Origin of the sequence: Collinsella sp. AM20-15AC (assembly GCF_003471405.1) — a bacterium.
Taxonomy (GTDB): Bacteria; Actinomycetota; Coriobacteriia; order Coriobacteriales; family Coriobacteriaceae; genus Collinsella.
The window spans coordinates 1-57671 of the sequence record NZ_QRJA01000011.1 but is presented as its reverse complement, the minus strand read 5'-3'; the positions used below and the strand labels follow the sequence as shown (position 1 = coordinate 57671).

Annotated in this window: 52 protein-coding genes and 3 pseudogenes (1 of these 55 running past the window's edge); 29 read left to right on the top strand and 26 right to left on the bottom strand. The window is 56.8% G+C overall.

The window, feature by feature from the left end; translation table 11 throughout:
• On the bottom strand, window positions 1-441 hold the 5' portion of the coding sequence (locus tag DW233_RS05200) for a type III pantothenate kinase (protein WP_118267066.1). It extends 411 nt beyond the left edge of the window; 441 of the gene's 852 nt are visible here — the first part of the coding sequence; the start codon lies at window positions 439-441; its stop codon lies off the left edge, out of view.
• A gap of 192 nt (window positions 442-633) precedes the next feature.
• Here DW233_RS05200 and DW233_RS05195 point away from each other — a divergent pair, with 192 nt between their 5' ends.
• Window positions 634-2337 carry an OPT/YSL family transporter gene (locus DW233_RS05195; RefSeq protein ID WP_118267064.1) on the top strand — a complete coding sequence of 568 codons (1704 nt, stop codon included), beginning with the start codon at window positions 634-636 and terminating at the stop codon, window positions 2335-2337.
• A gap of 214 nt (window positions 2338-2551) precedes the next feature.
• A complete protein-coding gene (locus tag DW233_RS05190; RefSeq protein ID WP_118267062.1) occupies window positions 2552-3691 on the top strand; it encodes a DUF389 domain-containing protein in 1140 nt (379 codons plus the stop codon).
• A 125-nt stretch (window positions 3692-3816) separates the two neighbouring features.
• On the opposite strand, the gene DW233_RS05185 is transcribed toward DW233_RS05190, so the two are convergent.
• The 5 genes from DW233_RS05185 to DW233_RS05170 all read right to left on the bottom strand — a co-directional run bounded on the left by DW233_RS05185 (window position 3817) and on the right by DW233_RS05170 (window position 8372).
• Window positions 3817-4266 (bottom strand): hypothetical protein, encoded by a 450-nt coding sequence (locus tag DW233_RS05185; RefSeq protein WP_147357133.1) that lies wholly within the window; start codon window positions 4264-4266, stop codon window positions 3817-3819.
• Window positions 4267-4799: 533 nt separating this feature from the next.
• Complete coding sequence (locus DW233_RS10220) at window positions 4800-4946, bottom strand: hypothetical protein (protein ID WP_158564423.1); 147 nt, start codon at window positions 4944-4946, stop codon at window positions 4800-4802.
• A 31-nt stretch (window positions 4947-4977) separates the two neighbouring features.
• On the bottom strand, window positions 4978-5577 hold the full coding sequence (locus DW233_RS05180; RefSeq protein ID WP_147345475.1) for a hypothetical protein: 600 nt from the start codon (window positions 5575-5577) through the stop codon (window positions 4978-4980).
• Window positions 5561-7135: an ABC transporter ATP-binding protein gene (locus DW233_RS05175; protein WP_118267058.1), complete on the bottom strand. Its 1575-nt coding sequence runs from the start codon at window positions 7133-7135 to the stop codon at window positions 5561-5563. Before DW233_RS05175 ends, DW233_RS05180 begins: the two co-directional genes overlap by 17 nt.
• Entirely contained in the window at window positions 7113-8372 is a 1260-nt protein-coding gene (locus DW233_RS05170; protein WP_118267056.1) for a radical SAM/SPASM domain-containing protein, read from the bottom strand. The genes DW233_RS05175 and DW233_RS05170 overlap by 23 nt, the downstream gene beginning before the upstream one ends.
• Window positions 8373-8912: 540 nt before the next feature.
• Between DW233_RS05170 and DW233_RS05165 the strand changes: the two genes are divergently transcribed.
• Window positions 8913-9869: a LysR family transcriptional regulator gene (locus DW233_RS05165; protein ID WP_118267054.1), complete on the top strand. Its 957-nt coding sequence runs from the start codon at window positions 8913-8915 to the stop codon at window positions 9867-9869.
• A gap of 290 nt (window positions 9870-10159) precedes the next feature.
• Here the strand turns inward: DW233_RS05165 and DW233_RS05160 are convergent, their stop codons facing one another.
• From DW233_RS05160 to DW233_RS05120, 10 genes are all read right to left on the bottom strand, one after another.
• Window positions 10160-14923, bottom strand: coding sequence for a 2-hydroxyacyl-CoA dehydratase (locus DW233_RS05160; protein ID WP_118267052.1), 4764 nt, complete (start codon window positions 14921-14923; stop codon window positions 10160-10162).
• A gap of 11 nt (window positions 14924-14934) precedes the next feature.
• Window positions 14935-15645 (bottom strand): TetR/AcrR family transcriptional regulator, encoded by a 711-nt coding sequence (locus DW233_RS05155; protein WP_117790165.1) that lies wholly within the window; start codon window positions 15643-15645, stop codon window positions 14935-14937.
• Window positions 15646-15894: 249 nt separating this feature from the next.
• Window positions 15895-16020 carry a hypothetical protein gene (locus DW233_RS10545; RefSeq protein ID WP_255413482.1) on the bottom strand — a complete coding sequence of 42 codons (126 nt, stop codon included), beginning with the start codon at window positions 16018-16020 and terminating at the stop codon, window positions 15895-15897.
• 471 nt (window positions 16021-16491) lie between these two features.
• Entirely contained in the window at window positions 16492-17349 is an 858-nt protein-coding gene (locus DW233_RS05150) for an HAD-IIB family hydrolase (RefSeq protein ID WP_118267050.1), read from the bottom strand.
• Between the two features lie 115 nt (window positions 17350-17464).
• Window positions 17465-18697: an MFS transporter gene (locus DW233_RS05145; RefSeq protein WP_158567807.1), complete on the bottom strand. Its 1233-nt coding sequence runs from the start codon at window positions 18695-18697 to the stop codon at window positions 17465-17467.
• Window positions 18698-18827: 130 nt separating this feature from the next.
• Window positions 18828-19490: a TetR/AcrR family transcriptional regulator gene (locus DW233_RS05140; protein ID WP_158567806.1), complete on the bottom strand. Its 663-nt coding sequence runs from the start codon at window positions 19488-19490 to the stop codon at window positions 18828-18830.
• A 74-nt stretch (window positions 19491-19564) separates the two neighbouring features.
• Window positions 19565-19903: a P-II family nitrogen regulator gene (locus DW233_RS05135; protein ID WP_117734256.1), complete on the bottom strand. Its 339-nt coding sequence runs from the start codon at window positions 19901-19903 to the stop codon at window positions 19565-19567.
• A 208-nt stretch (window positions 19904-20111) separates the two neighbouring features.
• The gene (locus DW233_RS05130) at window positions 20112-21389 is read right to left on the bottom strand and encodes an ammonium transporter (protein WP_118267045.1); all 1278 of its coding nucleotides are present in this window, start codon (window positions 21387-21389) and stop codon (window positions 20112-20114) included.
• Between the two features lie 198 nt (window positions 21390-21587).
• Window positions 21588-22607, bottom strand: a complete 1020-nt coding sequence (locus tag DW233_RS05125; protein ID WP_233547946.1) for a putative ABC transporter permease — start codon at window positions 22605-22607, stop codon at window positions 21588-21590.
• A 3-nt stretch (window positions 22608-22610) separates the two neighbouring features.
• Window positions 22611-23168: an HD domain-containing protein gene (locus DW233_RS05120; protein ID WP_118267043.1), complete on the bottom strand. Its 558-nt coding sequence runs from the start codon at window positions 23166-23168 to the stop codon at window positions 22611-22613.
• Window positions 23169-23396: 228 nt separating this feature from the next.
• On the opposite strand from DW233_RS05120, the gene DW233_RS05115 reads away from it, so the two are divergent.
• From DW233_RS05115 to DW233_RS05090, 6 genes are all read left to right on the top strand, one after another.
• Window positions 23397-25178, top strand: coding sequence for a 1-deoxy-D-xylulose-5-phosphate synthase (locus tag DW233_RS05115; protein ID WP_118267041.1), 1782 nt, complete (start codon window positions 23397-23399; stop codon window positions 25176-25178).
• 456 nt (window positions 25179-25634) lie between these two features.
• Window positions 25635-26630: a glutamate ABC transporter substrate-binding protein gene (locus tag DW233_RS05110; protein WP_118267039.1), complete on the top strand. Its 996-nt coding sequence runs from the start codon at window positions 25635-25637 to the stop codon at window positions 26628-26630.
• A 138-nt stretch (window positions 26631-26768) separates the two neighbouring features.
• Window positions 26769-27428: an amino acid ABC transporter permease gene (locus DW233_RS05105; protein ID WP_118267037.1), complete on the top strand. Its 660-nt coding sequence runs from the start codon at window positions 26769-26771 to the stop codon at window positions 27426-27428.
• Window positions 27425-28258: an amino acid ABC transporter permease gene (locus tag DW233_RS05100; protein ID WP_089572308.1), complete on the top strand. Its 834-nt coding sequence runs from the start codon at window positions 27425-27427 to the stop codon at window positions 28256-28258. Before DW233_RS05105 ends, DW233_RS05100 begins: the two co-directional genes overlap by 4 nt.
• 36 nt (window positions 28259-28294) lie before the next feature.
• Window positions 28295-29059, top strand: a complete 765-nt coding sequence (locus DW233_RS05095; protein WP_117746439.1) for an amino acid ABC transporter ATP-binding protein — start codon at window positions 28295-28297, stop codon at window positions 29057-29059.
• Window positions 29060-29147: 88 nt separating this feature from the next.
• A complete protein-coding gene (locus DW233_RS05090; protein WP_118267035.1) occupies window positions 29148-29957 on the top strand; it encodes a gamma-glutamyl-gamma-aminobutyrate hydrolase family protein in 810 nt (269 codons plus the stop codon).
• A gap of 112 nt (window positions 29958-30069) precedes the next feature.
• Here the strand turns inward: DW233_RS05090 and DW233_RS05085 are convergent, their stop codons facing one another.
• From DW233_RS05085 to DW233_RS05050, 8 genes are all read right to left on the bottom strand, one after another.
• Complete coding sequence (locus DW233_RS05085; protein WP_147357132.1) at window positions 30070-30888, bottom strand: hypothetical protein; 819 nt, start codon at window positions 30886-30888, stop codon at window positions 30070-30072.
• The gene (locus DW233_RS05080) at window positions 30872-31696 is read right to left on the bottom strand and encodes a hypothetical protein (protein ID WP_118267031.1); all 825 of its coding nucleotides are present in this window, start codon (window positions 31694-31696) and stop codon (window positions 30872-30874) included. The genes DW233_RS05085 and DW233_RS05080 overlap by 17 nt, the downstream gene beginning before the upstream one ends.
• Window positions 31693-32454: an ABC transporter ATP-binding protein gene (locus DW233_RS05075; protein ID WP_118267029.1), complete on the bottom strand. Its 762-nt coding sequence runs from the start codon at window positions 32452-32454 to the stop codon at window positions 31693-31695. Before DW233_RS05075 ends, DW233_RS05080 begins: the two co-directional genes overlap by 4 nt.
• A gap of 144 nt (window positions 32455-32598) precedes the next feature.
• On the bottom strand, window positions 32599-32928 hold the full coding sequence (locus DW233_RS05070; protein WP_118267027.1) for a helix-turn-helix transcriptional regulator: 330 nt from the start codon (window positions 32926-32928) through the stop codon (window positions 32599-32601).
• 8 nt (window positions 32929-32936) lie between these two features.
• Window positions 32937-33497 (bottom strand): hypothetical protein, encoded by a 561-nt coding sequence (locus tag DW233_RS05065; RefSeq protein WP_118267025.1) that lies wholly within the window; start codon window positions 33495-33497, stop codon window positions 32937-32939.
• A 229-nt stretch (window positions 33498-33726) separates the two neighbouring features.
• On the bottom strand, window positions 33727-34083 hold the full coding sequence (locus DW233_RS05060) for an Hpt domain-containing protein (protein WP_117840239.1): 357 nt from the start codon (window positions 34081-34083) through the stop codon (window positions 33727-33729).
• A gap of 23 nt (window positions 34084-34106) precedes the next feature.
• Complete coding sequence (locus DW233_RS05055) at window positions 34107-35990, bottom strand: HD domain-containing phosphohydrolase (protein ID WP_117654971.1); 1884 nt, start codon at window positions 35988-35990, stop codon at window positions 34107-34109.
• A gap of 211 nt (window positions 35991-36201) precedes the next feature.
• Complete coding sequence (locus DW233_RS05050; protein WP_158567805.1) at window positions 36202-36999, bottom strand: alpha/beta fold hydrolase; 798 nt, start codon at window positions 36997-36999, stop codon at window positions 36202-36204.
• Window positions 37000-37175: 176 nt separating this feature from the next.
• Between DW233_RS05050 and DW233_RS05045 the strand changes: the two genes are divergently transcribed.
• The 3 genes from DW233_RS05045 (at window position 37176) to DW233_RS05035 (ending at window position 39980) form a co-directional block, all read left to right on the top strand.
• Window positions 37176-37952, top strand: a complete 777-nt coding sequence (locus DW233_RS05045) for a radical SAM protein (RefSeq protein WP_117806727.1) — start codon at window positions 37176-37178, stop codon at window positions 37950-37952.
• Between the two features lie 74 nt (window positions 37953-38026).
• Complete coding sequence (gene map / locus DW233_RS05040) at window positions 38027-38914, top strand: type I methionyl aminopeptidase (RefSeq protein WP_117806728.1); 888 nt, start codon at window positions 38027-38029, stop codon at window positions 38912-38914.
• A 130-nt stretch (window positions 38915-39044) separates the two neighbouring features.
• Window positions 39045-39980 carry a D-2-hydroxyacid dehydrogenase gene (locus tag DW233_RS05035; protein WP_117806729.1) on the top strand — a complete coding sequence of 312 codons (936 nt, stop codon included), beginning with the start codon at window positions 39045-39047 and terminating at the stop codon, window positions 39978-39980.
• A 390-nt stretch (window positions 39981-40370) separates the two neighbouring features.
• On the opposite strand, the gene DW233_RS05030 is transcribed toward DW233_RS05035, so the two are convergent.
• Both DW233_RS05030 and DW233_RS05025 read right to left on the bottom strand, forming a co-directional pair.
• Window positions 40371-40553: a hypothetical protein gene (locus DW233_RS05030; protein WP_117640212.1), complete on the bottom strand. Its 183-nt coding sequence runs from the start codon at window positions 40551-40553 to the stop codon at window positions 40371-40373.
• Window positions 40554-41939 (bottom strand): M18 family aminopeptidase, encoded by a 1386-nt coding sequence (locus DW233_RS05025; RefSeq protein WP_233547945.1) that lies wholly within the window; start codon window positions 41937-41939, stop codon window positions 40554-40556.
• Window positions 41940-42100: 161 nt separating this feature from the next.
• On the opposite strand from DW233_RS05025, the gene DW233_RS05020 reads away from it, so the two are divergent.
• The 17 genes and pseudogenes from DW233_RS05020 to DW233_RS04940 form a co-directional block, all read left to right on the top strand.
• Window positions 42101-43186 (top strand): carcinine hydrolase/isopenicillin-N N-acyltransferase family protein, encoded by a 1086-nt coding sequence (locus DW233_RS05020; protein ID WP_118267021.1) that lies wholly within the window; start codon window positions 42101-42103, stop codon window positions 43184-43186.
• Window positions 43187-43326: 140 nt separating this feature from the next.
• A complete protein-coding gene (locus DW233_RS05015; RefSeq protein ID WP_118267019.1) occupies window positions 43327-44406 on the top strand; it encodes a 6-phosphofructokinase in 1080 nt (359 codons plus the stop codon).
• Between the two features lie 432 nt (window positions 44407-44838).
• The gene (locus tag DW233_RS05010; RefSeq protein WP_118267017.1) at window positions 44839-45777 is read left to right on the top strand and encodes a helix-turn-helix domain-containing protein; all 939 of its coding nucleotides are present in this window, start codon (window positions 44839-44841) and stop codon (window positions 45775-45777) included.
• Window positions 45778-46225: 448 nt separating this feature from the next.
• Entirely contained in the window at window positions 46226-46546 is a 321-nt protein-coding gene (locus tag DW233_RS05005; protein ID WP_118267015.1) for a multidrug transporter, read from the top strand.
• 356 nt (window positions 46547-46902) lie between these two features.
• Window positions 46903-47886, top strand: coding sequence for a DUF6017 domain-containing protein (locus DW233_RS04995; RefSeq protein ID WP_118267011.1), 984 nt, complete (start codon window positions 46903-46905; stop codon window positions 47884-47886).
• A gap of 22 nt (window positions 47887-47908) precedes the next feature.
• Window positions 47909-48127 carry a DUF5348 domain-containing protein gene (locus DW233_RS04990; RefSeq protein WP_002590558.1) on the top strand — a complete coding sequence of 73 codons (219 nt, stop codon included), beginning with the start codon at window positions 47909-47911 and terminating at the stop codon, window positions 48125-48127.
• Window positions 48128-48168: 41 nt separating this feature from the next.
• Window positions 48169-48645 (top strand): PcfB family protein, encoded by a 477-nt coding sequence (locus DW233_RS04985; protein ID WP_118267010.1) that lies wholly within the window; start codon window positions 48169-48171, stop codon window positions 48643-48645.
• Window positions 48642-50435: a VirD4-like conjugal transfer protein, CD1115 family gene (locus DW233_RS04980; protein ID WP_118267008.1), complete on the top strand. Its 1794-nt coding sequence runs from the start codon at window positions 48642-48644 to the stop codon at window positions 50433-50435. The genes DW233_RS04985 and DW233_RS04980 overlap by 4 nt, the downstream gene beginning before the upstream one ends.
• On the top strand, window positions 50422-50592 hold the full coding sequence (locus tag DW233_RS10330) for a hypothetical protein (protein ID WP_002569167.1): 171 nt from the start codon (window positions 50422-50424) through the stop codon (window positions 50590-50592). Before DW233_RS04980 ends, DW233_RS10330 begins: the two co-directional genes overlap by 14 nt.
• A 407-nt stretch (window positions 50593-50999) precedes the next feature.
• Window positions 51000-51215, top strand: coding sequence for a Maff2 family mobile element protein (locus tag DW233_RS04975; protein ID WP_002569168.1), 216 nt, complete (start codon window positions 51000-51002; stop codon window positions 51213-51215).
• A 19-nt stretch (window positions 51216-51234) separates the two neighbouring features.
• The gene (locus DW233_RS04970; RefSeq protein WP_002584320.1) at window positions 51235-52104 is read left to right on the top strand and encodes a VirB6/TrbL-like conjugal transfer protein, CD1112 family; all 870 of its coding nucleotides are present in this window, start codon (window positions 51235-51237) and stop codon (window positions 52102-52104) included.
• Window positions 52105-52281: 177 nt separating this feature from the next.
• On the top strand, window positions 52282-52683 hold the full coding sequence (locus DW233_RS04965) for a PrgI family protein (RefSeq protein ID WP_009447135.1): 402 nt from the start codon (window positions 52282-52284) through the stop codon (window positions 52681-52683).
• The gene (locus DW233_RS04960; RefSeq protein ID WP_118267007.1) at window positions 52634-55072 is read left to right on the top strand and encodes a VirB4-like conjugal transfer ATPase, CD1110 family; all 2439 of its coding nucleotides are present in this window, start codon (window positions 52634-52636) and stop codon (window positions 55070-55072) included. Before DW233_RS04965 ends, DW233_RS04960 begins: the two co-directional genes overlap by 50 nt.
• Window positions 55069-56028 (top strand): site-specific DNA-methyltransferase, encoded by a 960-nt coding sequence (locus DW233_RS04955; protein WP_009014862.1) that lies wholly within the window; start codon window positions 55069-55071, stop codon window positions 56026-56028. Before DW233_RS04960 ends, DW233_RS04955 begins: the two co-directional genes overlap by 4 nt.
• Window positions 56029-56063: 35 nt before the next feature.
• Window positions 56064-57224: pseudogene (locus DW233_RS04950) on the top strand (CHAP domain-containing protein); the annotation flags it as partial.
• Window positions 57225-57275: 51 nt separating this feature from the next.
• Window positions 57276-57463, top strand: a pseudogene (locus DW233_RS04945) (cysteine-rich KTR domain-containing protein).
• Window positions 57464-57486: 23 nt separating this feature from the next.
• Window positions 57487-57627, top strand: a pseudogene (locus DW233_RS04940) (23S rRNA (adenine(2503)-C(2))-methyltransferase RlmN); the annotation flags it as partial.
• Between the last annotated feature and the right edge of the window lie 44 nt (window positions 57628-57671).

The window sequence follows — 57671 nt, the reverse complement described above, 5'->3', positions numbered from 1 at the left end:
CAGGTCGATTACGATGCACGGAGAGCCATAGACGGCGCGGGCCGCCACGGCATCGGCGATGCGGTCAGGACCGATCTCGGCCGGGTCATCGTAGTGCACGGGCATGCCGGTTTTGAGGCCCGGCCCCACGGTGAGCACGCGCCCCGTGCAGGTGCGGGAAAGCGCCGCCTTCCACGGACGCTCGAGCGCCGGCACCACGCAACTCAGGACTGCAGCTGCGGGAACGAGCGCGCCGGGCATGCCCGCATCGGCCGCCAGCGCGGCCATGACTTGAGCGAGACGCATACGCGCTTCGTCGGCCGTAATGCTCGACGGCGTCGTGATCTCGCACGTCGCAAGCGGACATTCCTGCGCCGCGGCCGAATCCTCTGCAAACAGGCCAAAGCGAATGAACGTGTTGCCCACGTCGACCGTCAATATATATGCGCACCCATTAAGCATCGTCGGCGCTCCTTTCGTCTGCCCAGCAGTATATCGCCTACCTAAACCAGTCATCCCAAAATGACTAGCTTGCGGCTATACTGGTGCGCGGTCGTTTGCGAGCTCACGCGGCGGCCCTTGGTAACCCGACTTCCCGCGCCGTATCCGTAACGGCGCTCCCGGGGGAAGCGGATATACGCAAAGGAGTTTTATATGAGCAATCCCTCGAACCGCGCCTCGATGCGCGGGCAACTCACGTTGCGCGGCGTCGTCATCGGCGTCCTTGGCTGCGTGATTATCACGGCAAGCTCGGCCTACACCGCCCTCAAGATGGGCGCTCTCCCCTGGCCGATCGTCTTTGCTGCCGTCATCTCGCTGTTCTTCCTTAAGCTCATGGGCAACGCCAGCCTCAACGAGGCAAACGTCACCCACACCATCATGTCCGCGGGCGCCATGGTCGCCGGCGGCCTGGCGTTTACCATCCCGGGCGCCTGGATGCTGGGCTATGCCGACCGGATCAGCTGGCTCGACATGTTTATCGTGGCACTCGCCGGCACCATCCTGGGCTTGCTGGCCACGGCACTCATCCACCGTCACTTTATCGTGGACGCCGCGCTTGAGTTCCCCACCGGCAACGCCGCAGCTCAGACTTTGCGCGCGACCGAGGCTGGCGGCAAAACCGGCAAGCAGCTCTTTGGTTCCATGGCCATCGCCGGCATCTATAGCGTGCTGCGCGACGCCCTGGGCATTGTGCCCAGCATGCTGTGCACGCTCAACATTCCCGGCGTGACCTTTGGTATCTACAACTCGCCCATGCTGCTCTCCGTCGGCTTCCTCGTGGGCTTCGCCCCGGTCGCCTTCTGGTTTGCCGGCGCGCTGCTGGGCAACTTTGGCATCATCGTGGGCGGCACCGCTGCCGGTCTGTTCGACGTTGTGACTGCGCAGGGCATCGTCAAGTCCCTCGGTATGGGCCTTATGATGGGCTTTGGCGTCGCCGTCGTCCTCAAGGACATCCTGCCGCAGGTCGCCGGCATCGTCCGCGGTCTTGCCGCCGACAGCTCCACCGACACCGACGAGCAGTCGCTCATCTCGGGCTCCCTTAAGCTCGACGCCGGCATCATCGGCCTAGGCGCTGCCGCCATCGCCGTGGTCATCGCCATCGCGCTCGACCTTGGCCCCGTCCCGGCCGTCATCGTCACGCTGTTCACCTTTGTCACCACCATCATGAGCGCGCAGAGCTGCGGCCAGACGGGCATCGACCCCATGGAAATCTTTGGCCTCATCGTTATGCTCATCGTGGCTGCCTTCGCACAGATCGCTCAGGTCAAGCTGTTCTTTATCGCCGGCATCGTAGCCGTGGCGTGCGGCCTTGCGGGCGACGTCATGAACGACTTTAAGGCCGGTGCCGTGCTGGGCACCAACCCGCGCGCACAGTGGATCGGCCAGGCCATCGGCGGCATCGTGGGCGCCTTGGTCGCCGCAGCCGTCATGGTCGCGCTCGTCACCGCCTATGGCCCGGACGCCTTTGGCCCCGACAAGAGCTTTGTTGCCGCGCAGGCAAGCGTCGTCGCCACCATGGTCTCGGGCATCCCGAGCGTCCCGTGGTTCGTTGGCGGCTTTATCGCCGGCATCGTCATGTACTGGCTCGGCATTCCGGCCATGATGATCGGCCTGGGCGTGTACCTGCCGTTCTACATGTCACTCACGGCATTCCTGGGCTCCTGCGTCAAACTCGCCTACGACAAGTGGTCCGCTCACCGCGACGCCACCGCTGGTCTTTCTGACGAGGAGAGGGCTGCCAAGGATGCCGCCTTCCAGGAACAGGGCTTGGTCGTTGCCAGCGGCCTGCTCGGCGGCGAGTCCATCGTCGGCGTTATCCTAGCGTTTGTCTCCGTGGGCCTGAGCCTGCTGGGATAGGCCGAACAACAACGCACCAGCGCAGAGCGCGGGGTCGGATCCAATCCGATCCCGCGCTTTTTTGTATCTGCCGAAACCCTCGGCCGCAACGCATTTGCTACGCACCCGTTTTCCCACTCGCTTAAGTTCCACGCCAAGATGACCGCGCCGCCCCTCACGGTGTAGAGTACATGCTGCGAACACACCCGCGCTCCCGCGGCAATACGAGGTGGATATGGAACTCGACAAACAACAGATCAAGCGGCTGCGCGAGCGCCATCATCGGCGCCATGGCATCCGCCCCGCCCACAGCGAAGCGGCTGAACAGGCGCATCGCTTCCTAAAGCGGGCGTTCAACATTCGCGAGGGTCGCGCACCCTATCACGTGATCCGCAAACGCTTTGTAAACGGGGCGCGCCTGACCGGCTCGCACCTGTGCATCCTCATCATCGCCATGCTCATCGCAAGCATCGGCCTCGATATCGACTCGGACATCGCCATCGTGGGCGCCATGCTCATCTGCCCGCTCATGGGCTCGGTTCTTGCCATGGCATACGGCATCGCTACGCTCGACCGCGAGATTACCGTCGAGGCCGTCGCGGGCTTGGCTCTACAGATGGCCTTTTGCCTGGTCACGTCTACGTTGTACTTTAAGCTCTCGCCCCTTGGCACCACCACGGCCGCCATCATCGACAATTCGACACCGACTGTGTGGGACCTTGCCGTCGCGCTCGCGGGCGGCTTTGCGGGTGGCCTGGGCAACTCGCGCGACCAGGAACCCGCCACGCTCATCGCCGGCGTGGCCGTGGCGACCGCGCTCATGCCGCCCCTGTGCGCGGCGGGCTATGGCATCGCCATCGCAAGCGGGCCACTGTTTCTCTCGGCGCTTTATGAGTTTGGCATCAACGTCGTCTTTATCGCGCTGGCGGCCGAAGCCGTTCTGCTTCTTTTGCGCGTGCCGCTCAAGCGCGACCTGAACGGCGACGGTATTGTGACTGCTGAAGAAAACGCCGAGGTCGACGAGCTATCGCGCAAGGTGCGCCGCCGCATCATTGTGGGCACGGTAGTCTTTGCCATCCCCTGCATCGTTATGACGACGGGGTCTATTGGCTCGGCGCAAGCCGGCGTGCAGGACGGCTACGGCGTCACCGAAACCACGCGCGAGCTTGCCGCGGTACTGCCAGGCTTTAAGGATTACACCGTCGCCGTCGAGACCTCGACCACCGAAGGCGAGGAGGAGGGCCTTGTCGAGCGCGAGGTTGTCGCCCATGTGACGACAAGCGAGGCGCTTGGGGCACACGACCGCCGTGTAGCCCGCAAGCTCATCGACCTCAATGTGCCCGAGCTCGATCGCGTGGAGTTTGATGTGCAGTAATACGCGACGTGAGATGGATGCGCGCAGCCGCGAGTCACGACATGGCGCAGACGTGACGCGGGCCACGAGCAAATAGCGGGACGCGGTCCATGGCCGCGCCCCGCTCGCTGATTTATTGCCGTGAATCAGCTGTCCGCATCGACATCGCCAGACTCCACTGTAAACGCCGGACCGGTACTCACCAGATAAAAACGGGTCACCCTGGTATCTCTAAATAGGTAGAGCACGCCCTGATCGCGTCGGCGCGAAATATACGCCACGTGGACCGTACCGAATTTTTCGCCGTTTTCATTCTTTAATACCAGAATGTTGGGGTCGTCCATACGCTCGAACTGCCCATCAACGCAGTCGCCGCCTTTGCCGACCAGTTGCCACCGATGGTTATCCTCTTCAAGAAAGGCCAGGGTTTCCAGACTTGTTTTGTCATCACGATAGTAACCGTCAATGGCAAAGCCTTCGGAAGCACATTCCTGCATATAGGATGTTTCTCGACTTATAGCGAACTGCCCTATAGCGCCCAGGAGCACAGCTAGGCAAACCACTGCAAGGGTTATCGAAATAACACGGCGATCCATGTTAGCCCAACCGATACTTGTTTAACGGAGCACGAAACATACCCGGAACCTCCGATATCAGGGGGAACGTCACCTACGGCCTGCCGGTAATCATATGTTTCAACATCAAACCATATGACTACAACTCGTTGGAGATAGATTCCATAAACGGACAATGATATACGGCGAACGGCTACACTTATCAATAAACCCAGAGTTATGGAGGCCGTTTTTCGTACTGCAAGATCGCAGTTTTCGGAAGTGCGGTGAAAAATCGAGTTCTGCCGACCAGACCGACTTTTTTAGCAACAAAACCGCAGGTCACAAAAGTTCAAAAGAGCAGTGTGCTCGAAGGTTCGGAGTTTTCCCCGCACTTCCGAAATCCGAGTCCACGAAAGGCGTCGGCAAGGCCATTTACGCAACATGTATCCAGTAAAAAAGGGCCGCAGCCGGTACGGCTACCACCCTTCCGTCTCATATCTAGCCCGAAGCAGGTCGGCTACTTCTTAATACCGCGTCACAGACGCTTTGCGACCGATGCCACGGCCTCCTCGCTAACCGAATCGCAGGCAGGCGAAGGGCTGCGTGCAGATGATGTTGGACGCACCGCGATCGATCAGGTCGAGTATCTCGGCCGTGAGCAGCCAGACCTCGCCCATGTTATTACATACCGAAAGCACCGTGCGGGCCTTGTCGGCCATGGCGCCAACACCTGAAGATTTTGTCCGTAACTCAAAGAGCTAGGAGGTTGATAAAATCCAGAAACATCATGGCTAAAAGAGACGGGCACACTGTCCCTGTTTTTCGCACGAGCAGCGCAAAAATAAGGCCCAGACAAAGATAGCCCCCCATCATTGCAATGATGTAATTTGTGGGTGCCCCGATTAAACACTGTTGAGTCACGAGAAGCAATGCCCATAGAATCGACTGTACAAATGCCCTTATGCAAAACGGCCGAACTATTCCGACGATTGTGTATTCAAATAAAAATACGTACCTAAATAACAGCTCATGCAAAACTGAAACCGAACAGACCAATACCCATCTGGATATTGATTTTCCACCTATATCGAGCATGGCGGCCATAATAATAAATACGATGAAAATGAACTGCCATCCCAAAAGAATCCCACGCTGCTTGGTCTTATCACGGGAAACAGCGCCCCGAGTTGCAAAAAGATAGACTACCAACGCACAAAAGAGCGCCCCTGTAGAGCACAGCCAAGCGGGAGATCCTTTTGCAATAACCCAAATGGCCCACGGCACGCTAGCAACCATCGTACCCAGTAGATAACGTGCCCCCAGGCGCATTATTTCAGTCGCTTTTCCCAAGCTCTACCACCTCATCACTAGCTGCTATTAGGTCCATATCGTGTGTAATAACAATGACAATCTTGTGCTTGCGCAGTTCCTTCACAGCATTTATCAGAGCTTCTTTATGAGCAATATCAAGTGATGCTGTTGGCTCGTCGAATAAATAGACGTCTGCCTTCTTTTCCAAGACCCGCCTAATTTCCAATTGTTTCAGTTCCCCAGGAGACATTCCTCCGCACCTCTTCTTTTCGATAGAAGGAAAATTTCTATCGCTAAGAAAATCCTTTACTGATATCGGGGTTTGTTCGGCAAACGAAACTAGATTCCGCCTAAGGTGCTCGCAGTTGATTTCTTCTTGGGCCTTACCGTTGTAGGAAATAGCCCCACCGTAACCCGAATTGAAACAACCCATTAATAAGTACGCAAGGCTCGTTTTGCCCGAGCCATTAATCCCCACAAGAGCATAGAGCTTTCCTTTGTCAAACCTGAGATTCAAGTTATTGTAGAGACACTTTTCATTTAATGTAAAACCAAAATTATGCAGTTCGATGTAATCGATCTCCAAGAGCTCCTCTCCAGCAACAGCCAAAGGCAATTTAGAGGCATTTAGACGAGATATCGATGAGAAGCAGTCTTGTACGCTACTACCTATACCGTAGATTGACCTCACGGCAGATAGCATTAAAGCCATGTAGCTCGAAACGGCAACAAGTTGGCCTACACTCATGCTTCCATGCATTACATAGAAAGCCGAAATCAAAAGAATAGTCACCTGGGACGCAGCCGCAGCAAAGGAATCCGTTGCCTGAAATCTCGAAACGACACTTTGATAGGCGACTCCGGCGTGCAGCAAAGACGAAAAAAAGCTATCTATGGATTTCAATGCTCTTTCGAATAGCACATTAACATACAAAAATCTCTGATGCGCAAGTACGGACTCCACTTTTCCGAAATACAGGGACTGCTCCTCCTTAAAGGTCAGACCTGAAACAAAAAGCGGTTTTCTGAATAAAGCATATGCAATTGCATACAAGATGCAAAATGTCACGGAAACCCAAAAGAGCGCTACGGAGCATCCATAGAGAAAAATAAAACTGATACCTAGCTGGACAACCGCAAGAAGTACCGTCTGGAGCACCGACAATCCGAAGGAAGCCACAGTATTGGCATCTGAACAAATTTGTTGAGTTTTTTCAGCTGACTCCTGCTCAAAATATAACTCAAAAGGCATCCGAACGAGCTCATCGATTTTACTTCGAACAATCGAGTATGCAGCCACGGTCGTTATCCGCATTGAAAGAAGGGTGCTTAAATAACTGACAACAATATCGATTAGTGCCGCAAAACCAATTAGAGCGCTGCTAATCATGATAGTATCGTAAGATGTTTTTTTAGATATATTGTCAACCAGAGCGCTCGTAAGCGGCGGGGATACAGAAGCCATCATTCCAGATATTATTAAGCACAACGCGAAGGCTATAACCAGAAGCAATTGGGAAGAAAACCCAAGTCTGAAATATGGCAGATAATCGAAGAGCGCCGTTGAGTCCGCATCACTTCTTATGCTTGAAATCATAAGCCGCCCTCATTACTTTTATACAGTTCTTTCTTGCAGATACGCAGCTTGTCTTATTTTCATACAGCCTGGTGAAGGGACAGCCACCCATGCACATAGGAAGAAGCGAGCAGTTAAGACATTCTGAATCTGAACAAAAGTCGTAAGCATTCCATTTGGAAACTTCGAATGCGTTACTCGCTACGCTTTCAAAGATGCTGCCATAACTTCTGTCGGAATATCCTATTTCATTCCAGCATTTATATAAAGAACCATCTGGTCCAATAACTTCTGAATATTTATTGACGGCTCCGCATATGGTCGGATTAAAGCCTGGAAGAAACGGATCCATGTACCCCGTCATTTTGTAGCGAGACAAACAGGATGCTTCAATCGAGGCAAATTCGTCCTCTGAATAGCACGGAGAGTTAGCGCATGCCCCATTTATATCATCTACTGCCGCTAAATACAGTTTTACCCTATTACGAAGACCTTTTTGATCAAGCGAATCAATCAAGCGATCAATCTGATCACCGTTCGTCGGATCAACATTAACTCTTAAGATGACATTGAAGTACGCACTAGCTCTTTTTACGTTATCGATAATACGGTTGAACGTATCACCGCCAGAAGGAAGACATCTTCGTTGATTGTGTATTTCAGGCGGACCATCGACAGTCACCTGAACGTGCGTGACCCCATTTTTTGCAAGCAACTCCGCCGTTTTCCCATCTAAGAAATAACCGTTGGTCACCATGCTGGCGTTAAATAAGATTTCATCACTTCGGATTCCGCGCGTAATCTTCTCCACCGTCTCAATCGCCAATAAAGGCTCGCCGCCATACCAGGCAATCTGCAAACTATCTGCCTGATTGTCTAAAGCCATGCCATTGATATGCTTTATTACCTGATCGACGCACTGGTCGCTCATTGAACCATAACGCTTGCCGTCCTCATAACAATACGGACACCTGAAATTACAATTCAATGTCGGAGCTATCGTAAATGAAAGTGATTTTGATTGCATGCGACAGGCCGATGATATCTCTTTTAAATGTTCGATTTCATCAAGTCCGTCGGAAACCAACAACCCCGCGTCCATCAAATTGTCGACAATTTCCGAAGGGCCATTAGCCCCATTCGCAAATAGTGCCTTCTCGTATTCCGCATCCAACGCAACAATTGCGCCGGAGTAAGAGTTATATACCAGCGTAGGCTGATTGCCTTTATCGATTACATTAAAGCGAGACTGTTTCATTTCTACTCCGTTGCATATTTCAATATTTCAACCTGCCATTAGGAGTAATTCCAGCCACAAAATTTGGTAATGCAGATCCTCAGGCCACACGGTCCTCCCCCTGAATAACTCCAACAAATATGCGCTGCACAGGACACACACGTAGAAATATCTCGAGACGAAGCAGGCATCTGAGTATTCACTGGCTTTTGAATATATTCCATCGAAGCTCCTAGCTAACGTGTATACCGCAATATTGAAATGCGCGGCAATTCCCGCCCGTGTACACGGTACACATCCCCCAGGGATTACAGCGCCCCTGACATTTTGCGCCCTGACAAGGACACCAACTTGATAGCAAAGCAATATCGTTAGGTGTTTGAGTTGGCTGTATCCAATCCACAATGGCTCCTTTCTCGTTTTAGGCCTAGTTATACTTTGGTCAAAAAGTCAAAAGCTGTTTGATAACTTTTTGTACTAGATGAAACAATTTGTTTGCCTTGTTTAACATTTTTTAATTTACACTTAGCCTGATTAAAAATTCAACCTAAGGAAATTCTGGTGAATGTTGTTCAGCTGCAGTATTTCATAAAGGTATTTGATTGTCAGAATTACTCGGATGCAGCAACTATATTAAGCGTTTCGCCGCAAGCTGTTTCAAAAGGCATTCGAGCATTGGAATCTGAACTTGGTCTGAAGCTGTTCGAAAAAAGAGGCAGTATTCTACATCTAACAAACTATGGAGAGGAAATCCTTCCTATAGCATTAGATGCACTAGCTTCAATTGAGGGAATTCAAGCGTATGCGCAAATCACGCGTGAAAAGATAAAAAAAACCCAGACACATTTGACACACGTTGCAGTCGGACTACCACCAATACTCATAAGCTGGTTCAACCAGCCCACACTAAACCGGCTCTCGAAAAAGTACAACGGTGGTAAATTTGCTGTTTCCAGATACGACGACGGCGGAACGTGCTTATCCCTTCTACTTGACGGACAAATCGACATTGCGATTGTCGCTGGGCAAGTAGACACCAATCTTTTTGAATCGCATTTTTTATTGAACGCCGAAGTCAACCTCCTCGTTGAAAGCAATCACCCATTAGCTAGTCACGCAGCAGCGAATCTAAACGCGGTGGCTCAATATCCAATTGCAAACACCTGTGACATTCGATATTGTCGAAAAAGAATGGACTCAGCATTTAACCATCTGGGCCTTTTCCCCCGCTACGAGAGTATTAACTTAGCAGACCAGCACAATTTGTCCGATTTTCTCATTCGTAAGCATGGGGTTATTTTGACCATAGCCTCGCAAACGTCTCAAATCAGGATAGGCTATCCAGCAAAAATCGTTTGCCTAGGCAAACAAGATAGATTATCAATCCCTTTTTACTGCGCTTCAAATTCAAACGATGTCCGAGCGCAAACTCATCACGCGATAAGCTGCATTCAACTTGAGGCACGCCAGCTATCCCGCTGTTTAAAAAGCGCTGAAGAAGGAGACCTTTCCGGCTGAACATGGCGGGCGTACTAATTCTATGCAAAACAGCATCGCATTCCGCCAGAACGGAAGCGTGGGCCAGCCCCGAGTTTTTTGTAGTATTCCGAGAGAAAACAACAAGGGCCGGCAGACTCTTGGCAAGTCAGTGGCCCACTCACCACCCACAAAACTGTGCCCCACTTCCGAAATCCGAGTCCACGAAAGGCGTCGGCAAGGCCATTTACGCAACATATATCCAGTAAAAAAGGGTGGCAGCCGGTACGGCTACCACCCTTTTGTCTTACATCCGGCTCGAAGTAGGCCAACTACTTCTTAATGCCGCGTCCCAGGCGCTCAGCGACCGACGCCACGGCACTCTCGTCGACCGAGCCGCAGCTCACGCAGCCATCGTGGGCACGCATCTGGCCGGTGACCTCGTCCATCGCGAGCGGTGCCACCTTCTCGAGCTTAAAGCCCTTGCCGGCGCGCATGTTTTCCTTGGCCACGCTGATCATGAGCTTAATGCGGTTGAGCTGGTTGACCTCGGACGCACCGGGGTCGTAGTCCACCGCGACAATGTTGCTCTCGGGGTGCTGACGGCGCAGCTCCTTGATCACAGCCTTACCCACCACGTGGTTGGGCAGGCACGCAAAGGGCTGCGTGCAGATGATGTTGGGCGCGCCATGGTCAATCAGGTCGAGCATCTCGGCCGTGAGCAACCAGCCCTCGCCCATGTTGTTGCACACCGAAAGCACCGTGCGGGCCTTGTCGGCCATGGTGCCGATGCGCTCGGGCGCCTCAAAGCGGCGGGACTTCTCGAGCAGCTCTTCCACCGGCGTGCGCATCCAGTCCACGAGCTTGATGAGCGCCTGCATACCAGCGCGCGTGGTAGCAGAGCTTCCCAGCTCGTCCTTCTGCAGCTCGGCGTTGCTCATGGAGTACAGGAAGAAATCGAGCAGGCCCGGTACCACGGCCTCGCAGCCCTCGCGCTCGATCACGTCGACCACGTGGTTATTGGCTGTGGGGTGGAACTTGACCAGGATCTCACCGACCACGCCCACGCGCGGCTTGGTGCCCTCGCCCACGAGCGGCATGGTGTCGAACGCGCGGATGGCCTCGCGGCACAGCTTGGTGTAGTTGTGGCGGTTAAACTTGGGCGCCAGCTTGCGGGCACGCGCCATGTACTCCTCGTAGAGCGCGTTGGCGGCACCGGGCGTGGCCTCGTACGGGCGGCAGCGGTAGAGCATCTGCATCATCACGTCACCAAAGAGCACCGCGTAGACTGCCTGCTTAAGCAGCGCCGGCGTCAGCTTAAAGCCGGGGTTGTCCTCGCCGAGCGCCACGGCCGAAAGCGAGATCACGGGGATCTCGGGGTGGCCGCTCTCGCGCAGGGCCTTGCGGATGAGCGCGATGTAGTTGGTGGCACGGCAGCCGCCGCCGGTCTGGCTGATGACCACGGCGGTCTTGGACAGGTCGTACCGACCGCTCTCGATGGCCTCCATAATCTGGCCCGTCACCAGAATCGACGGGTAGCAAATGTCATTGTTCACATAGCGCAGGCCAGCCTCGACGGCATCGTGGTCGGTCGAGGGCAGCAGCTCCAAGTTGTAGCCGGCACCGCGGAACACCTCTTTGACCAGGTCAAAGTGGATCGGCGCCATCTGCGGGCACAGGATGGTATAGCCCTCGTCGCGCATCTGCTCGGTAAAGGGTACCTTGGGCCATGCGGTCGAGGCGCTCTCACGCTGTGCCTCGAACGTGTACTTGCGGCTCGCGAACGCGGGGGCATCCGTGGAGGGCGCCACCGGCGCAGCGTCGCCCTGCTCAAAGACCTTGCCCGCAGCCGTGGCCTCGGCCAAGCGCTCGGCCTCCTGGTCCTTGAGTGCCGCCATGAGCGAGCGGATGCGAATGCGCGCGGCGCCCAGGTTGGACACCTCGTCGATCTTGAGCACGGTGTAGATCTTGCCACTGGCCTCCAGGATCTCCTGCACCTGATCGGTGGTCAGGGCATCGAGGCCGCAGCCGAAGGAATTGAGCTGGATCAGGTCCAGGTCGTTGCGCATCGTCACAAAACGGGCGACGGCGTACAGGCGACTGTGGTACATCCACTGGTCGACGACGCGAATCGGACGCTCGGGCTTTACCAGATGCGCGAGCGAATCCTCGGTAAAGACCGCAAAGCCAAAGCTCGAGATAAGCTCGGGCAGGGCGTGGTTGATCTCGGGGTCGTTGTGGTAGGGACGGCCAGCGAGCACAATGCCGTGGCCACCATGGTCCTCGACCCACTTAAGGGCCTCCTCGCCCATGGTCTGGATGTCCTCGTGGAAACGCGCATCGGCCTCAAAGGCAGCGTTGACGGCGGCATCGACCTCGGAACGCGTGATTTTGGGACCGCGCACGCGGCCGCGCCCGGCTTGCGCATCGGCCACACGGTCGACGGCGAGCACCTGGTACAGACGGCGTTTGAGCTCGGTCTTATCGTGATAGGGCACAAACGGATACAGGAACTCGATGTTCTGCTCGCGGATCTCGTCGATGTTGAGCGCCAACGCGGTGGGGTAACTCATGACGATGGGGCAGTTGTAGCAGTTACCGGCCGTCGGGTCCTCTTTGCGCTCCCAGCGCACGCACGGCATCCAGATAAAGTCGACGTCACGGTCGATGAGGTTCATCACATGGCCGTGGCTCATCTTGGCCGGATAGCACACGCTCTCGGACGGCATGGACTCGATGCCCGCCTGGTAGGTCTTCTTGCTCGACTGGTCGGACAGCTGCACGCTAAAGCCCAGGCGCGTAAAGAACGCGTGCCAGAAGGGGTAGTTCTCGTACATGTTGAGTGCGCGCGGGATACCCACGGTGCCGCGCGGGGCCCCGTCGGGACTCAGGACCTCGCGGTTAAACAGCAACTCGTTTTTCTTTTTGAAGAGGTTGGGGGCCTCGGTCTTTTGCTTTTTGTGGCCGGCGCCCTTCTCGCAGCGGTTGCCGGTAATGAAGCGCCTGCCGCCGCCAAAATCGTTGACGGTAAGCTGGCAGTTGTTGGAGCAACGTCCGCAGCGGACGTGCTTTTGCGTCACGGTGAGGTGCGCGATGTCCTCGGCCGAAAGGATGGTCGAGGTGCCGTCGGCGCCGGCGCGATCGCGGGCGAGCAGGGCCGCACCGTAGGCGCCCATACAGCCGGCGATGTCGGGGCGCACGGCGTGAACACCGGTGAGCTGCTCAAACGCACGCAGCGTGGCGTCGGACATAAAGGTGCCGCCTTGGACGATCACCTGACTGCCGATCTCCTTGGGGTCGCGCAGCTTAATGACCTTGAACAGGGCATTCTTGATGACGGAATAAGACAGGCCGGCCGCAATGTCGCCCACCGTGGCGCCTTCCTTTTGCGCCTGCTTGACGCGCGAGTTCATAAAGACCGTGCAGCGGCTGCCCAAATCGACCGGGGCCTTGGCATGGATGGCGGCATCGGCAAACGCGCGCACGTCCATGTTCATAGACACGGCGAAACTCTCGATAAAGCTGCCGCAGCCCGACGAGCAGGCCTCGTTGAGCATGATGTGCTCAATCACGCCGTCCTTCACACGCAGGCACTTCATGTCCTGGCCGCCAATGTCCAGGATGAACTCGACGCCGGGCAGGAAAGCCTTGGCGCCGCGCAGGTGCGCGACGGTCTCGATCTCGCCGGAATCGGCCTTGAGGGCCTCGATGAGCAGCGCCTCGCCGTAGCCCGTGGTGGTCACGTGGCCGATGGTACAGCCCGCAGGGATGTGGTTGTAGAAATCGGCCATGATGACCTTGGCCGTGCCCAGGATGTCGCCGTTGTTGTTGCCGTACCAGGTGTGCAGCAGCTGGCCGTCCTCGCCCACGAGCGCGGCCTTCATGGTGGTGGAACCGGCGTCGATGCCGATGAACACACGGCCGGTGTAGCCGTCGAGCTTGCCCTTGGGGACGACCTCGGTGTCGTGGCGGGTCTTGAACTCGGCAAAGTCCTCGTCGGTGGCAAAGAGCGGGTCCAGGCGCTCGACCTCAGCACCCTGCGTGTCGCCCAAGCTGTCGATAGCCTCGATGAGCTGCGGGAACGTGCTGAGCTTGTTGGACTCGTGCGCCATGGCGGCGCCGCTCGCCACAAACAGGTGGGCGTTTTGGGGCACAATGCGGTGCTCCTCGTCCAGGTTGAGCGTGAGATAGAAGCGGTGGCGCAGCTCGGAGAGATACTGCAGCGGGCCGCCCAGGAAGGCGACGTTGCCGCGAATGGGACGGCCGCACGCCAGACCCGAGATGGTCTGGGTCACGACGGCCTGGAAGATGGAGGCGGCCACGTCCTCGGGACGGGCGCCCTCGTTGAGCAGCGGCTGGACGTCGGTCTTGGCAAAGACGCCGCAGCGGCTGGCGATGGGATAGATGGTGGTGGCGTTGGCCGCGAGCTCGTTGAGGCCGCTCGCGTCGGTGTGCAGCAGGGTTGCCATCTGGTCGATGAACGCGCCCGTACCGCCGGCGCAGGTACCGTTCATGCGCTGCTCGATGCCGTTATCGAAGTAGATGATCTTGGCGTCCTCGCCGCCCAGCTCGATGGCGACGTCGGTGGCCGGGATGAGGGTCTCGACGGCGCGTTTGCTGGCGATGACCTCCTGGACAAACTCCAGCTCGAGCCACTGGGACAGCAGCAAACCGCCCGAGCCGGTAATGGCGCAGGTCATTTGGGCCGTCGGCAGCACGGTCGCAGCACCCTCGAACAGGTCACGGGCGCAAGCGCGGACATCGGTGTGATGGCGCTGGTACTTGGCGTACACGATCTGGTTGTCGTCGTTGAGCACGGCGAGCTTGACGGTGGTGGAGCCCACGTCGATGCCCAGGTGCAGGTTACCGTGGGCGGCCTCGGGGTTGAAAATCGCGCCTTCGGGGGCGTGGGCGGCGGCTACGGGCTCGCTAGCGACGGACGTCTCCCCTGCCGCGTTCTTGGCCTCGGCAACAGCCTCGACAACTTTCTCGGCAGCAGCGGTCGCGGCCTTCTGCGCGGCGTCCGCCACGGCGGGCGCGGCCTCGCGCGCGGCAGCAACTATACGGTCCTTAATGCCTTCGGCGAGTTTGCTCATTGTCTCTCCTCTTAGTTGTTGGACTCGACGGTTGCGGCGGTGTCGGCCGCGTCCTCGAGCTGCAAGTTCAATAGCTTCATGCCGTATTCCGGCACGTTGATATCGATGGGTTGGCCATACAGGTCACCGGGGCGCACAAAGGCGATAACCGTCATGATGCGCGCCATGGCCTCGGGCGATTCGGAAAGGTCACGCTCAAACCAGCGCTGAATCATGCCGACCTCGGCACTCACGACGTAGGTAACGTAGTAGTCAAAGAACGTGCCCAGCGCCAGGCCCAAAATGCCCGTCTGCGCACGCGGCACCACAGCCTCACGCGCAGTGTCGATAATCCTTTTAATGAAGGCCTGGTCGCCGCCCGGCCCCAGCAGCGCACCGATTAAGTCGCGGTTGGCTGCAAGATAACGCAGCAGCTCAACCGAACCGGGCGCCGGCTCGAGCTCATCGATATTGTGATAGAGATCAGGCAGCTGAGCTGCGGTAATGAACTCAATGCGCTCACGGATCTCGGCCAGCAAGCCGTCCTCGATTTGATTGATAAAGTCGGGGATATCGCGGTAGTGCGAATAGAACGTGCGACGCGTAAGGCCAGCGCGCTCGGTGAGCGACGCGACATTAATGCGCGAAAGGTCGCCGCTTTCGGCAAGCTCGCTGGCAAGTGCCTGGCGAAGGGCACGCTGCGAGCGAAGGGACCGGCGATCGCATTTCTCGAGCTGGGACAAGCGTCCTCCTTGTTACTCAGCCTGTGCGCTATTGCACAGTGCGAGTATTATTGCACACCGTGTGTACCAACACGTAAAGGCAATATTTGGAATGTGACGAGGGGGCAGTCCCTTTGTCACAACCCGCCTGGCTTTTGGAGCGGCATTACCGATTGTCCAAAATGTCATTCGTGGGTAGAATAGTGTCGACGGCAGCCCAAGTTGTAGCTGGCTGGGCAGCGCCGTTGTTTGCATTAGGGGGTCAACGCCTTAGCGGCGGCGACCCCTTCTGTTGCGCTTCGAACGCTGCTTGAGTGCCTCGGAAAGGCCGACAAGCGCCGTGAAGAACGAGACCACGGCGGTCAGAAGTCTCACGAAATCAATCAAATCGGTCATGGGCATCACCTCCCATCAAATGGAGGGCGCTGCCCGGCACATGGAACTGCCGTCAACGATACCGATTCTATCAAAGCGCAGTTAGATATGCGAATATTTGTTCGCATTTCAGAAGATCGGAGCTCGGGTATGGCGAAGGAGCAGTTCCTTTGCCATACCCGAGCTTGTCGCCGAACTGCCAACTACATTTTTCGAGTTATTCGGCCACGCTACTGGTTTTATATAAATGCACCGCCGGGATTATCTGAGAGTTTTTGTCCTTATTTGAGCGCATACATGCCCATTTGCGCACTTACGTCACCAAATCAAACACCATTAGAGGTATGAATGTTCCTGCGAGGGCATCTTTAGCCATTTAACGACCTCCGACAGGCCGAATAACTCGAAATTTGTTGGTGGCGAAAGCGCAACAATCCTATACGCCAAAAGCCGGCATCTCCCATGTGACAAAGGGACAGTCCCTTTGTCACATTATTCGATGACGGTGCGGGAGTTTTGCTTGCGCATGGTGGCGAGCATGTGTTTGGGGACGGCATGGACCATGCAGCTGCCGATGGTCACGCTCGCGGCGGCCTTAGCTGCATCGCTTGCGTTTTTGGTCGCGTAGCTGTGGCGGAAACGCTTGAGCATGGCGATGTCGTTTCCGCCGTCGCCATAAACCGCGACCTTGTCCTCGGCAATACCGTAGTAGCCCGCCAGCCATGCCACGCTCTCGCCCTTGTTGCACGCCACGTCCGTAATTTCGAACATCACCGGATCGAACGGCGCGTTGACCACGCGGTCCGAGCGCTCGGTCAGATACGCCTTAAGGTCGCGCTCCAGCTCGGGCGAGGTCACGCGACAGTTGATCTTGCACACATCGTGGCGCAGGATGTCACCGATCGACTGGTCGAAGTACTGTTCCTCGTGGTACCCGCCACGCGCACGCATGCCGCGCATCACGATGCGCTTGATAGGGCTGTCTTTTTTAAAGCCCGCCTGGTGCATCTCGAACGATCCGCTCGAAAACATGCCGTCGGGCGTGGAGCAGTCAAAACAGATATCCGGAAACTCCTTGAGCAGCTCCTCGGTGATCTGCGAATCGATGGTCCAGGTCTTGAGCACCTCGCCATGACTGTCGCGCACGATGGAGCCGTTAGAGCAGCAGGCATCGAGCGCCAGCCCCGTAAAGCCATGCTCGCCGATCGGCAGCGTCGAGCGTCCGGTCGCGGGAACCACATGCAGGCCGGCCTCGGTCAGCTCGCGAATGGCACGGCGGATGGTCCCATCCGCCTCGTGCAGGGCGTTCAGCAGCGTTCCGTCTAAGTCACTCGCGAACATCTTGATCATGGGCGTGCCTCTCCTTCGTCTGCACGATATTGTAGACGAAGGAGAGGCACGCCCAAACAATGCCGTCCCGGCGCGGCGGACCACTGCCTCCGCAAATTCACGGTGCCCCAGCGCGTCAAGACAATCGCCGCAAGCGATTTTTCAGACGATAAAACAGCGCCGTCGTCAACGTCAGCACCGCCAACATGGCTGCGAATACAATCGCTGGTGTCCATCGATCATATGCAACCCCGTACGTCAATTGGCCGATAGGTGTTGCGCAGGAAAGGACCATGTAAACGACCGAAAGCACTTTTCCGCAGAGCTCAGTCGGCGCTACCCGCTGAACAAACGCGATGATTTCAACCGACGTAATGCTCGCCCACACCATGACCCATGCCGAACCAACCGCAAACACGGTGAACACGCATACATCTACGCCGAACAGCAGCGTAACAATAATCGGCGCGACTCCAAAACAGATCATCGCAACATATCGACATATGCCATTGAAAGAAAAACGATGCGGCCAAATGCCGACCAAGCCACTGCCGGTAAGACCACCCAGGCCCAGAGCAATCTCAACTATCCCAACGCAGGACGATTGCATGCCGAGATGCTTTGTAACAATAATGGGAGCGCCAATCGTTAGCCCAACCAACGCAAGGTTCAAAACTGCCGCAAGCAAAATCACAGCGACCAATGATGCATTTTGCAACAGATACCGAATCGACTCCCGAAAATCGTTTCGGCATGTCGTACGAGTCGCGCCGTCTCCCATCGTTTCAGATGAGGCATTTTGCTTGAGTACGCCACCAAACAACAGAGCTGAAATCGCAAACGTTACCGACGCGATTGTGCAAAGAGCATCGATGCCAAAGCACCCATAGACTGCCGTCCCGACCACAGGACCCAAGATATTGCTCACCATGGTCACCTGCGAAACCAATGCAGTGGCCCGCTCAACCTTCTTTTCACCCGCCATGCGCACCGTCTCAATTTGGAGTATTGGCTTTAGCAGCGATTGAGCGCCATATTGAACACAAAGTATCGCTACTACGACGACCGCAAGAGGCAATGAGTGCTTCATGGGGATAGACAGCAGTGATGCAGTCATCAGAGCAATGCCGAGGGCCACGAGGGCCTCGCGATGTCTTCCCCTATCCGCCAAGATTCCGCCAATCGGAGTTGCGAGTACGCCGGGTATGAACGCTATCGCCACGGCGGCGCCATATAACGTTGACGAGCCGCTGCAATCGAACAAGTAAAGCGGATACGCAAAGCACAGCGCCGACAGCATCGAATACGTGCACAGCTGCGCAACAAGAAAGCCAAAAATCCTGATAGATCGCACTGTTTTTTGCGTCAACGAGACGCTACTCCTCCGCATTCCAGCCATAAGCCCACCCCCTATACATACCACTAGTATGTATTTAATGACTTGAAAAGGGCAGCCGTGGCTACCCTCACAAATCAATTACATACCGTTGGTATCTATATTACCACCCGGCGCGGTCCCATACGTCCCAAATCTGCGCCGTTGTCTGAAGCACTTCTTCCCCCAAATCGAGTCCCACCGCGGCAGCCATCTGCGCCAAACATTGAGCGCGAGCGAGCATTCGATCCTTGGGCTCAAGCGGACGGAACAGCGGCAGCAGCCAAAGATTCACCAACAACGATACGGCCTCCGCCGCTTCACGCGGACATTCGCACGCAATGGATCCGTCGGCGATGCCCTCCTCGATCACCGGCAAGAGATAGCCATCGGCAGACTCGTTAAACGAGCCCTGGTACTGCATCGCCAGAAGACGCGAGCTTTTTAGCGGATCTGCTGCAGGACGCATACGTGCCCATAGCTCAATTTGCGGAACAACGGACTCGGGAGCGTAAAGCCTTTTTAGCTTTTGGGCGCCGGTCATATTACCGACGCCAAGCATCGAGCGGCGGTGCTCAACAATCGGAGTCATCGCCCGATCAAACGCGGCGTTGAAAATCTCTTCTTTACTCTTGAAGTGATGATAAACAGCACCCTTGGTCATGCCATCGAGACGGTCAACGATATCTTGAATGCTCGTCCCCTCATAACCCTGTGCACAGAATAGCTCCTGTGCCGCGTCGAGAATCTTCGCGACCGTCTCCTCGGGATATTTATTGCGACCCATAATCCGTCCATCCGCAACGCAAGCCTTATGCCTCATTGCAGTATTTTAACGTTGCGGATGGCAGACGGTCGATTCTACACCGCGGCCGGGCCGTGTTCGCCGGTGCGGATGCGGATGACTTCCTCGACCGGCTCGACCCAAATCTTGCCGTCGCCGACGGCACCGGTGCGAGCTGCGTTGCAGATGATCTCAACGATACCGTCGACATGCTCGTCGGCGCAGATGAGGGTGAACTGCACCTTAGGAATCGTGTTGACGAGTAGCTCGTTACCGCGCACGTATTCTTTCCAGCCATGTTGAGCGCCGCAGCCCTGTACCTGGTTGATAGTCATGCCACGAACATCGGCAGCAAACAGCGCATCTTTAAGAACCTCAAGCTTCTCGGCACGAACGATCGCCGTGATCTTCTTCATAGTGAATTCCTCTCAATAATCAACGTATCCCTTTACATGAGACGCGGGTTTCCCAGGTGCCGTAAACCAACCTCAGAGATCAAAAAAGTTCAACTGACTGGTCTTAGCAGGTTTCCCAAGTGCCGCAGATTGCCGTGAAAGAGGAGCGAAGCGTACTTAAGTACGTGAGCGACGATTGAACGGCAAGGTGCGGTGCTTGGGGAAGCTGCTAATCGAGTCCGGAGAATGAGGGGTATGCGCTCTCGCCGTGCTGACTCGTATCCAGGCCCAGCGCCTCGTCGGCCTCGTCCACGCGCAGGCTGCCGTGGAACAGCGCCTTGACCACCGCGGCGATCACCAAGTCGAGCACCAGCACAATGGCGACCGTCACCACAATACCCAGGACCTGCGAGATGAGCAGTGACATGTCGCCCGTGTAGAACAGGCCACCCTTACCGGTCCACGAAAGCTCCGGCACGCAGAACAGGCCCGTGAGAACGCCGCCCAAAATGCCGCCGATACCGTGGCAGCCGAACGCGTCGAGCGCATCGTCGTAGCCAAACTTAGTCTTAAGATGACTGATAGCCAAGTAGCAGACAGGCGAGACAATCAGGCCCATGACCAGCGCTGCCCACGGTTCGACAAAGCCCGCGCCCGGCGTGACCACCACGAGGCCCGCGACCAAACCGGTGCTGGCACCCACCAGCGTGGGGCGACCGGTGTGCACGCGCTCAACGACAAGCCACGAAACCATGCCCGCCGCGCTGGCCGTCACGGTGTTAAAGATGGCAAGCGCCGCCACGGCGTCGGCCTTAAACTCACTGCCGCCGTTAAAGCCAAACCAGCCAAACCAAAGCAGGCCGGCGCCGAGCGCCACAAACGGCACGTTATGCGGGCGATAGCTCACCATGCCAAAACCGCGACGGCGGCCGAGCATTAAGCAGAGGATCAGGCCGGTAAGACCAGACGAAATGTGCACCACGTCGCCGCCGGCAAAGTCGAGCGCGCCGATGATGTCACCGATAAAGGAGCCCTCGCCGCCCCAGACCATGTGGGCGAGCGGCGCATAGACCACGAGCAGCCAAATGCCCAGGAAAGCCGTCATGGCGCCAAACTTAACGCGGCCGGCCAGGCTGCCCGTGACGATGGCGGCGGTGATCATGGCAAACGCCATCTGGAAGGCGATGTTGATGATCTGGGGGTAGACGGCGCCGTCCGCGGCGTTGCCCTCGGCCGCCTGCAGCACCTGGTTGAGCACCGGCAGGCACAGAAGCTGGTCAAGGCCTCCAGTAAACGGACTCGAGCCGTCGCCGCCGTAGGCCAGCGACCAGCCGGCAACAATCCACAGCACACCGACCAGGCCAATGGCGCCAAAGCACATGAGCATGGTGTTGATGACATTTTTGCGCCTGGACAGGCCTCCATAGAAAAACGCCAGACCCGGTGTCATTAAAAACACGAGCATGGTGCAGATGAGCATAAACGTTGTCGATCCCGTATCGTACATTCGCTCCCCCTTGGTCGCATGGACGTTGTCGGCGCCCATAATGCGGCCGAGGAGCAACTGGTGTAGACCAGATACGGCGTTGTTAAACGCTGCGTTGTCGAATGGAAACGGTGCCGCAATCTTGGAAACGGCGCGGCAACGGGCGCGAAACGAACGGGAAATACGCAAGCAAGGGAGCCGTGAGCGCGCCCGTCCCAGCTAGCGCCGGAACAGCTCGCGGGCTCGGTCGCGAAGGTCGGTGGCTCGGATGACGCCCTCGTAGCGGTTGATGCGCAAGCGCGGGAAGGCATTAAAGAAGCGCAGGTCGCGACGGCTGAGCGACACGCTCGGCACCGGACGGCTCATGCGCTTGCCGGCAAGGCGACGACTGAGTGACGGACGCGGCATGCTCGGCGCGGCATCGGCCACGCGGCGGGCAGCGAGTGCCAGGCCGCGAGCACCATCCGCGATAAACGTCGGCATCGAAGCCTTCTCGCGCAGGGCATCGAGCGCGGCGTCACCCAGCTCGGCCAGCCACGCGTTAACGGCACGGCTGCGGATGTGCGTCTGTGTCACCGAGTCAATCGTCGATTCGGGAATGCGCTCGAGCATTGAGTCCGAGGCATCGGCAAGCGACTCGTTGATGCGGTCGGCAAGGTCGGCACGCACACGCTCAAGCTGATCGGACAGACGCCGCCAGCTCGCCAACGAGCACACCGCATCGACCATCATCGCGACCGCGACGATAAAGGCGGCCAAGCGCACGATTAGCACCGGCAGATGGCCAAGCAGCCCCAGCAATGCCGGCTCCACTAAACGGCAAATACACAACGCACCCAAGCCAAACGCGCAGGCCCAGTACAGGCAGATGCGTCCGTGCAGGTTAAACGGCAGATGCGAGTAATCCCAAAACCGGGCACCCGTCGTTTTTTCCAACAGCACGCCCACGCTATATTCGATCACGCTGCATACGAGCGCGGCAGCGACAAACTGGCTCGAGGCGTCTGGGATTCCACGCAGCAGCAACCAGCACGCAATGCCGCCCGCACCGTAGATGGGACAACACGGCCCTAGCAAAAAGCCGCTGTTGGCAAAGCGTCCGTGGTTGAGCATGGCGCAGACTGTCGACTCCCATACCCAGCCGCAAAAACCGTAGAAGGCAAACGAGAGTACCAGCGCCGAGAGCGGACAGGCGGCAAGCGTCGCGCCGTCAAATGCCATGTCGATCGCGGTTCCCACCGTCTACCCACTCCTCTTTTCGTTCGATTCTTTGCTCGAGCCGTCACTCGGGCCCTCGTTCAAATCGTTCGCGCCGCCTTTGCGCGGCAGACGGCCGGCAATCGTCTCGCGCAGTGCGCACCATTTATCCGCCAGGCACACAATCCATGCCTCGCGACACGTCGGCGGCACCGGCACCAGCGGAAACATATGCCGCACGATGATATTCCGCTCGCGCGACGTCAGCTCAAAATCTTCCTCCGCACGCGCCAGGGCAAAAAACGGGTGACGAAAGCCATGCAGTCGATGGCTTGGGTCGGGATCGTGCCAGTCATAGAGAAAGTAATCGTGCAGCAGGGCCCCGCGCAGCAGCGAGGCGCGGTCGACCGAAATGCCCGCACGGCCCAAGCGCTCGGCAAATGACAGACTTGCCCGCGCCACCGAGGTCACATGCGCATACACCGTCACATCGCCATGCTGGATAAACTCGTGCGTCAGGTCCAAGCGGCCCGCCTGGGCCAGCTGACGGGCGGCATAGTCGACCTCGTACGCGATTTTCTCGGCACGAACGGCATCAGACATGCTGCCTCCTTCCAGCGGCTCACGGCGGCATGCCACGGCCTGCACGCATTGAATAAAATCATCATCGAATCTACCAGTATGGCATCAGACAAAACGTTTTGCCCCGCCAGTTGGCGAATTACCGCGCCGCCGTCACATATCAAACGCCAAAATGTGCGAGACTGTTTTGTGCAATTGTGCCGGCCGAGGGAGCGCCGGCGCTCGATTCGCATGGAGTAACCAACAACGATGCTGCTTACGCAAACGACAACGCCCGAGGACGTCAAGGCTCTTAATCGCGCCGAGCTCCCGCAGCTCTGCGACGAGATTCGCCGCGCCATCCTCGAAAGCTCCGCCGCTGTCGGCGGACACGTTGCCCCCAACCTGGGCGTCGTTGAGCTCACGGTCGCGCTCCACCGCGTGTTTAACTCCCCCACCGACAAAATTGTCTTTGACGTGTCGCACCAGACCTACGCACACAAAGCGCTGACCGGGCGCGCGTACACTTATATTGATCCGGAGCGTTATGGTGAGGCTTCTGGCTTTGCCAATCCCGACGAGTCCGAGCACGACCTGTTCGCCATGGGCCACACCTCCACGTCTGTGAGCTTGGGCTGCGGCCTTGCGCACGCTCGTGACCTGGCGGGCGATGCGTACAACGTCATCACCATCATTGGCGACGGCTCGCTTTCGGGCGGCCTGGCGTTTGAGGGCTTTAACAATGCCGCCGATCTCGACAGCAACCTGGTCATCATCGTCAACGATAACGACCAGTCCATTGCCGAGAACCACGGTGGCCTGTATCGCAATCTGGCCGCGCTGCGCGCCAGCAACGGCACCTGTGAGCGCAACGTTTTCCGCGCAATGGGGCTCGACTATCGCTACTTAGACGCCGGCAACGATGTGTTGGCCCTGGTCGACACGCTGCAGGAGCTGCGCGATATCGATCATCCCATCGTGCTGCACGTCTCCACCGCCAAGGGTAAAGGCTTTGAGCCAGCCCAGAGCGACCCCGAGCGCTGGCATCATGTGGGCCCGTTTGACATGGCGACTGGGCGCAAGCTCTGCCCGGGCCATCCGAGCGAGCCTGCGCCGCGCACCTATGCCGACATTACGGGCGAGGCGCTCAGCGCCGCCATCGAGCACGATCCGCAGGTTGTGGGCATCACGGCCGCAACGCCCTACATCATGGGCTTTACGCCCGAACTTCGCGCCGCCGCCGGCAAACAGTTCGTCGATGTGGGCATTGCCGAGGAGCACGCCGTGACCTTTGCCACCGCGCTCGCCCGCTCGGGTGCCAAGCCGGTCTTTGGCGTGTACGGTACGTTCTTGCAGCGTGCCTATGACGAGCTGTGGCACGACCTGTGCCTCAACGACGCCCCGGCGACCATCCTTGTATTTGGCGCGTCGATCTTTGGCACCACATCCGAGACGCATCTTTCGTTCTTTGATATTTCCATGCTGGGCGCTCTCCCCAATATGCGTTACCTGGCGCCTTCCTGCATGGAGGAATACCTGTCCATGCTGAGCTGGTCGCTCGACCATCGCGAGCATCCTGTGGCGATTCGCGTGCCCGGCATTGGCCTGGTAAGCCGCCCCGACTTGGCGCCTGCCGAGGACGCCGATTACGGTGTCGCGCGCTACAACGTGGTGCGCCAGGGCCGCGACGTGGCCGTGCTCGCGCTCGGCGATTTCTTTGAGCTGGGCGAGCGTGTGGCAAACCGCTTGGCAGCCGGATACGGCATCGAGGCCACGCTCGTCAACCCGCGCTATGCAACCGAGCTCGACCGCGAGTTCCTCGACAGCCTTGCCGCCAAGCATCGCGTTGTCGTCACCCTCGAAGACGGCATCTTGGACGGCGGCTGGGGCGAGCGCGTCGCGTGCTACTTGGCCTGCACGCCCGTGCGCACGCGCACCTTTGGCATCGCCAAGGGCTTCCCCGACCGCTACGACCCCAACGAGTTGCTCGCTCAGAACGGCATGACGGCCGAGAACATGGCCGCCGAAGCCGTTAGGCTACTTAACGAGTAAAAAACCTCCGCAAGGGAAGCACCCCTGCGGAGGTTTTTATTTTCGCGGCGCGATTATCTCAATCTGTAACATCTAGGGCCCGAATTCCCGTCTAACTGTTACAGATCTAGACAAACCGTCTTTGCCCCTGACCTTTGTCTCAATCTGTAACAGAAAGGGAGCTTTTGTCCGCCTAACTGTTACAGATCGAGACATTCGAATCCCCCTAAGGAGATGATCTCGATCTGTAACAGTTACTCGGCAAAAATGGCTGCAGATGTTACAGATCGAGACAAAACAGCAAGGCATGCCGCTGCATCGGCCAGAACCACCACAAAGGTGCCTGTCCCTTTTTGGTAGGTTGAATAACCCATAAGGTAAGTATGTTTCTGAGTTATTTCGTGTTGACCCATTTGAGCGCGATAGGGTATAACTCTACTCAACCGCTAGGGATTTTATTGAGAAAGGTGTTCTACCATGAGCAAGAACCTCTCCCAGCAGGTCGTTCTCGACCGCCGCGGCTTCGTCGCCGCCACCTTCGCAACCGTCGCCGGCCTTGGTCTTGCCGGCTGCTCCGACACCAGCGCCGAGGCCGACAAGGGTTCCGCCGCCGGCTCTTCCAAGAGCTCCGAAGATGCCGAGGCTTCCACCACGCTCGACGCTAAGGCATTCGACAAGCTCGTCGACAACGGCCCCAAGGCCGATGACGATGCCATCGCCGCCAGCACCTGGGCCACGGCCGTCAAGGACGCCGGTGTCTTTAAGATCGGTGGCGTTCAGACCTCCACGCTCTTCTCCCTCCTCAACGAGAAAGACGGTCAGACCCGCGGCTTCGACGCCGGTATCGCACAGCTTCTGTCCAACTACATTCTGGGCGAGAACAAGGTCGAGATCACCCAGGTGACCTCGGACACGCGCGAGTCCGTCCTGCAGAACGGCCAGGTCGACGCCGTCTTTGCCACCTACACCATCACTGACGAGCGCAAGAAGCTCGTCTCCTTTGCCGGCCCCTACTACTACACCCAGCAGGCCATCCTGGTGCTCGCCGACAACGACGACATCAAGAGCGTCGACGACCTGGCCGACAAGAACGTCGCCGTCCAGTCCGGCTCCAACGGCCCCGCCATCCTGGAGGAGTTCGCTCCCAAGGCCAGCCAGCAGGAGTTCAAGACCGACGAGGAGGCCCGCCAGGCACTCCAGCAGGGTCGCGTTGACGCCTACGTCATCGACAACAACATGCAGCAGAGCGCCCTGGTCCGCGAGCCCGGTAAGTATAAGATCGCCGGGAAGCCCTTCGGCAGCAAGGAGCCCTATGGTATCGGCCTGCCGCTCGATTCCGACGGCGTCGCCTTTGTCAACGACTTCCTTAAGAAGATCGAGGACGACGGCACCTGGACCGAGCTGTGGCAGATCTGCATCGGTGACCGCACGGGCGACACCAATGTTCCCGAGCTGCCCGAGATCGGCGCCTAGGCAACGCGCCTAGTAACGGCCGCAACGAAACCATACGGAAACGCACGGTGCGCTTTATTGCGCTAAACTGTTTCCTTACTGAGTTGTCGGGGCTTCCGTACACACGGGAGCCCCTTTCCTTATCGGCGGGAGGTCCGCATGAGTCTCTCCGAGCTCTGGTCGCTCTATGGCCAGAACTACATTGACGCGCTGCTAGCAACCTGGGGCATGACGCTTGAGTCGTTTGCCATCGCCATGGTGTTGGCCGTCGCCGTCACCGTGATGCGCGTGTCGCCGCTCAAGCCGCTGCGCGTCTTTGGCGACCTGTATGTCCAGGTCTTCCGTAACATCCCCGGCATCGCGCTGCTCATCATCGTCGTCTACGCATTGCCGCCACTCAAGGTCGCTCTGCCCTACCGTACCTGCGTTATCGTCGCCACGGTGTTGCTGGGCTCCGCCTTTGGCTCCGAGAACTTCATGAGCGGCATCAACACCGTCGGCGTCGGCCAGGTGGAAGCCGCCCGCTCGCTGGGCATGAGCTTCAACCGCATCCTCGCCAAGATCGTGATTCCGCAGGCACTGCGCTCGAGCGTGCTGCCCATGACCAACCTCTTTATCGCCGTCATGCTCACCACCGCGCTCGGCAGTCAGGTGCCGCTTAAGCCCCAGGAGCTCACCGGCGTGGTGAGCTATATCAACACGCGCTCGCTCGGCGGCGTCGCCGCGTTCTTTATCTCGGCGCTCGGCTACCTGGGCACGGCGTTTGTGGTGAGCCACATTGGCAACTACATCGATAAGAAGGTGAGGATCCTCCGATGAGCAAGCACTCCTCTCCCGCGCTCACCATGCGCGATGCGCTCTACGAGGCTCCCGGCCCCAAGATGCGCGCCAAAATTCGCATCGGCACCGTTATCTCGCTGGTTGCCGTCGCCGCGCTCGCTGCCCTCGTGCTGCAGCGCTTTTATGTGACCGGTCAGCTTTCGGTCCACTATTGGTATTTCTTTACGCACCTCACCACCTGGAAGTTCCTGCTTGCCGGCTTTGAGGGCACCGTTAAAGTCGCACTCACCGCCGGCGCCATCGCGCTGGTGCTCGGCCTTGCCCTTATGCTCGGTCGCACCAGCGACATTAAGCCGCTGCAGCTGGTCTGCCGCGTGCTCACCGATTTCTTCCGCGGCGTGCCGAGCCTTCTGTTCATCTACTTCTTCTTTTTGGTGCTGCCCCAGTACAAGATTGCGCTGCCGTCGTTTTGGATGCTCACGCTTCCCGTCGCGCTCGCCGCAGCCGGTGTACTGGCCGAAATCTTCCGTGCCGGCGTCAACGCCGTGCCGCGCGGCCAGGTCGAGGCTGCCCAGGCGCTCGGCCTCTCCAAGGCTAAAATCACCTTTAAAATCGTATTGCCCCAGGCTATTCGGTTTATCATTCCGTCGTTGATTTCGCAGCTTGTGGTCGTCGTCAAAGACACCACCGTCGCCTATGTGGTGAGCTACCCCGACCTCATGCAAAATGCCCGCGTGCTCATTACCAACTACGACGCCCTCGTGTCGGTCTACCTGGTGATCGCGGTCATCTATATCCTCATCAACGTCGCGATCAACAAGGCCGCCGTCTACGTCTCGCACAAGACCGGCGCGACCATCATCCGCTAACGATTTACCATTTCGAGTCATAAGGAGCCGAGCACCATGGCACAGAGCACCTCTTCCACCGGCAATCAGCCGCTGATCGAGCTCAGACACGTCGATAAGCACTACGGCGATCTGCACGTCCTCAACGACATCAATCTCTCGGTCGACCGTGGCGAGGTCGTCGTCGTGATCGGTCCCTCGGGCTCGGGCAAGTCGACCATGTGCCGCACCATCAACCGCTTGGAGACCATCGACTCGGGCGAGATCCTCATCGAGGGCGAGCCCCTGCCGCAGGAAGGCAAGGATCTTGCCCGCATGCGCGCCGAGTTGGGCATGGTGTTCCAACAGTTCAACCTGTTCGCACATATGACGGTGCTGCAAAACGTCATGCTGGGACCGGTCGATGTGCTGGGCGTCTCCAAGGAGGAGGCTCGTGAGCGCGCCATGGATCTGTTGAGCCGCGTGGGCGTTGCCGAACAGGCCGATAAGGTGCCCGCACAGCTTTCGGGCGGCCAGCAGCAGCGCGTGGCCATCGCCCGTTCTCTTGCCATGCAGCCCAAGGCCATGCTCTTCGATGAGCCCACGAGCGCCCTTGACCCCGAGATGATCAACGAGGTGCTCGAGGTCATGGTCCGTCTAGCCCAGCAGGGCATGACGATGATCGTCATCACGCACGAGATGAACTTCGCCCGCCGCGTTGCCGATCGCGTCGTGTTTATGGCCGACGGCCAGATCGTGGAAACCGGCACACCCGACGAGTTCTTCGACCATCCCCAGACCAAGCGCGCCCAGGACTTCCTCAACTCCATCAAGGGCCACTAACCCCATTGCCACGCGGGGCAAATTCATCAACAGCGTTTGCCCCGCGCCGCCCCTGCGCCATGTCCACCCGGATTCGAAAGCCACGCCCATGATCGGAACCCGCACCTCATCGTCCTACACCCCGCATGTCAACGTCGACCCCGCCGACCGCCCACTCATCCTCGTCGCACCGCGTTGGGAAGAGGCAAAGCCGTTTTTGAGCGAGACGCTCTCCCCCAACGAGGAAATCGCCAGTGTCTTTGTCGATGCCATTCTTGCCGCCGGCGGCCTGCCGCTGCAGATGTCCATCACCGAGGACATTGAGGTTATCCGTCATTACGTCGACATCGCCGACGGCATCGCCATTCCCGGCGGCCCGGACGTCAACCCCAAGCGCTGGGGCGACGAGCGCCCCTACGACCCCACACTGTGCTGCGAGATTCGCGACCGTTTTGAGTTTAAGCTGGTTAACGAGGTGCTCTGCGCCAAAAAGCCACTCTTTACCACCTGCCGCGGCACGCAGCTGCTCAACGTCGCCACTGGCGGCACCCTGTGCATGGACGTGCCGAGCCTGGGCGCTCGCGAGGGCCGCACGCAGTGGCGCCATACCCACGTGCTCAACGACCCCGTGCATCCCGTCGAGGTCGTGCCGGGCTCGCTGTTGGAGCGCGCGGTTGGCGGGCACAGGCTGATCCAGACCAACTCCGCACACCACTGCTGCGTCGATCATCTGGGTAAGAGCACGCGTTTGGTCGCCAAGGCAACCGACGGCGTTCCCGAGTGCATCGAGGTCGAAGGCCAGCCATTCTGCTTGGGCGTGCAATGGCACCCTGAGTACACGTGGAAGACGCTCGAGACCGACTTTAACCTGTGGAAGTCGTTTGTCGAGGCGGCGGCAAAGGTAAAGCAGGCCCGCTAGCTCGCGAACCACTCAGGTTAAAGCCTCCTAAGCCGGGGGGGGGCGGACACCAGCTACGGTGCCCGCCCCCCCTGTATTTGATATGCTCGGTATGATTATCCCTCACAAACAATCAGAGAAATCTCGACCGCAATCGGTCGACAGTAAAGCAAATGATAAAAACGCTTGCTACGTTTATGAGGCAGTCAATTAAAATCGAAACGCATTGACCGTCCCCCAACGGGGTCACGCCGCAAATCCACATGAGCATCGAGGCTGGAAGCGGAAGCATGGAATTGGCCCCGATCTGTATGTAGATCGCTACAACGTTGACAAGCAACAGCATGCCAATCGGACCGAAGCCGGACCCAAAATAGGAAACAACGATTACGCAAGAAACCACGTATGCAAGGCAGGCGGCGGCAGCAAGAACAAGTCGATAGCAAAATACATGCAGGTTGAAATACTGCTGAGCATCCAAAACGATCGTGCAATTAAGGCAGTACAAAACGACACTCGTCAGGATAAACGCGCCCAAAAGGGCGAAAGAAGACAGCATCGCTCGCGCAACGATAGCGCACACACGCTTCCCTCCCCGGGCCTCCGACAGCCCCCACGGTTCCTCGACAAAGCCCGAACTGACAAAGCGCGGCACAATACAAGCAGCAATGAACGGAAAGAACAATGCATGAGCCAACGGGGCTACGTTGAACAGCAGACCGCGAAAAACCTCTGCATTACCAAATAGAAGGGCATCCTCCGCCGATAGCCGAAGCGTCGGGTCTGGGAAAAAGCCCAAGAAACTGTTCTCACGGAGGCCACAGAGCCACATCGGGAAAGAATTAAGCTGCAATACCACCATGCACGCATAAATTACCAGGATTAAGGCGTACGCCCATTTGCTCACATGCTTCCATTCTGAATGGAGGAATCTTTTAATCTGACGAGCCATTGAACACACCCCCGGCACGAAAGCTCACGAGAGCGTAAATCAATACCGATAGACAGCTGGCTGCCACGCCATATCCCAGAAGCGTCAGCTGGCCCATATCGCTATACCCAAGGGCACATCCGACTCCAAGATACGGCCCCGGAAGAAAGAAAATCCATCGCAAGGACGGTATGGGCGTCTGAAGGTAAGTTCCGTAGAGCGTCAAGCTCATGACAAATCCGATTATTACCACAGCCCCGCTCAATACAGCGCTGCCCGTTATCCGATAGATGGTCACCGTCTCCAGCGCAACCGATATCACCAATACGGCGTTGACTATCATTGCAGGCAAAAATACAGTTAGTATGTTGTGCGAGTAGTTATGCCCTCCACGTATTATGGCTATTGCAAAAAGAAGAAGGCAAAGCGCGCTATACGCTGCGCCAATTATTAAAGCAGACGAAAATGCATGGGCCAGAGCCCCATTAAAACGGGCGAGACCTCTTGCTGAAGAAATTCGGTATCCCTCTTTATAGCCATGCTCCTGTAAAAGCACCAAACAAACGATGAGTGGAACGAACAGGGATGTACCGGCAAAAGCGCTGCGCGCAAGGGACTCATCAGGCGCAGAAGGATCGATTGCATTCCAGAGGAAACCAATATCCTCCCCACAAACGCCATAGCCAAAGGCGAGCAACGTTGTTCCGTTTTTTAGAAAGATGCCGAAGAGAAGGCCGAACGCCAGCATAAGCGCAAGACCAAACTTCGCCGGAAATATCCTGTGCAAACGCATCATATCTGCCTTTATGGGATGGATCGCCCGCTTCATAGCGAGACCGCCTTCATCAAGCGCCTGTAATACTCTTTTAGGGATGGCGCCTCATCCCTTATGACGTCCATCGATTCCTTTTTCAGCAGTTCGCCGTCATGAAGAAACAGGCAGCTTGTTGCAACCGATGCCAGCTCATCCAAATCATGACTAGAGATGAGCATGGTCTTACCCTGCTCTCGATTCAATCGACCGATAAGGGCCCATATACTCTCGATGCCCAGCGGGTCCAACCCGTTTGCTGGCTCATCAAAAATAAGCAGATCAGTGTCACCCAACAAAGCTGTAGCTATATCCAGCCGCCGTTTCATTCCCAGAGAAAAACTGCTCACGCTCTTTTTCTCATCGGCATCCAGCCCGACTAGGCTCAAAACGCGAGGAATCTCACTCTTCTCATCAAGCCCCCATTCCGCACATCGGATTTGAAGATTCTCAACCGCACTGAGAGATTGGTATGCTCCACTGGAATCTGGTACATAGCCGACACGCGTCCGCATCAGGCTAAGCTCTTTTTTTGATTTGCCTCCGAAGAGTTCCACGCTCCCCGACGATGGCTCACAGAGGCCCAATACGATTTTAATAAGCGTGCTTTTGCCCGCCCCGTTTGCACCAACAAGGGCGCAGAGCTCAGACTGATGTACCTCGAAGGAAACGTCATGCAAAACGCGGCGCCTCCCATAGCGCTTTGACACCCTTGATAGCCTTATCGTTGATACGTTCATTGGCCTCCCGTTCCGCTTGATAGCAAAACCGCTCATATCGTTCCTTCTTTATTTTATCGTTTTCCATAGTTGTTATTGTTTTTCGATAACTCATATTTGTCAAGATAATCTAAAAGAAAGAACCTGTGTTAGACACGGGTCCCTTCACGCTGATATTTCGTTTTAGTTGTTCGCCTTAAGCTACTCGTCGCTCAAATCGACAGCAAAGACTGATGCCGGAAGCGACGCCTCATTGCCTCCGCCGTCCCGCATCTGCCTCACAACGTTTTTTGCACGCTCAACAATAAGCTCCTCAAGCTCTTTCTCACTCACGCGCTGAATAATATCTCCCGGTTGACAATCAAGCTCATCACAGATATCGAGGAGCGTCTTTAGGCGAATAGCTTTTATCTTTCCGTTTCTAAGCTTTGAAATATTAGCCGGAGTATGCCCCGTCGCTCGAATCAGATCAGCACTGGTCTTTCCGGTCTTAAGCAGCTGCGTCTCAAGCTCGATGATGAGATAGCTCATGTTTCCTCCTACACAAGCTCGTCAGACTGCTCTTGGAGCAGCGAGGCATAACTCCAGATCGCCGAGATAAACAGACAGACAACTGCGCCGATAAACGACCCCGCATCAAAGGTAGCGCCTTGGCAAATCTCAATAACGAAGGAATGAGGCACGATGTAAAGCTCCAGTCCGCCAATGGTGAGATTGACCGATCCATAGGCACCAACAAGCGAAACCGTGGCGTTAACAGCAAAGGCAAGCGCGAGAACACGGATAAGCCGCACATGCGTCTTGGTAAAGGGCGAGACGCCCCGAGAGATGTTACGGCTGATCCCGCACAAAACGACAAGCGAAATACCCACGACGAGTGCCAGGCACAGTCCGCTTGGGATAACGATGCACCCGCCATCGAGAAGCGTCACGACACCGAAAGAATCGACAGAAGCAACGTTTGCAACCGCATACCAGATCACGTAAACAACCAACGCGGCAAAAGCGACGAGCATCCCTGCAAAAACGGTTGCCATGCAAAAACCAAGCTTCCTGATATTTTCGCCCGCCTTGGCCATACGCTGAACGCTGTTGGACATACACTCACCCTCATCGACTCTATCGTTATTCGAACAGTTTATCGAACAACGATATGGATTGCATGCGGAAAGCCCCGCCAGTGCGCATAACCCATTCACTAATCAGAAGGGGTGAGAGTGGATTTTGGACACGTATCGAACGAGAGTGGATAATCTCCCACTTTGAGGCCGCCACCGGACCTAAAACGGGAGATTATCCACTCTCATAGCCATCAAAGCTCGCGAGCTCTTACTCGGCCACCTCGCGCAGGGCCGACATCGTAGCCGCATATTGCTGCTGCAACGCATGCATTCCCGCGCGAGCGCCGTCAACGGCATCGGCGCCGCGCAGCGCCTCGGTCACCACGACCGCCGGCTCGTACAGGTTATCGAATCCCAGGTTCTGGCTCACGCCCTTGAGCGTGTGAGCTGCCATAAACGCTTCCTTGGCGTCTCCTGCCGCCATGGCGGCCTCCAGCTTGTCCATGCTCTCGTCATCCAAAAACTTGAGGGCAAAGCGGGCAAGCATCTCCTCGCCCATCAGCCGAGCGCACGCGTCATCATAATTGGCGCCGATCTTCTCATACGCCTCACGCATGGAAATCATGGATTAAAACTCCTTTGGTCAAACTAAATCGTAGGAAGCGCAACGACCTCGGCAGGGCGCGCCAATGTTTCGGCAATACGGTCTTGCACCTCGAGCAGACAGTCGAGCAGCAGCGGGTTAAAGGTGCCGCACTTACCGTCCAGGATCATCTGGATCGCCTCCTCGTGCGGGATGGCATCCTTGTACACGCGCACGCTCGTCAGCGCATCGTATACGTCGGCCACCGAAACCACCTGTGCGGCGATGGGGATATCGTCGCCCTTAAGGCCATCGGGATAACCCTTGCCGTCCCAGCGCTCGTGGTGCCAACGCGCAATCTGGTACGCATATTCCATAAGCGCATTGCCGGCGTGATGGCGGCCCAGCTCATGCAGCATGTCGGCGCCGATCGTGGTATGCGTCTTCATAATCTCGAACTCCTCGGACGTGAGGCGCCCGGGCTTGTTGAGAATCGCATCGTCAATCGACATCTTGCCGATATCGTGCAGTGCCGAAGCCAGGGCAATCGTAGAGCGCTCCTCGTTGTCGAGGGAGATGCTGTCACTACGGTGGACCAGGCAGCCAAGCAGCAGCTCGGTCAGTTTCTCGATGTTCGTAACGTGCCTGCCGCTCTCGCCATTGCGGAGCTCCATGACGCCGGCCATGATGTCGATGAGCATGCGGCTGTTCTTGACGCGCTCGTTGTACTGCTGAGACAGCAGGCTCGTCAGACGGCGTTGCTTGGCATACAGGCGGATGGTGTTGCTTACGCGGCGGCGCACGACACGGGAGTCAAACGGGCGGTTGACATAGTCCGAGGCACCAAGCTCATACGCACGCAGCACCACTTCGTCGGAATCTTCGCTCGAGATCATGATGACGGGCAAATTGTCAATATTCGATCGACGCGACAGATCGCCCAGCACCTCAAAGCCGTTCATGCCCGGCATGACAATGTCCAGCAGCACGAGCGACAACTCATCGCCATAGCGGTCGACCATGTCGAGCGCCGCGCGACCGTTATCGGCCTCGAGGATGCAATACTCGTCCTTGAGCATCTCGTTGAGAATGGCTCGGTTCATCTCGGAGTCATCGACAATAAGCACCGTAGGCTTTTCGCTTTGGAAGGCCTCGATGGATTCGGCATCGGTCACGACTGTACCGGCTTTTGCCTTAGCGCGGCTCAATAATTGGACAGCCTGGCTAACACCCTCATCGACCGTTTCGCCATTAATGCGAACGCCACCAACGCATGCCGTCAAGCTAACGCGCTCATGCCCCGGAATAATCGTGGAATGAACGGCATCGGATACTTGACGCAGGCGACGGGCAAAGTCATCAGAGGGAATATTGGGCATGACGGCCACAAACTTATCGCAGCCAAAACGCACAAGCTCGTCAGTCGAACGAACACCGCTGCGTATGGCCGTCGCCACGGCACCAAGCGCAAGGTCGCCGGCATGGCGGCCATACGTATCGTTGAAGGCCCTAAAATCATCAAGGTCGATCATGGCCACGCCGGCCTGCATACGGGCGCTACGAAGCTTTTCCTCGTAATATCGGCGATTGCGCACGCTCGTCAGCACGTCGGTGTAGACAAGGTCCTCTTCTGCGGCCTCTTGTTCATCAATCGGACGCACCATCAGCAGGACGTGAGGCTCGCCCTCGACCTTCAGAGGACGCAGGCGAGCGCGGTACTCAACGCCATCGTTGAGCAGCTGTTCCGACACCTCATCGGAACCTGCCGCCAAGGCCTCAAGACTTGACTGGCGCAGACAGGGACACCGATCGCCGGCGAGCAGGCAGTTGGGATCGCCCTTAATCTGGTCGACCGACAGCAAACGTACCACGGGGTAGGTCTTCGCGACACGGGCGACCTCGGCGGCAGCCTCCTCGTCGGTTAGATTGGCCTCGTGATTATTGAGCATAGGGGGCCCTTTCAGTAGTTTTGCTTGGTAGCAGTGGGTGCCAAATGTTACAAGGGTAGCACCTTGTCGATGCAGGTACACACGTGAATACCGTTTCTTTTTCATGAGCTGGCAGACGGTAGGGCTGAAGCCGCAGCCGTAAGGTTCTGGGCGCATCTGTTAACACGGTCGAAATGTTTACGGGAAAAGCCCGTTTTGATTATTGCGGCTGCTAGAACCCTAGGACGCCACGGACGGCCTGGGCAGCCGCTACCGGTCGATCGCGCAGCCCGTTGTGCGCGCCGGGGACCGTTACGAGCGGACAGCCCAAAAGCTCAGCCGACGCTCTCGTGCCCGCTTCGCGGGGCGTGCCAATCGAGAGCTCGCCCAAAAACACGGCGGCCACCGTTTTCGATGCGCGGACGCGATCCCAATCGGGAACGCAGGTCATAATGATCCCGTATTCGTTTGCCATAAAGCTGCGGCCGTTGCGCAGGGCATGCTTGGCTTCCGCCTCGGTTGTCTTGGGAGCTTGAGGATCCGAATCACCGATGGCACTCAGGAAGGCTCTTAATGCCCTCGAGACCTTTCCCGCAGCAATCATCTCGAGCAAAACCGGGGCCGTGCCCAGGCCAGCGCCCTCGTTTGTCACGGCGGGTTCGTGCAGCATCGCGCGCGAGACAATGGCCGGGTTTGTACGGAGAAGCTCCAGGGTCACCAGCGTACCGGCGCTGTGCGCGAGGACATTTGCCGGGGCGCCGACATGCTCGATAACGGCCTGCAGGTCGGCGGCCTGGGCGGCGAGGTCGTAGCGCCCGTCCGCGGCATCGCCGCTCTCGCCGCAACCGCGGCGGTCGTAGGCAATTACGCGATAGCCGCAGGCGAGCTCGCGGGCGATCCCGTCAAAAAATGTGCCGTCGACGCAAGCGCCGTGCACGCACACCAAGGCAGGCGCATCCGACGGCACGCCCGGCTCGGCAAACTCGCGACAGGCAATCGTGGTGCCCGCATTCTCGACCGTAAAATCCATGTTGTGCCCCATCGTCTTGCACCTTGTTAACGCATTAACTGTACCCAACCGGAAACCTCTCATAGCGCGGACATCGAGGGCAGCGTGAAAATACGAAATCTGAAAAGCACAAGCCCGAATCAGACTTTGGCACCGATGCTATGCTTAGGCACAACTGTCCCAAGGAGCATATGCCTATGTCTACGTTTTTAAATGTCAGCCCCATCTTTGGACCGGTGCGCAGTCGCCGCCTGGGCCTTTCGCTCGGTGTCAACATGATGCCGGCGTCGGGCAAGATCTGCACGTTCGACTGCATCTACTGCGAGAACGGCCTTAACGCCGAGCGCCCCTGCCATGAGCCGTATAACACGGCCGCCGTGGTGCTCGACGCACTCGAGGCCAAGCTGCGCGAGATGGCAGCCGAGGGTGAGCTACCCGATGTAATCACCTTCGCCGGCAATGGCGAGCCCACCGCCGCACCGGAGTTTCCGCAGGCTATCGCCGGCGCCATCGCACTTCGCGACCAGCTGGCCCCGAACACCAAGATCGCCGTGCTCTCCAATGGCACGCGCGCTGACCAGCCCGCTGTGCACGATGCGCTCATGATGGTCGACGACAACATCCTCAAGCTCGATACGGTCGACCCGGCTTTTATCCAGCTGCTCGACCAGCCCGTTGGCCCCTACGACGTCGAGCACCAGATCGAGACGTTCGCGAGCTTTAACGGCCACGTTATTATCCAGACGATCTTTTTGAACGGCGAGTACCAGGGCAAGTCCCTCGATAACACTGGTGAAGCGTACGTCGGCCCTTGGCTCGCGGCACTCGAGCGCATTCGCCCGCAGGAGGCGACCATCTACACGGTGGCGCGCGAGACACCGGTCGCCGGCCTTGCCAAAGCAGCGCCCGTGGTGCTCGACACAATCGCCGCACGCGTGCGCGCGCTCGGCATCCCCTGCCAGGTGAGCTACTAGCAGAACCGCACAGACTACCCGGTACTTGGCTGATGGGGTGGGCTATACTAGCTGCGAATGAAAGGAAGTTAGCCATGTTTGACAATGAACCCGTGCCCGGCCGCAACGACGCTTGCTGGTGCGGCAGCGGCAAAAAATATAAGAAATGCCACAGCGCCTTCGACGAGCGCCTCGAGCGCCTGTGGGAAGAGGGCTGGGAGGTTCTGCCCCGCACGCTCTACAAGATGCCCGCCGATATCGAGGGCATCAAGCGTTCGGCCGCCATCAACGTAGGCGTGCTCGACTACGTGGGCGAGCACATCGCCGCGGGCATGACCACCAACCAGATCGACCAGATGATCTACGACTACACCGTCGAGCACGGTGGCACGCCGGCCGACCTCAACTACGAGGGCTATCCCAAGAGCGTGTGCACCTCGATCAACGACGTGGTCTGCCACGGTATCCCCTGCGATACGGACGTGCTGCACGAGGGCGACATCATCAACGTGGACTGCTCCACGATCTTGGACGGCTACTTTAGCGACTCGAGCCGTATGTTCTGCATCGGCGAAGTCTCGGCCGAGCGCCAGCGCCTGGTCGACGTCACCCGCGCCAGCGTGGAGGCGGGTCTGGCGGCCGTCAAGCCGTGGCTGCCGCTATCCGTGATGGCCGAGGCCGTGCAAAAGACGGTCGAGGACGCCGGCTTTAGCGTGGTGCGCGAGTACGGCGGACACGGCATCGGTAAGGAGTTCCACGAGGACCCGTTTGTGGGCTTTACCACCGAGGCGCCCGATGTAGACACCATCATGGCTCCGGGCATGGTCTTTACCATCGAGCCCATGGTCAACGCCGGAGCGCCCGACATCAAGATTAGCAAGGGTGACGGTTGGTGCGTGCGCACCAAGGACGGCAGCGATTCGGCCCAGTGCGAGGTACAGCTCGTGGTGACCGAGGACGGCTACGAGCTGCTGAGCTGGTAGCCGTGGATGCGCCGGATGCTGACGGGCACGCTCGTCTAGCATCCGGCGTTTTTGTTTGAACGTTTTGCCTGATAAAACCCGCCAAAATAAACCTGTCCCTTTTTGGCGGGTCAAGCGGAAAGGACTGCTTGTGAACATCTTGGTTTTGCTGCCCGTCAACGACCGCCATCGCGCAATTCTTGAGTCGAGCGCTCCGGGCGAGGACTTTATCTACACGAGCGCCGACGCTATCACGCGCGAACAAGTCGCCAACGCCGACGTGATCTTGGGCAACATAGACCCTGCCCTACTTACCGCATGCGAGCACCTCCAGCTGCTGCAACTACAGACCGCGGGCTATGACGATTACTTGGCTGCCGGCACCGTGCCAGCCGACGCCAAACTGTCTTGCTCGGTGGGCGCCTACGGCCAGGCCGTGAGCGAGCACATGTTTGCCATGGTCCTTTCCATGATGAAGCGCCTGCCCGGCTATCACGACTTGCAGCGTGAACATCGCTGGGAGGATTTGGGGCCAGTTACCTCGCTCAAAAACGCCAACGTGCTGGTGCTGGGCGCGGGCGATATCGGCGGTCACTTTGCCACGCTCTGCCGCGGCATGGGCGCGCACGTCCGCGGCATCAAGCGCCATCCACTCGTCTACCCCATTGTGTTTGAGGACATGGACGGCATGGACGCCCTACCTGAGCGCCTGGCAGAGGCCGACATCGTCGCATCCTTTATGCCGAGCACGCCCGAGACCCGCGGTCTGGCGAACGCGGAGTTCTTTGCCGCTATGAAACCAGGTGCCTTCTTTGCCAACGGCGGCCGCGGAGACCTTGTAGTTGCCGACGACTTAGTTGCCGCCCTGGAGTCGGGGCATCTCGCCGGCGCCGCGGTCGACGTCACCGACCCCGAGCCGCTGCCTGAGACAAGCCCCCTGTGGGATGCGCCCAACATGCTCATCACGCCGCATGTCTCCGGCTGGTTCCACCTAGAAGCCACGCTCAATAACGTGGTCGACATCGCCGCGGAGAATCTGCGTCACCTGCAGGCGGGCGAGACGCTACGTTGTTGGATCGAACACTAAGTATTACGCCGTTCTAACGAACGGCGTAATGAGCCGACGCTGCGAGCCCGCCGTTTGGCCAATCTGCCGCTCAATTTCAAAGGCGCGACCAGAAGGTCAGCGCCTTTTCATTTCACGGCACCTTGGCTCAAACGGCGGGCTCTCGCTGGCGTGCGCTCTACCTGCGGCGTTTCGCTGGCGCCGGCTTCATCTGCAAGCCTTAGCAGTTCCGTCTTGCCGTTGGCGTTGTGGCATTTGCCCAGATAAAACCTGCCAAAATAAACCTGTCCCTTTTTGGTAGGTTTGGTGCAATGGGGTCAGGTTGGCTTGCGCCATACCGGTAGTTCTGTCTGCGACACTCTCGCCAAAGTGATATCAAACATACATCTAGCGTTTTCGACACTTCGCTTATTAGAGCCAGTCCGTCTCCTCGTCATAGCGGTCCGAATAGGCGTTACGCTTGAGTTCTTCAGCACTCGTTGGTCGCGCCTTGGACACGTCGACCCCTGACTCATGGCAAGCGGCGACGAACAGCTGTAAACCCCGATCAATAAGCTGAGCCCCACGCTCGGCCTTCATTTCTTCGGCTCGCATTTAGAGCTCCACGCTTTCGGCTCCGTTGATGGTTAGGTCGCGCTCGTAGAAGGCGGTGAGGGCGCGGATGGCGTACATCACGTCGCGCACGCCGCCGGTCTCGTAGCTCGAGTGCATGGCAAGCTGCGGCAGGCCCACGTCCACGGCATGCATGCTCGCCTGCATATTGGACAGATTGCCGAGCGTGGAGCCGCCCGCCATATCGCTCTTGTTGGCGAAGGCCTGCGTGGGCACGTCGGCGTCGTCGCAAATAGCCTGGAACACCGCGCGGCTAAAGGCATCGGTGCAGTAGTGCTGGTTGGCGGCTTCCTTGATGACGATGCCGCCGTTAAGCACCACCTGGTTGCGGGCATCGCACTTCTCGGCGTGGTTGGGGTGCACGGCATGCGCGTTGTCGCAGCTCACGAGCATCGATGCGGCAAGGGCGCGATGATACGACTCGTCATCAAAGCCCAGCGATCCGTTGATGCGGCGCAGCGCGTCGGCCAAGAACGTCGACATGGCGCCCTGCTTGGTCTCGGAGCCAACCTCCTCGTTATCAAAGCAGCAGAAGACCGAGACGTCATGCGCGTTCTCGGCACCCAAAAATGCCTGTAGCGAGGTATAGGCGCAGGCCAGGTCGTCGAGCTTGGGCGTCGAGATAAACTCGTCGGCCCAGCCCCAAATGCGCGCATCCTGACGATTGACCAGGAACAGATCGCGGCCCAGAATCTGCTCGGGCTCAACATCCAGTTCGTCAGCGATCAGGGCATCGAAGTCACCCTGCTTAAGGTCGCCAGCGCTGATGAGCGGGCACAGGTCAACGGCTCGGTTGGGAGCAAAGCCCTCGTTGACGCCACGGTTCATATGGATAGCAAGGCTCGGAATGATAGCGACCTCGCGCTCGATGGCGAGCAGACGGCTCTCAATACGGTCGCCTTCGCGCACCAACACGCGGCCCGCAAGCGCCAACGGGCGGTCGAACCAGGTGTAGTCGATCATGCCGCCGTAGGCCTCGGTGTTCAGGCGCAGCGTCTCGCCCGCGCCGTCGAGCTCGGGCACGGCCTTGACCTTAAACGTCGGAGAATCGCTGTGCGACGCCGTGAGTTGAAAATGATAGTCACCGGCAACGCCGTCCTCGCCCCACGTCGCGGCCAGGTCCTCGCCCACCTTAAAGGCAACAACGCTCGAGGTGTTGCGCTGCGTGTAATAACGCCCGCCCGGCTCGATGTCCCACGCCGCATTCTCGGGCAGGTAGGTAAAGCCCGCCTCGTCGAGCTCGGCCATAATGGTCGCCGCCGTATGGAACATGCTGGGGCATGCCTCGATAAAGTCGATAAGATCGTTGGCGGCCTCGATATCATCGGCCGTCACATGCGCGCGCTCGGGCGTTTCCTGATCCGTCATGCTCTCCTCTTTCGCTGGGTTGATTGTCCCCTCCAGCATACCCCGCCACGCCAGCGTCGCACTCTTCATTCCGTGCCTAATTCCGCGCCGCTCACCAAGTTGAGCCATCATGCCCGCGCTCCTTTTGCGACAATTGCGCTAACAGGACGAGAGGAGCCGTCATGAAGCCACGTAACATTGCCATCGCCTGCGGTGTCGCGGGAGCCGCCGTCGGCCTTGCCGCTGCCGCCGGCATCGTTTACCGCAAGCAAATCAAGTCCGCCGCGTCGCTCAAACGCTTGACCGGCTACGCGGATGGCTATGACCTGTACGCAATCGACATTGCCTACGACTACGATCTTGATCGCATCATCGCCGCTGGCGTGCGCGACGACCAGACCTACATCGATGCCGTGGTAGCGCAGGTGCTCCCCGGCGTGCCGGCACATGTCCAGGCGCCCCAGTTTGCCTGCAGCGCTTTTGTCGCCGTAGATGCCGAAGGCCGCGTGCGCACCGGTCGCAATTACGACTTTAAGGACGACACCTCGGCGCTGCTGGCGCGCAATCACCCGCGCGACGGCTATGCCTCCATCGGCTTTGCGGCCCTCAATAACCTGGGCGCCAACACTCCACTTGACTCCGTCGCCGGACGCGCCGCAGCGTTGATGGGCCCGTTTGCCCAGCTCGACGGTGTCAACGAATGCGGCGTGTCCATTGCCGTGCTCACCCTGGATTCCAAGCCCTGTGACCAGGACACAAAGCGCCCCGTCATCAACACCTCGCTTGCCATCCGCCTGGTGCTCGACCGTGCGGCCACAACGCAGGAGGCCGTGGACCTGCTCGCCAGCTACGACATGCACGCCATGGCCGGACGCGACTACCACTTCTTTATCAACGACGCCGCCGGTGACGCGCGCGTAGTAGAGTGGGATCCGCGCGATCCGGACCGCGCTTTCAAAGCGACTCCTGTACGCCAGGTTACGAACTTCTACGCCTGCTATGGCGACGAAGTGCTGCCCAACCAAAAGGATGGCGAGCTGGGCCATGGTAAAGAGCGCGCCGTCGCAATCGCCGATGTCCTCGACGCCCATGCCGGCGCCCAAGACGAGGCAGTCGCTTGGAAGGCCCTACGCGCTGCAGCGCAAGAGCCCAATCCGGAAGACATCACCAGCAACACGCAGTGGTCGGTCGTCTTTGACAACACCGAGCCCGCTGCCGCCATCACGCTGCGCCGCCACTGGGGCGACGTCGACGCCTTCGCGCTGTAAGGAACCAGGCCCGTCGACCTTACGCTCGCCTGACGTTGCTTACATTTCTATACGCTTGAGCTAACACGTTTTACCCCCGCATCAACAGTGTGCGGGGGTAAACTTATGCGCATGTTATAACTTGCCCGGAAGGATTCATCATGCTCAGGATCGGTCTTCTTACCAGTGGCGGCGACTGCCAGGCACTTAACGCCACTATGCGCGGCATCGTCAAGACGCTTATGACCAACAGCAAAGAACCTATCGAGATCTATGGTTTTGAGGACGGCTACCAGGGCCTTATCTACAGCAGGTTCCGCGTCATGACGCCCGCCGATTTTAGCGGCATCCTCACCCGCGGCGGCACCATCCTGGGCACGAGCCGTACGCCGTTCAAGCGCCTGGATACTCCCGAGGCCGACGGCGTCAAGAAGGTGCCCGCGATGGTCCACACCTATCACAAGTTGCAGCTCGACTGCCTGTTTATGCTAGGCGGTAACGGCTCCACCAAGACCGCCAACCGCCTGCGCGAAGAGGGCCTCAACGTTATCGCCCTGCCCAAGACCATCGATAACGACACCTGGGGCACCGAGCTGACGTTTGGCTTTACGAGCGCCATCGACGTCGCCACCAAGTGTATCGACGACATCCACACCACCGCTTCGAGCCATGGACGCGTGTTTGTCATCGAGATCATGGGCCACAAGGTCGGCTGGATTCCGCTGTATGCCGGCGTCGCGGGCGGCGCGGATGTCATCTTGATTCCCGAGATCCCCTACGACATGGATAACGTCATCAAGACCATCGAACATCGCATGGAGACCGGCAGCCGCTTTACCATCGTGGCCGTCGCCGAGGGCGCTATCTCCAAGGAGGACGCGGCTCTGTCCAAGAAGGAGTACAGGAAGAAGCTCGCCGAGCGTACGAGCCCGTCGATCGTCTACGACATCGCCAAGGAGATCGAAGCCAAAACTGGTCGCGAGGCCCGCGTCGCCATCCCCGGCCACACGCAGCGCGGCGGCCAACCCGACGCCCAGGACCGCATCTTTGCGACCCAGTGCGGCGTCGAGGCGGCACTGGGGTGCCTACGCGGCGAGTTTGGCTACATGATTGCCCTGCGTGACGGCAAGATGTGCCACATGCCGCTCGAGGAGGTCGCCGGCAAGCTCAAATATGTCGACCCCCAGAGCGATCTGGTGCGCGAGGCCAAAGCGTTGGGCATCAGCTTCGGCGACGAATAGCCTCGGCCGAAATCCATCCCATCGGGCCCTCCGACCCCGTCCGACGTATTTCGATTTGGCTCCTCCCTTGACTCCGTCAAGGGTCGCCAATCGGAATCGTCGGGCGGGGCCGGAGGGCCCTTCGTTTACATACTCGCCAAGGCTATTCGTCTTCTTGCTGCGGGTGCCTGGTCTGAAATTCAGTTGCGGTGAAATAGTTCCTGCTTAGTCCGCAAATGGCTGAATCCAAAAACTATTCCACCGCAACTTACTGAGTGGGGCTCTTGGCTGCTACTTGCACTGACATTTGTCCTGAAATGGCTGGTCGTTAGGGGTTGCTACCGGTAGTTGCGGTAGGGTTGGGGCAGATTCTAACTAGAAATGGTGGTCGCTACCGGTTGTTCTCGGCATACTCGGCTCATTCGATTCGACCATCAAACGAAAGGAACCACCATGGATCTTGCGATGGCGCAGCGGCTCGTTGATCGCCGCAAGGCTGCCGGGCTTTCTCAGGAGGCGCTTGCCGCCCAGCTGGGTGTGAGTCGTCAGGCTGTCAGTAAATGGGAGCGCAGCGAATCCTCGCCCGATACCGATAACCTTATTGCGCTCGCCGCGCTGTATGGCGTGTCGCTGGATGAGCTGCTGTATGGGGAGGCGGTGGCTAGCGCTGATGACTCACAGGCTGATGATGAGGCGCAGAACAGCAACGCCGGCACCAAAGCTTCAGATAAGGCTGAAGAGGCTGAGGCTTCTACTGAGCACGCTGATTGCAGCGATAAGCCACTTGTCGATATTTCCCTCGCGCGCGGTATCCACGTCATTGATCCCAATAAAGGCGAGGAAGTCCATGTTGGTTGGAGCGGCATCCATGTGACCAACGAGCGCAAGGGCGAAGAGGTGCATGTGGGGCCGGACGGCGTGCATATCGATACGCTTGAGGACGATGGACATAGCGTACGCACCAATGACGACGGCACCGTCACCATCGACGGCGAGACGTTTTCCAGCTGGAAGGAAGCACACGACAAGCTCGACCATCATGGCAAGCATTTCCACACCAAGGTCGGACGTGCATGGAACAAATTCCCCTTCCCCGCACTTGTCACTCTCGCCTATCTGGTGCTCGGCATTGTCTACGGCACATGGGGCATGGGGCTTTTCCTCGTCTTTCTGGTTCCCGTCTACTACGCGATTGGTGACTTTATCGATCGACGCCGCCCGTCCAAGCTGATTGACGGCGTTTACCCAGCAGCCGCCATCGCTTGGTTCCTTTACATGTGGCTCTGTTTGGGACAGCCCCATCCTGCATGGATCATCCTCATCACGATTCCCATCGTAAAGGCGCTCATGCGCTGGTGTCGCAAACAATGGAAGTGCCGCAAACAGGCCTAAACCACCCCAACCAGCCAGTGCCACTCATCCGACACCGCCCGCCCCTTCCAAGTTGCGGTGATATAGGGACTGTTTTGAGGCTCCAAAGCGCCAAACAGTCCGTATGTCACCGCAACTTACAAACAACTGGGTCAGTTCCGGCACGGAGATTAGCATTGAGCTGACCGCGCGCCAAGAAAAGGGCCTATTTACTACGTTTAACTCGAGAGGGCCGACCATACCCGCCTTTTCCGAAAATTGACAAGCCCTCTACCTGCAGTTTTAGTTTTCGTTTTCCCGGCATGGTTGACGGTATCAATTTATACGTAGTAGATAGGCCCATTTTGTGGCATACCACCCATTCAAGCCCAATCTCGAAGGCTACAGAGAGCCTCTCATCCACGCCTGCGAGCGAAAACCAAATAGAATGAAAGGCAGATGGAAAGCCCGTTTGACGAGCGGAGGACATATGCGCGACGTAGCCGAAAGCGACTGGAAGCTGTTTAAGAAAATGCTTCCTCAATGGCAAGAACGTTATATGGAAAAGCTCATCGGCCAGTACGTTGAGATGCTGAACGATGACAGCGAAGCGTCCAGTAGATTTTGGGCACTAGAAGAGCGCCTCAATAGAGACAAGCTGTCCTCAGGCATAATTGCAAACGACATTCGCCGCAGCACAATGCACCGCGAGATAGCCAATTTGCTTATCGACAGCGTGATCACCCTTGATGACCTTGACGGTTTTACCGAGGACATTAAGAGCTATGCGCAACACTGGATTGGCCAGTAAGAGCACTGAACGACAGACATCCCCAGCAAAACGGGGCAAACGCCGGGCCACCTAAAGCTGACGTTAGATAACGATACTTTTGAAAACACTGGAAAATCAAGGTTTTTCGAGCGACGGACAAGCCGGGTATTGTACTAAAAACTGAATACGACGCAGAAGCGGCGTTTCCCACTCCCTACATGGGAGAACAGGAACGCCGCTTTTTTCATGCCCTTTGTTACGCAGTAGGGGCAGAAAAAGCCTTGCTACAAGCGGCTTTCCGGGCGCGTATCTGACGCGGCAAGGGATTTATACCTTATCCCCCGAAACCGAGCTTCTACTGCGTAACAAATCCACAGCAAAAGGAGTGATTTACTATGGCAGTTTTCCGGGTGGAACGAAACAAGGGCTACACCGTTATGAGCAACCACCACCTACGCAACAAGGAGCTTTCCCTAAAGGCAAAGGGGCTGTTGTCGCAAATGCTGTCACTCCCCGACGATTGGGACTACACCTTGAAAGGCTTATCCCTTATCAACCGGGAAAAGATAGACGCTATCCGCGAAGCCATACGGGAGCTTGAACGCGCCGGGTATATCGTCCGTTCAAGGGAGCGCGACGAGAAAGGACGCTTGCGGGGCGCGGACTATGTGATATTCGAGCAGCCGCAGCCGCCTACGCCGGATTTACCTACATTGGAAAATCCAACATTGGATAATCCAACACAGGAAAAACCAACATTGGAAAAACCTACGTTGGAAAATCCAACGCAATTAAATAAAGATATACAAAGAACTGACTTACCAAAAAAAGAAAAAATAATTACTGATGAACAAAGTACCCATTCCATTCCTATCCTTTCCCCTAACCCCTCACCTTGCGGGGAAGCGGCTACGCCGCCGGAACGGAAAGGAACGGAAGCGGCAGCACAGAGCGCAGTAGAGATATACCGGGAAATCATCAAGGACAATATCGACTACGACATTCTCAAACAGGACATGAGATTTGACGGGGACAGGCTTGACGAGATTGTAGACCTCATGCTTGAAACGGTATGCACCGCAAGGAAGCGGGTACGGATTGCGGGGGACGACTACCCGGCAGAGCTTGTGAAGTCAAAGTTTATGAAACTGGACGGCGAGCATATCCGCTTTGTGCTTGACTGTATGCGAGAGAACACAACGAAAATCCGCAACATCAAGCAATATCTGAAAGCAGCCCTTTTCAATGCCCCGTCCACAATCGGCAACTATTACACTTCCCTTGTCGCCCATGACATGGCAATCGGCGCACTGTCACCGGAGAAGCCGCAGTACGGCGACCCGGATTATTATTCATTCAAACCGGGCGAAAGCCTGTAAACAACAAAAGGAGGATTTTTTTATGGCACAGAGAACAGGAGCATTGGTATTTGACGAGCGCACCGACCGTTACGACATTCGCTTTGACCTCAATACTTACTATGGCGGGCTGCATTGCGGGGAGTGCTTTGACGTGTTCGTGCGGGGCAAGTGGAAGCCTACCCGGATTGAATACGGCGACAACTGGTATCTTGTGGGTATCAGAGCCGAGGACTTGAACGGGCTGCGGGTGCGTATCTGACCGTCGCCCCATAAAGAAACGCGAAAGGAGGACGCGAGAAATTGCAGGACGAAGTAAACGAAAAGACCATAGCCCTTTACATCAAGACCGGGAAGCTGACCGCGCAGACGCTCCAAAAGGCAATGAAAGCCATTCTGTCAAAGGGCAAGAAGCAGCTTGCGAAACAGCCACAGGGCAAGCAGAGCTTAAAGCAGCTTATGAAGCAGAACGCGGGCGTTTCCAACATTGAGATTACAAAAGACAATATCAAAGCCTTTGAGGGTACGGCGAAAAAGTACGGTATCGACTTTGCGCTGAAAAAGGACACAACGGAAAGCCCGCCCCGTTACCTTGTTTTCTTCAAGGGGCGGGACGCGGACGCGCTGACCGCAGCCTTTAAGGAATTTTCTGCAAAGAAGCTGACACAGGATAAAAAGCCCTCTATCCGAAAGCTGCTGACAAGCCTTAAAGAAGCCGCACAGGGCAGAAACGCACAGCGCGAGAAAGTAAAAAACAAAGACAGGGGGCGGGAATTATGAAGCCGGAAATCAAGAAGCTGCTTATCCTCAATCTCCCGTATCTGCTCTTTGTCTGGCTCTTTGATAAAGTAGGCGCGGCTGTCCGGCTTTCCCCAGGCGCGGACGCGAGCGCAAAGCTGCTACATCTTGGGGACGGTTTTACCGCCGCCTTTTCCAGTATCACGCCGAGCTTCCACCCCGCCGATTTGCTTATCGGCATTGCAGGGGCAGTCATTGTCCGGCTGATTATCTATGTCAAGGGCAAGAACGCGAAGAAGTACAGGAAAGGCATGGAGTACGGTTCTGCACGTTGGGGGACAGCCGAGGACATAAAGCCGTACACAGACCCGGTATTTGAGAACAATATCCCCCTCACGCAGACGGAACGGCTCACCATGAACAGCCGCTCGAAGCAGCCGAAATATGCCCGCAACAAGAACATTCTTGTAATCGGCGGTTCCGGCAGCGGCAAGACAAGGTTTTTCGTCAAACCGTCGCTTATGCAAATGCACAGCAGCTATGTTGTCACAGACCCGAAAGGCACCGTCTTAATCGAGTGCGGGAAGCTCTTACAGCGGGGCGGCTATCGGATAAAAGTGCTGAATACGATTAACTTCAAGAAATCCATGAAATACAATCCCTTTGCCTATCTGCGGAGCGAAAAGGACATTTTGAAGTTAGTCAATACCATTATCGCCAACACCAAAGGCGACGGGGAGAAATCCGGCGAGGATTTTTGGGTGAAAGCGGAAAAGCTCTACTACACCGCGCTAATCGGCTATATCTGGTATGAAGCCCCGGACGAGGAAAAGAACTTCACGACGCTGCTTGAAATGATAAATGCGTCGGAAGCCCGCGAGGACGACGAGGACTTCCAGAACCCGGTTGACCTCATGTTTGAACGTCTGGAAGAAAAAGACCCGGAGCATTTTGCGGTCAAGCAGTACCGCAAATACAAACTTGCGGCGGGCAAAACGGCGAAGTCGATTTTGATTAGCTGCGGCGCGAGGTTATCCCCATTCGACATTAAGGAACTGCGGGAGCTTATGGAAACCGACGAAATGGAGCTTGACACCATAGGCGACAGAAAGACCGCCCTTTTCGTCATTATCAGCGACACCGACGATACTTTTAACTTTGTCGTGAGTATTCTCTACACACAGTTATTCAACCTTTTATGCGACAAGGCAGATGATGAATACGGCGGGCGGCTTCCCGTCCATGTACGGTGCTTACTTGATGAATTTGCGAATATCGGGCAGATACCAAAGTTTGAAAAGCTCATTGCAACGATACGGAGCCGGGAAATATCCGCGTCAATCATCTTGCAGAGCCAGTCACAGCTAAAAGCAATCTACAAGGACAACGCCGATACCATAGTCGGCAACTGCGACACCACCCTTTTCTTGGGCGGCAAGGAAAAAACGACGCTCAAAGAAATATCGGAGATTTTAGGCAAGGAAACGATAGACAGCTTCAACACTTCCGAAACAAGGGGGCGGGAGCTTTCGCATGGGCTGAACTATCAGAAATTGGGAAAGCAGCTTATGACGGAAGATGAAATCGCAGTCATGGACGGAGGGAAATGTATCTTGCAGCTACGAGGGGTGCGCCCGTTCTTTTCGGACAAATTCGACATAACGAAGCACCCGAAATACAAGTACCTGTCCGACGCAGACCCGAAGAACGCCTTTGACATGGAAAAGCACCTTAAACGCCGCCCCGCCATTGTCAAGCCCGACGAGGTTTTTGACTATTACGAGATTGACGCAGCAGACTTACAGGAGGACGCAGACCATGAGGAAACGTAGCGCAGAGGAAAAACAAAAGCAGCTTGAACGGTTTTTAATGAATGTTGCGGAAGCCGCCGACGCTGCATTATGGGAGTATTGGCGGGAAAAGGAAGCGGAACACCGCCGCTTTGCAACGGAGTATGTCACGCGCCGGGGGCTTATCCCGCAACAATGACAGCATGGCAGACCGCCGGGGGACAGGGGAAGCTACACTTCCCCTACGCTGCCTTGCGGCAGCTACCCCTTTGTGAACTTGTGGGAAGCGAACACCTTGCTGCGCAAGCTATTCACTTCCCGCAAGTCTGAAAAAAACGTCCGGCAGCACAGCGGGACACAGAAAGGAGCGATTGAAGCAATCACATCTATCCATACCGGCTACATGATACGCGCCCCCACTTTCCGGCGCAGTACACAGCGGCAAAATCCGCACCCCTTACAACTGAATACCGCCGCGCCGCAGGACTTACGCAGCGCGGGGACAGCCGCCTTTACCAGAGGGCGGTTTTTTTGTGCGGCGGCATATGCTGACCGCCTTTTGTCCGCTTGTCGGACAGCCGCAGACGCGGCAGAAAGGATATATTTATGGCATTTTTCAATAGCGCAGTAGACGTTTTGCAGACCCTTGTTGTAGCACTTGGAGCCGGGCTTGGTATCTGGGGCGTAATCAATCTGATGGAGGGCTACGGCAACGACAATCCGGGCGCGAAAAGCCAGGGCATGAAGCAGCTCATGGCGGGCGGCGGCGTTGCCCTTATTGGCATGACCCTTGTACCGCTGCTTTCCGGGCTGTTCGGTTAAGAAGCGCGGGTAAAGGCTTATGCAGAGCATACTTGACGCGATTAACGAATGGATAAAGGAAATCCTCATAGGAGCCATAAACGGTAATCTGTCAACTATGTTCGGGGACGTGAACGAGAAAGTCGGCACTATCGCCGCAGAGGTAGGGCAGACCCCGCAAGGGTGGAACGCAAATATATTCTCCATGATACAGACGCTTAGTGAGAATGTAATCGTACCCATTGCGGGGCTTGTCATTACCTACGTCCTATGCTATGAGCTTATCAGCATGGTAACGGAAAAGAACAATATGCACGACGTTGACACTTCCATGTTCTTCAAGTGGGTGTTCAAGGCGTTTGTGGCAGTCTACCTTGTGACGCACACCTTTGACATCACTATGGCGGTGTTCGATATGGCGCAGCACGTTGTTTCCGGCGCGGCGGGGGTAATCGGCGGCAGCACAGAGATTGATGTTGCCGCCGCCCTTGCTTCCATGCAAAGCGGGCTTGACGCTATGGAAATCCCCGAACTGCTCTTACTTGTCATGGAAACAAGCCTTGTGAGCTTGTGCATGAAAATCATGTCCGTACTGATAACCGTTATCCTCTACGGGCGTATGATAGAAATTTACCTTTACTGTTCGGTATCGCCTATCCCGTTTGCAACTATGACTAACCGGGAATGGGGGCAGATAGGAAACAACTACCTAAAATCCCTGTTCGCTATCGGTTTTCAAGGCTTCCTCATTATGATATGCGTCGGCATTTACGCCGTACTGGTGAACAACATGATAATAGCGGACAATCTGCACAGCGCGATATTCTCCCTTGCAGCCTACACCGTTATCCTCTGTTTCTCCCTGTTCAAATCCGGCGCACTGGCGAAGTCGATTTTTTCCGCGCATTAGCGGCGTGTCAAGGGCAGGGTGGAGATTTTCAGAGCGAAGCGGCGAAAATACGACCCGACCTTGACGCGGATAACCCCCATATAATACGGGCGGGCAAAGGGCATAGATTGACCTTTGCCTTGATTACCCTTATGGAAAATTACAGCAACACCAAACCCAGAGAAAGGAGGTTTTCACTTGGCGTATGTACCCGTACCCAAAGACTTATCCAAAGTCAAGACAAAAGTAGCGTTCAACCTTACCAAACGGCAGATTGTATGTTTTGCGGCGGCTCTCCTGTTCGGCTTGCCGCTTTTCTTTCTGCTCAAAGACAGCACAGGCACAAGCCTTGCGTCTATGGCTATGATTGCCGTCATGCTGCCCTGTTTCCTGTTCGCCATGTATGAAAAGCATGGACAGCCCCTTGAAGTGGTGGTGAAGAACATCATACGGACGAAATTCATAGCCCCCAAAGAACGACCATACAGGACAGACAACTTTTATTCCGTCTTAGAACGGCAGAGAAAACTTGAAAAGGAGGTATCAGCGATTGCAAAAGGAAACACGAAGAAACAGCGCGGCGGGAAGCGCAAAGCCTAACCCACCCCGCAAGCTCACCCGCGCCGAGAAAAAGCAGATTGCGGAAATCATCAGACAGGCAAAGGGCGACGGGAAAGCGCACACCGCGCAGCAGACAATCCCCTATATCCAGATGTACCCGGACGGTATCTGCAAGGTTACGGGACGGAAATACTCAAAGACCGTCGCCTTTGAAGATATTAACTATCAGCTTGCACAGGCAGACGACAAGACCGCCATTTTTGAGAACTGGTGCGACTTCCTCAACTACTTTGACGCTTCCGTTTCGGTGCAGCTCTCTTTCATCAATCAAGGGACGCAGCGCGGCGAAGCGGAAAAGGCGGTCAATATCCCGGCACAGGAGGACGCTTTCAACTCTATCCGCACAGAATACCGGGATATGCTGAAAAACCAGCTTGCAAAGGGAAACAACGGGCTTGTCAAAGCAAAATATATCACCTTTGCCATTGAAGCCGACAGTCTGGGCGCGGCGAAATCCCGCCTTGCCCGTATCGAAACGGACGTGCTGAACAACTTTAAGCTCTTGGGCGTGTCTGCCCGCCCCATGACAGGCTATGAACGCCTTAAAATGCTGCATGGCATTTTCCACCCGGAGGGCGGGCAGTTTTCCTTTGATTTTTCATGGCTTGCCCCGTCCGGGCTTTCCACAAAGGACTTTATCGCCCCGTCCTCTTTCCGTTTTGGCGAGGGGCGGTATTTCCGCATGGGGCGCAAAATCGGCGCGGTTTCATTCCTTGAAGTCCTTGCCCCGGAATTAAACGACCGTATCTTATCCGACATTCTGGACTTGGAAACGGGCGTTATCGTCAATCTGCATATCCACAGTATCGACCAGACCGAAGCCATAAAGACAATCAAGCGGAAAATCACCGACCTTGACAAAATGAAAATCGAGGAACAGAAAAAAGCGGTACGCAGCGGCTACGACATGGATATAATCCCGTCCGACCTTGCCACGTTCGGCAGCGAAGCGAAGAACCTCTTACAGGACTTGCAGAGCCGGAATGAAAGAATGTTCCTCTTGACGTTCCTTGTGGTGAACATGGCGGACACGAAGCGGAAACTGGAAAATGACGTATTCGCGGCGGCGGGCATTGCACAGAAGAACAACTGCGCCTTAACCCGCCTTGACTACCAACAGGAAGCGGGGCTTATGTCCTCTGTACCGCTTGGGGAGAACCTTATCCCCATTCAAAGAGGACTTACCACGTCAAGCACCGCTATCTTTATCCCCTTTATCACACAGGAGCTTTTCCAGACGGGCGCGGCTTTGTACTACGGCTTAAACGCCCTGTCTAACAACATGATACTCTGCGACCGCAAGCAGCTAAAGAACCCCAACGGCTTAATCTTGGGTACGCCGGGAAGCGGGAAATCCTTTGCCGCCAAACGGGAAATGACAAACGCTTTCCTCATTACAGACGACGACATTATTATCTGCGACCCAGAAGCAGAGTATTTTTCCCTTGTGCAGCGGCTTGACGGGCAAGTGATACGCTTGTCGCCTACGGGCAAGGGCATTGACGGGAAGCCCCAGTATGTGAACCCTATGGATATTAACCTCAATTACAGCGAGGACGACAGCCCCCTTGCGCTGAAATCCGACTTTATCCTTTCCCTCTGCGAGCTTGTAATCGGCGGCAAGGAGGGCTTGCAGCCCGTCGATAAGACCGTCATTGACCGCGCCGTTCGGAACGTGTACCGCCCTTTCCTTGCAGACCCCGACCCGGAGAAAATGCCGATTTTGGGCGACCTGTACGACGAGCTTTTGAAGCAGCCGGAGCCGGAAGCGGCGCGTATCGCGGCGGCGTTGGAGCTTTACGTTTCCGGGAGCCTTAACGTGTTCAACCACCGTACCAACGTGGAACTGAATAACCGCCTTGTCTGCTTTGACATCAAGCAGCTTGGGAAGCAGCTCAAAAAGTTAGGTATGCTCATTGTGCAAGACCAGGTATGGAACCGCGTTACCGTCAACCGGGCAGAGAGGAAATCCACCCGCTACTACATGGACGAATTTCATCTTCTCTTGAAAGAGGAACAGACCGCCGCCTATTCCGTTGAAATCTGGAAGCGTTTCCGTAAATGGGGCGGCATACCCACAGCCATTACACAGAACGTCAAAGATTTGCTTGCTTCCCGCGAAGTGGAGAATATCTTTGAGAACAGCGATTTTGTCCTCATGTTCAATCAAGCGGCGGGCGACCGGGCTATCCTTGCAAAGCAGCTCAACATCTCCCCGCAGCAGATGAAATATGTCACCCACACCGAAGCGGGCGAGGGGCTTATCTTCTACGGGAACGTGGTGCTGCCCTTTGTAGACCGCTTCCCGAAAGACACCGAGCTTTACCGGGTAATGACGACGAAGCCGGAGGAAGTGGGCGAAGCATGAACGGGCTGAAAACTGACACAATCATCAACCGGGACGCGCTCTATGCCTTGCGGGAGCTTCCAGAGGAAAGCGTACACTGTTGCGTCACAAGCCCGCCCTACTATGCGCTTAGAGATTATGGGCTTGATATGCAGATTGGGCGGGAGGACACGCCGGAGCAGTACATTGACAGGCTGACCGAGGTTTTCCGCGAGCTGCGCCGGGTACTGCGTTCTGACGGTACGCTCTGGCTGAATATCGCGGACACTTACTGCGGCACAGGAAATAAAGGCTACCATGCAGACCCGAAGAACCCGAAAGGCAGAAACGGACAGCAGATTGCAAGAAACAACCGCGTTTCCGGCTGCAAACAAAAGGACTTAATCGGTATTCCCTGGCTTTTAGCCTTTGCCCTACGCGCTGACGGGTGGTATTTACGGAGCGACATTATCTGGCAGAAAGAAAACCCCATGCCGGAGAGCGTGAAAGACCGCCCTACCCGCTGCTATGAACATATCTTTCTGCTTACGAAGTCAAAGAAATATTTCTATGACGCAGCCGCCATAGCCGAGCCGTTAGCCCCCACAACGGCGGCGCGGTACCGCACCGGGCGCAGCGCGGGACAGAAATATGCGGACGAAATACCTGGACAGGGGAAAGTACAGGGGCTTAACCGGGCGCGAAGCGGCAGCTACTACGACGAAGCCCTCATGCCGACCATGCGGAACAGGCGGGACGTGTGGCTTATCAATACCGTTCCCTACAAGGGCGGGCATTTCGCCGCGTTCCCGCCAAAACTTGCCGAAACCTGTATCAAGGCGGGCTGTCCGAAAGGCGGCGTTGTGCTTGACCCCTTTTTCGGCAGCGGCACGACGGGGGCAGCCGCAAGGCAGCTTGACAGGCATTATATAGGCATTGAGATAAACGCCGAGTATTGCGCCCTTGCAAGGGCGCGGATTGGAGGGACAGACACATAAAACAATATAAAGCGCGTGAAAAAGTCACGCAGAAAATGACCCGCGAGGGGGCTGTCGAGGTAAACGCCGCCACCGGGAAAAAGAAACGTATCAGCAAGCGGATAAGGGACGCGGACTTTGCAAAGACCGAAGCACCGCAGCCGCCGGAACACGCAGCGCAGACCATACCGGGCGGCGCAGCTCCCGCGCCCACAGCCGCCGCGCCGCCGCTTCCCCATGCGCCGGGGGCAGAACGGGAACAGGACACCGCCGCAGCCGAGCGCGTCTTGGAGCGTATCGACGGGGCGCGTACCAGAAAGGCGAGTAAAAAAGCGGCGAGGAAAGCACAGGCAGAAGCCACAGCAAAAGAAAAATCTTCCCGCTTGCAGTTTACCGACGAGGAACGGGCAACGCCGGAGCTTGAAAGGTATATCCGAAAATCGGACAAAGCAGCCGACCGTCTGGACGCGGCAAAGGCGGCTATCCCCAAAGAAAAGAAACTTGTACGGGAGCGCACCTTTGATGAAGCCACCGGGAAAGGCAAGACCCGCCTACATTTTGAGGAACAGGAAAAGCCCATAGGAAAGAATAAGCCCCACAATAACCCGCTATCCCGCCCCGCACAGGAAGCGGGTATTTTCGTCCACAACAAGATACATTCCGTTGAAAAGGACAATTCCGGCGTTGAGGGGGCGCACAAATCCGAAGAACTGGCAGAGCGCGGCGCAAAGTACGGGGCGCGGAAAGTCAAGGAGGGCTACCACAGCCACAAGCTCAAACCCTACCGGACGGCGGCAAAGGCAGAGAAAGCGGCGTTCAAGGCGAATGTGGATTTCCAGTACCATAAAGCCCTGCATGACAATCCGCAGATTGCGGGCAATCCCCTTTCCCGCTTCATGCAGAAGCAGCAAATCAAGCGGCAGTATGCAAAGTCGGCAAGGAAAGGCGGCGCAAAAACGGCGCAGAAAGCCGCAGAGAACACCCGCAAGGCGGCAAAAAAGACCGCCGAGGAAACAAAAAAGGCAATCGCTTTTGTAGGGCGGCACCCGGCGGGCGTATGTATCGCCATTGCCGCGCTGCTCTTATTCATCATGGTATCGGCGGGGCTTTCCTCTTGCGGCTCCATGTTCTCCGGCTTGATGAACGGCATACTTGGGACTTCCTACACGTCGGAGGACAGCGACCTTGTGGCGACGGAAAATAAAAATGCAGGTCAATGCTCATGTTGAGAATTGACCTGCATTTTTTTGCGCAAAAGGAGAAATATTATGCTTGAAAAATATTGGATAAAATGTCCAATTTGTAACGGAAAGACGAGGGTACGAGGGTTCAAGTATTTTATAATACGGTATTAAGAAATTTTCCTCTTTTCTGCCCTAAATGTAAATTAACGCATATCGTTGATGTTGAAAAACTAGAAATCATAATCAAAAACTCTGAAAAACAAACTTTTTAATTTTGAAAAGGAAGGATATTTAAATGAAACACTTACCTAAAAGTACACCTACGGAAATATTGAATGACCCATACGGATTTACTTACAAAGAAATGTCGGAAGTAATTGGAGAGGATAAAGCAAGAGCCTTATATACGGAATTGTATAAACAGCCATTTCACAAGGCTCTGTTAGACCAAGGTTGACACGATCGGCTGTTCGTCGAACC

Excerpts from the sequence above, each read along its gene's own strand:
- DW233_RS05195 (WP_118267064.1), top strand. The coding sequence starts at position 634 with ATGAGCAATCCCTCGAACCGCGCCTCGATGCGCGGGCAACTCACGTTG.
- DW233_RS05190 (WP_118267062.1), top strand. The coding sequence starts at position 2,552 with ATGGAACTCGACAAACAACAGATCAAGCGGCTGCGCGAGCGCCATCAT.
- DW233_RS05185 (WP_147357133.1), bottom strand. The coding sequence starts at position 4,266 with ATGGATCGCCGTGTTATTTCGATAACCCTTGCAGTGGTTTGCCTAGCT.
- DW233_RS10220 (WP_158564423.1), bottom strand. The coding sequence starts at position 4,946 with ATGGCCGACAAGGCCCGCACGGTGCTTTCGGTATGTAATAACATGGGC.
- DW233_RS05175 (WP_118267058.1), bottom strand. The coding sequence starts at position 7,135 with ATGATTTCAAGCATAAGAAGTGATGCGGACTCAACGGCGCTCTTCGAT.
- DW233_RS05170 (WP_118267056.1), bottom strand. The coding sequence starts at position 8,372 with ATGAAACAGTCTCGCTTTAATGTAATCGATAAAGGCAATCAGCCTACG.
- DW233_RS05160 (WP_118267052.1), bottom strand. The coding sequence starts at position 14,923 with ATGAGCAAACTCGCCGAAGGCATTAAGGACCGTATAGTTGCTGCCGCG.
- DW233_RS10545 (WP_255413482.1), bottom strand. The coding sequence starts at position 16,020 with ATGACCGATTTGATTGATTTCGTGAGACTTCTGACCGCCGTGGTCTCG.
- DW233_RS05150 (WP_118267050.1), bottom strand. The coding sequence starts at position 17,349 with ATGATCAAGATGTTCGCGAGTGACTTAGACGGAACGCTGCTGAACGCC.
- DW233_RS05140 (WP_158567806.1), bottom strand. The coding sequence starts at position 19,490 with ATGGGTCGCAATAAATATCCCGAGGAGACGGTCGCGAAGATTCTCGAC.
- DW233_RS05135 (WP_117734256.1), bottom strand. The coding sequence starts at position 19,903 with ATGAAGAAGATCACGGCGATCGTTCGTGCCGAGAAGCTTGAGGTTCTT.
- DW233_RS05130 (WP_118267045.1), bottom strand. The coding sequence starts at position 21,389 with ATGTACGATACGGGATCGACAACGTTTATGCTCATCTGCACCATGCTC.
- DW233_RS05120 (WP_118267043.1), bottom strand. The coding sequence starts at position 23,168 with ATGTCTGATGCCGTTCGTGCCGAGAAAATCGCGTACGAGGTCGACTAT.
- DW233_RS05115 (WP_118267041.1), top strand. The coding sequence starts at position 23,397 with ATGCTGCTTACGCAAACGACAACGCCCGAGGACGTCAAGGCTCTTAAT.
- DW233_RS05110 (WP_118267039.1), top strand. The coding sequence starts at position 25,635 with ATGAGCAAGAACCTCTCCCAGCAGGTCGTTCTCGACCGCCGCGGCTTC.
- DW233_RS05105 (WP_118267037.1), top strand. The coding sequence starts at position 26,769 with ATGAGTCTCTCCGAGCTCTGGTCGCTCTATGGCCAGAACTACATTGAC.
- DW233_RS05100 (WP_089572308.1), top strand. The coding sequence starts at position 27,425 with ATGAGCAAGCACTCCTCTCCCGCGCTCACCATGCGCGATGCGCTCTAC.
- DW233_RS05095 (WP_117746439.1), top strand. The coding sequence starts at position 28,295 with ATGGCACAGAGCACCTCTTCCACCGGCAATCAGCCGCTGATCGAGCTC.
- DW233_RS05090 (WP_118267035.1), top strand. The coding sequence starts at position 29,148 with ATGATCGGAACCCGCACCTCATCGTCCTACACCCCGCATGTCAACGTC.
- DW233_RS05085 (WP_147357132.1), bottom strand. The coding sequence starts at position 30,888 with ATGGCTCGTCAGATTAAAAGATTCCTCCATTCAGAATGGAAGCATGTG.
- DW233_RS05080 (WP_118267031.1), bottom strand. The coding sequence starts at position 31,696 with ATGAAGCGGGCGATCCATCCCATAAAGGCAGATATGATGCGTTTGCAC.
- DW233_RS05075 (WP_118267029.1), bottom strand. The coding sequence starts at position 32,454 with ATGAGCGGTTTTGCTATCAAGCGGAACGGGAGGCCAATGAACGTATCA.
- DW233_RS05070 (WP_118267027.1), bottom strand. The coding sequence starts at position 32,928 with ATGAGCTATCTCATCATCGAGCTTGAGACGCAGCTGCTTAAGACCGGA.
- DW233_RS05065 (WP_118267025.1), bottom strand. The coding sequence starts at position 33,497 with ATGTCCAACAGCGTTCAGCGTATGGCCAAGGCGGGCGAAAATATCAGG.
- DW233_RS05060 (WP_117840239.1), bottom strand. The coding sequence starts at position 34,083 with ATGATTTCCATGCGTGAGGCGTATGAGAAGATCGGCGCCAATTATGAT.
- DW233_RS05055 (WP_117654971.1), bottom strand. The coding sequence starts at position 35,990 with ATGCTCAATAATCACGAGGCCAATCTAACCGACGAGGAGGCTGCCGCC.
- DW233_RS05050 (WP_158567805.1), bottom strand. The coding sequence starts at position 36,999 with ATGGATTTTACGGTCGAGAATGCGGGCACCACGATTGCCTGTCGCGAG.
- DW233_RS05045 (WP_117806727.1), top strand. The coding sequence starts at position 37,176 with ATGTCTACGTTTTTAAATGTCAGCCCCATCTTTGGACCGGTGCGCAGT.
- map (WP_117806728.1), top strand. The coding sequence starts at position 38,027 with ATGTTTGACAATGAACCCGTGCCCGGCCGCAACGACGCTTGCTGGTGC.
- DW233_RS05030 (WP_117640212.1), bottom strand. The coding sequence starts at position 40,553 with ATGCGAGCCGAAGAAATGAAGGCCGAGCGTGGGGCTCAGCTTATTGAT.
- DW233_RS05025 (WP_233547945.1), bottom strand. The coding sequence starts at position 41,939 with ATGACGGATCAGGAAACGCCCGAGCGCGCGCATGTGACGGCCGATGAT.
- DW233_RS05020 (WP_118267021.1), top strand. The coding sequence starts at position 42,101 with ATGAAGCCACGTAACATTGCCATCGCCTGCGGTGTCGCGGGAGCCGCC.
- DW233_RS05015 (WP_118267019.1), top strand. The coding sequence starts at position 43,327 with ATGCTCAGGATCGGTCTTCTTACCAGTGGCGGCGACTGCCAGGCACTT.
- DW233_RS05010 (WP_118267017.1), top strand. The coding sequence starts at position 44,839 with ATGGATCTTGCGATGGCGCAGCGGCTCGTTGATCGCCGCAAGGCTGCC.
- DW233_RS05005 (WP_118267015.1), top strand. The coding sequence starts at position 46,226 with ATGCGCGACGTAGCCGAAAGCGACTGGAAGCTGTTTAAGAAAATGCTT.
- DW233_RS04995 (WP_118267011.1), top strand. The coding sequence starts at position 46,903 with ATGGCAGTTTTCCGGGTGGAACGAAACAAGGGCTACACCGTTATGAGC.
- DW233_RS04990 (WP_002590558.1), top strand. The coding sequence starts at position 47,909 with ATGGCACAGAGAACAGGAGCATTGGTATTTGACGAGCGCACCGACCGT.
- DW233_RS04980 (WP_118267008.1), top strand. The coding sequence starts at position 48,642 with ATGAAGCCGGAAATCAAGAAGCTGCTTATCCTCAATCTCCCGTATCTG.
- DW233_RS10330 (WP_002569167.1), top strand. The coding sequence starts at position 50,422 with ATGAGGAAACGTAGCGCAGAGGAAAAACAAAAGCAGCTTGAACGGTTT.
- DW233_RS04975 (WP_002569168.1), top strand. The coding sequence starts at position 51,000 with ATGGCATTTTTCAATAGCGCAGTAGACGTTTTGCAGACCCTTGTTGTA.
- DW233_RS04970 (WP_002584320.1), top strand. The coding sequence starts at position 51,235 with ATGCAGAGCATACTTGACGCGATTAACGAATGGATAAAGGAAATCCTC.
- DW233_RS04955 (WP_009014862.1), top strand. The coding sequence starts at position 55,069 with ATGAACGGGCTGAAAACTGACACAATCATCAACCGGGACGCGCTCTAT.